We start from the raw sequence: 54,478 nt of genomic DNA on the forward strand, positions 1-54,478 counted from the left end.
TCACTTGCAGATCGCCAACAGGCCTTACGCGATGAGCTGAACCGCCAGCAACAAGGATTGCCCGGAACCGGAACCCCCGAAGGTGACGCCGCGCGCGATGCGCTGGACCGTGCCGGGCGCGCGATGGAGGGTGCCGAAGAAGCCCTGCGCGGCGATGATCTGGCCGAAGCAATCGACCAACAGTCCGAAGCGATGGAAGCCCTGCGCGAGGGCATGCGATCCCTGGGCGAAGCGCTGGCACAAAACCAGCAGAACCAGCCGGGCCAAGGTTCGCAGGAAGGCGACATGCAAGCCGACAACCGTGATCCGCTGGGCCGTAGCCCGGGGGCCAATGGCACAATCTCAACCGATGAAAACCTGCTGCAGGGTGAAGATGTCTATCGCCGCGCTCGCGAATTGCTGGACGAAATCCGTCGCCGGACTGGGGAATCGGATCGCCCCCAGATCGAACTTGAATACCTCAAACGCCTGTTAGAGAGGTTCTGATCTAAGTCAGTTCTGAGAGGTGCCAGACCCGGTCTGTGCCTCAAGCCACAAACGCGCCTGATCCACCAGAGAGACATAGCTGTTGAGAACCGGATCAGCCTGCGGCACCGCTTCGGAAATCTTCTGAGAATTGCTGTAGATCAGCAACAGGATCACGCCGATAATCAGAATCAGCAGGAACCCGCGCCGGAATCCGCCAGACTTGCGCGGTGGGGGCATGTCTTCGTCCGGCTTTGGCAGGGGGTCGTCGCTGCGTAGGCTGGAATTGATTGCCTCGACGTCCGGCAACGCGTCTTTCTGACCGAAATCCTTTGCGGTTTCTGTCGCGATCAGGTCCTTAGCGGCTTTTTCCACTTCGGGCGGCGCGTCGAGTGCCAAATCGGTCTGCGTCTCAAGGCTACCGCCTTCGTGGGCGCGCAGGTCTGCTTCGCGGGCCGCTTCTTCCTTGAGGATGTTGGCAACCGCCGGGTCGACATTGCCGGTCGAGGAAGCTGCGGCAGGTTCGGGCTCTGATTTGGGCTCTTCGACAGGTTTCGCGACAATCTCTGGCGTTTCCGCCTTTGCCGCGGGTTCGTCCGCGGGCGGTTCCGGCTTTACCGGTTCAGATGCAGTTTCGGGGTATTTGGCCTGAAACCAAGTCTTTTCGCAGTTGGAACACTGCACATCGCGGCCTTCCTCGGGAATGACCTCGTCTGGCACTTCGTACTGAGCACCACAATTCGGACAAGTAAGACGCATGCTGCCTCCCGGTCGGGGGCCCGACCTGATAATAGTTTTTTCAGGGATGTTATTCCGTTAAGACCTGACCGCAAAGGGTGTTTTCGGTTTCACACGGCAAGTGTCACCAATTCGACCCGGTGCAGGCATTGAAACCACAACCGCGCTCGGGCAAGAAGGGCGGCAACAATAATTGGGGGCCCTTGTGATCGAGCTGGAAAACGTCAGCTACACCTATGGTGATGGTGAGTTGCTAAGCGACGTGTCGCTTCAGTTGCAGCCGGGGTCGTTCCATTTTCTGACCGGTCCGTCGGGTGCGGGCAAGACGACCTTGCTCAAGCTATGTTATGGCGCGTTGCTGGCCACATCGGGACGGATGACCGCATTTGAGCAGGACATTGCACGCCTGGACCGAGATCAGATGGCGCTGCTGCGTCGCCGGATCGGGGTCGTGCATCAGGATTGCCGATTTCTGGACCATATGACCTTGGCTGAAAACGTCGCTTTACCATTGATGGTGTCCGGCAAAGGCGAGAATGCGCAGAAAGAAGACCTGCTGGAATTGCTGAACTGGGTCGGGCTGGGCACACGGCTTGATGCGCTTCCTCCGGAACTTTCCGGAGGCGAACGTCAGCGCGCGGCGTTGGCGCGGGCGGTTATCTTGTCGCCGGACGTTGTGCTGGCCGATGAGCCGACCGGCAATGTGGATTGGGAAATGTCCCAGCGATTGCTGCGCCTGCTGGTCGAGTTGAACAAGATGGGCAAGACCGTGCTGATCGCGACCCATGACCTGAGCCTGATCCGCGCGGCCAAAAGCCAGGTTCAGGCCCGTGTCCTTCGGATATCGCAGCGCCAGATTCAATTGGCGGGGGCGGATCTATGAACAAGGGCACCATCCGCAGCATGCTGGTGCGCGACAAACGAGCAGATCGGGTTGTTCCACCATCCGGCTACACGGCGCAGCTGACACTGTTCGTTTCTGGCGCGATGGCCTTTCTGGCCGTTTTCGCGCTTGCCTTGTCGCTGGCATCAGGCCGGCTGGCCGACCGTTGGGCATCGGAACTAGCAGGGGCTGCCACTTTGCGTATAAACGCGCCCGCCGAACAGCTTTCCGCCCAGACCGAGGCCGCGCTGACCGTGCTGGCCCAAACCCCAGGCGTTGCGTCGGCACGCGCCCTGACCGCAGAGGAACAGGTCGCGCTTTTGTCCCCGTGGTTCGGTCCTGATTTGCCGCTGGATACGCTGCCTATTCCGCAACTGATAGAAATCATCGAGGGCGAACCGGGTCTAGATACCGCTGGCTTGCGCTTGCGACTTGGCGCCGAAGTGCCCGGCGCCGTGCTGGACGACCATTCACGCTGGCGCGAGCCGCTGGTCGAGGCGGCAAACTCGCTGCGGCGATTGGGCTGGGTGTCTATCCTGCTGATTGGCGGCGCAACGGCGGCGATGATCACGCTGGCGGCCAATGCCTCACTGGCGGCCAATGCCCAAATCATCGAAGTCCTGCGCCTTGTCGGTGCCCGTGATCGTTTTATCGCCAGCGCATTTGTACGGCGGTTCACATATCGCGCTTTCTTCGGTGCCCTCGTTGGCGTGCTGTTCGGCATGACCGGTGTTCTGCTGTTGCCCGAAGCCTCAGTTGAAGGCGGGTTTCTGACCGGATTGGGTTTTCAGGGGGTTGGCTGGCTGTTGCCTGCGCTGATACCTCTGCTGGGGGCTGCGGTGGCGTTCTTGGCCACCTGGACAGCGGCCGTGCGCAAATTGAAGGAGCTTTCGTGATGGCTACAGCGATCCAATGGGTGCGCTCTTTGATCTTCATGATCGTGATTTATGCGTGGATGCTGATCCTTGGTATCGTTTTCGCGCCCTACGCGCTGTTTACCAAACGCGGGGCATTGCAAGCCTGTAAAACCTACGCGCGATCGACGATCTGGTTGGCCAGCTGGATGGTTGGCATCCGTTGTGAGGTTCGCGGAAACGTTCCCGTGGACGAGGTCGTGATCGGAGCCAAACACCAGTCCTTTCTCGACATCATCATGATTTTCAGCGCCATTCCGCACGGCAAGTTCATTATGAAAAGGGAACTGCTGTATACCCCGGTTATCGGTCTCTATGCCCGCCGCCTTGGGTGTATACCGGTTGATCGCGGCAGAAAGGGTGCTGCCGTCGCCAAGATGGTCAAAGACGTGGCTAAAGAGTTCTCTGAGCCCGGGCAGCTTGTGATTTACCCGCAGGGCACGCGCGTCGCACCGGGGGCGAAGAAACCCTACAAGGTCGGGACAGCGGTTCTGTATGAAGGACTGGGCTTTCCTTGTGTGCCGGTTGCGACGAATGCCGGTGTCTTCTGGCCGCGTACCGGGGTTATGCGCAAACCTGGTCTTGCAATCGTCGACTTTCTTGACCCGATCGAACCGGGTGTGGGGCGGGATCAATTTCTTGAACGTCTGGAAGACGTGATCGAAACACGATCCAATGCATTGATGCGAGAAGTGGGGTTTGAACCGGATGGAGCTCATTAAGAACATCGAAACGCTTGAGGCGCTCTACGGCACACCGGGCGCGCCTTCACTGCGCAAAGTGGCCAGACAGCTCACTCCGCTTTATCGCAAATGGATCATGGCGTCGCGCCTGTGCATCCTCAGCACCGTCGGGCCCGAGGGTGTCGATGGCAGCCCGCGAGGTGACGACGGCCCGGTTGTACTGGAACTTGATCCGCACACACTGGCGATGCCTGACTGGCGCGGAAATAACCGGCTGGACAGTCTGCGCAATATCGTGCGCGACCCGCGAGTGTCGTTGATGTTCATGGTGCCGGGGTCCAACAGTGTCGTACGATTGAATGGCACGGCGCATGTGACGGCTGATGAAAATTTGCGCGCGCAGTTCGAAAAGCAGGGCAAAAAACCAGCAACAGTAATCGTTATAGAAATCACTGAGATTTACACCCAATGCGCCCGCGCTTTGATGCGCGCCCGTACTTGGGTCAGTGGCGACGAGACCGCGCATGTGCCGACCGTCGGTGAAATCCTCGCCGAGGCGTCGGACGGCGAGGAAGGCGGCACGCAATATGATCAGGAATGGGGTGTGCGCGCCGCGAAGACGATGTGGTAGGCGCGGGATCAGGCTGCCGCGGCACCGATCCGGGCTACCTTTGATATCCAACGATCCACGCTGCCGGGTTTGGGATAGCTGGCGCCCGAAAAGTAAGTGAACCGGGTCGGTTTGAAGCCGACAAATCCCAGAATCTGATCGCGGATCTGGCGGATCAGGGCTTGCCTGTAGATCAAACGCATGAACCAGCCCGGCGTGTCCGAGGTCAGGATGACCCGCGCTGTGCGCCCTGTCAGCATAGGTGCTGGAAAGCCGATCCTTGTTGTATTTCGCGTGTCGAAGGTGCGTCCGGGGATGAATGCCCGGTCAATCAAACCTTTCAGCTTGGCCGGCAAGCCGCCCCACCACATCGGTGCTGTCAGGACAAGGTGTTCGCTCCATTCAAAATCCTGCAGCACTTGTTCCAATGCGGGTTCCAACGGTTTGAAGTCCTCATAGTTTCCCTGACCGAAGTCATGGTCAAACTGCAAGTCGCTCAGGTGAATCATGCGAACGTCGTGCCCCTGTCGTTTGGCCGCGTCGGCATAGGTTTCTGCAAATGTCCGGGACAGGCTGCTTTCGCCTGGGTGTCCATCGAGGATCAGGATTTTCTTAGGTTGCATCGCGAATCTCCAAAAATGACCGTGGTCAGTTTATAAGTGAAAAAAATGACCACGGTCAATTACAAAATTTGACCACGGTCAAAAAACATGCGAACAGGGCATATGCAAAAGACAGTTCAAAAGAGAACCCTTAAAACGCGCGCCCGATTAATTGAGGCGGCAGAGGACGTTATCGAAAGAAACGGCTATCAGGCTTTGCGAGTGGAAGACGTGGTTCAGGCAGCCGGGGTCGCAAAGGGAACCTTTTTTGCGCATTTCCGGGACAAAGACGCGCTGATGGAAATGCTGATTGGTGAGAGGCTGGTTGCCTGTTTCGATCAGGTCGAACAGGGCCCCGCCCCACGCACGGCCCCCGAAATCGCCGATGCCCTGCAACCGATCCACGCCTTCATGACGTCCGAGCGTTATGTGTTCGATCTGATCATCCGGTACTCAGGCGCTACGGCAATCACCGAGATCGGGCCCATAGCGCGCTGCTTCGAACGCTATGTCCGACTGGTCGCTGGTTGGTTGGAAACCGCGAAGGTGCGCAAGGACATTTCCCCCGACCTGCTGGCCGAGGGGGTTCAGGCTTTTGCTATTCAGTCAATGTCACTGAAATTCTGCGCTCTGCATGAAGCAGAGAGTTTTTTAGACAGGTTGGAAATCTATCTGGACGCGTGGTTAACCCCGGCAACCTGACGGCGGCCGGGGTTTCATATTAACTGTGAATCGGTCCGTCGCCACAGGCCAACGCAGCCTCACGCACGGCTTCCGAATAAGTTGGGTGGGCGTGGCAGGTCAGGGCCAGATCCTCGGCCGAGGCGCCGAACTCCATCGCCACACAGACTTCATGAATCAGATCGCCGGCCCCGGGGCCGATGATGTGGCAGCCCAGAATGCGGTCGGTTTCCTTGTCGGCTAGGATTTTGACAAACCCATCGGTCATTAAGTTCGCCTTGGCGCGGCCGTTGCCCATGAACATGAACTTGCCAACCTTATAGGCGCGACCCTGTTCTTTCAGCGTCTCTTCGGTTTCGCCAACATTGGCGACCTCGGGCCATGTGTATATCACACCCGGGATGACGCCGTAGTTCACGTGCCCATGCTTGCCCGCGACCTGCTCGGCTGCGGCCATACCTTCATCTTCGGCCTTGTGCGCCAGCATGGGGCCTTCTGTTACGTCACCGATAGCGTAAATGCCCGGTACGTTGGTTTGCCAATCGGCCCCCACCTTGATCTGACCACGCGGTGTCATTTCAACACCCAACGCTTCCAGGCCCAAACCATCCGAGAATGGTTTGCGTCCGGTGGCGACCAGAACTGTGTCCGCCTCGATCACATGTTCGCTGTCATCCTTGCGCAGTTTGTAGGTCACCTTTGCCTTGGTCTTGGTGGCTTCGGTCTTTTGAACCGCCGCACCCATGACAAATTTCAGGCCTTGTTTCTTGAGGATGCGCTGGAAGGTCTTCTGAACTTCGGGGTCCATGCCAGGGGTGATCGCGTCGAGGAATTCGACCACAGTCACCTCCGCGCCTAGACGCTGATAGACCGAGCCCAGTTCCAGCCCAATCACTCCCGCGCCGATCACCACCAACTTCTTTGGCACCTTGTTCAGCGACAGCGCGCCGGTCGAAGTCACCACAACCTTTTCGTCAACGTCGACACCGGGCAGTGAGGACGGTTCGGACCCAGATGCGATAATTACGTTCTTGGCGGTGTGAACCTCGTCGCCCACTTTGACCTGACCCGCGGCAGGGATCGAGCCCCAGCCTTTCAACCAGTCGATCTTGTTTTTCTTGAACAGGAACTCGATACCCTTGGTATTGCCGTCGATCGTTTCCTGCTTGTAGCCCTGCATCTGTTTCCAATCGACCGAGGGGCTTTTGCCCTTCAGGCCCATCTTGGCAAAGTTATGCTCTGCTTCATGAAGCTGATGGCTGGCATGCAGCAGCGCCTTCGAGGGGATACAGCCCACGTTCAGGCACGTGCCGCCCAGAGTTTCACGCCCTTCGACGCAGGCAGTCTTCAGACCCAGCTGAGCGCAGCGGATGGCGCAAACATAGCCGCCGGGGCCTGATCCGATTACGATAACGTCATAATTTGCCATGTGTCAGGTCCTTATCGTTTACGGGGATGGCGGCAATTTCCTGCACGCCGGGGCGTTTCCCCATTACATTATCCATGCCAGCGACTGAATCAAAAGACAGCCGCCAACAACATTACGGTGTTGGCCAACAAGCCAACGATCCAAATCACGGTTCGCCAAGGCGTCCAGCCCATTGCGTAGGCTGGAACATATAGGATGCGGGCGATCAAATAGATCCAGCTACAGGCCGCAGTGAGCCCGTTCGACTGGCCCGAAACCGTCACGACAAGCGCCGCAATTGCGAACAGAACCAACCCTTCGGTGTGGTTGCTGAGGGCACGGTGCAGACGCCCCGAAACCCCCGGTTTGTCAAAAGGGATATCTCGCGGGCCAACCGCAAGGCCAAGGTCAATCTTACCGTGCCCGGCAGCCAGGTAGACCACGAATTGCGCGACCCAAAGTAATGCGGCAAGGGTCAGGACGGTTAGTTCCGTGGTCATCCAGTGGTTCCCTTTGAGCAGTCGAAAGTCATCGCGTTACCCGTTCGTGCCGCGCCCCCAATGGGCAGGCGCAGCCTCATGCTTTCAGACAGGGTCCAGAACCTTGGTCTGGATATGCGCCACGCCACCACGTTCGTGGTGCATGGCCAGCTCTTCGGATTCGATGAAGCTCTGGGCCCGGTCGAGATCGGTGATCTCGAACAACGCGACCGCGTGGTCCTTTCGATCAGGGTCTTTCCAGATATGGAGGTCGCGGATGCCCGCGGCCTCCCTCATCGGTTTGTCTTCTTCGAACACCTTTAGCCAGACATCAAAATCTGCCACGTCAGCTTGCCAGAGTACATGTGTCGCCATGATTACAGATCCATCAGCAGACGGCGCGGGTCTTCCAGCGCCTCTTTCACACGTACAAGGAACGTCACGGCGCCCTTGCCGTCAACAATCCGGTGGTCATAGGACAGTGCCAGATACATCATCGGGCGGATCTTGATCTCACCATTGATGACCATTGGACGGTCCTGGATCTTGTGCATGCCAAGGATACCCGACTGCGGCGGGTTCAGGATCGGTGACGACATAAGCGAGCCATAGACGCCACCGTTCGAGATGGTGAAGGTGCCGCCCTGCATCTCTGCCATGGACAACTTGCCGTCGCGGGCGCGCTTGCCCTTTTCGGCGATGGCCTTCTCGATATCCGCGAAGGACATGCTGTCGGCGTCGCGGATGACAGGAACAACCAGACCTTGCGGCGTACCGGCGGCAACGCCCATGTGCACGAAATTCTTGTAGACGATGTCCGTGCCATCAATCTCGGCGTTGACTTCCGGAACCTCTTTCAGCGCGTGACAGCATGCCTTGGTGAAGAAGGACATAAAGCCCAGTTTCACGCCGTGCTTTTTCAGGAACAGCTCTTTGTATTCATTGCGCAGGCCCATCACCTCGGTCATGTCCACCTCGTTGAAGGTGGTCAGGATTGCCGCAGTGTTCTGCGCATCCTTCAAACGCTTGGCGATGGTTTGGCGCAGGCGGGTCATGCGCACGCGCTCTTCGCGGGCGGCATCCTGTGCTGCGACCGGTGCCCGAGGCGCTTGCGCCGGTGCCGGTGCTGCCGCCGCAGGTGCCGGGGCTGCAGCCGTAGTCGCTGCGCGGGCAACATCCTCTTTCATGATCCGCCCATCACGACCGGTGCCTGTGACCTGATCCGCGGACAAACCGGCCTCTGCCATAGCTTTTTCGGCGGATGGCGCGTTGGCGATGTCCTTGCCGGTGCTTGCTGCTGCAGCCGGGGTTGCCGCCGCAGCTGTCGGAGCAGCGACGGACCCTGCCGCTGCGCCCGAAATCACCGCCAGTTTGGCCGACGCCTCAACTGTTGCGCCTTCGGGGGCAACGATTTCTACCAGAACACCCGCAGCCGGGGCCGGAACCTCGACCGAGACCTTGTCGGTTTCCAGCTCACACAGCATCTCGTCCTGCGCGACGCTGTCGCCGACCTGTTTGAACCATGTCGAAACGGTCGCTTCGGTCACGGATTCACCCAAGGTCGGCACCATCACGTCAACACTGCCGCCAGACGCCGCCGGAGCAGCCGCAGCCGCCGGGGCTGGCGCGGCTACCGGGGCAGGAGCTGCGCCTTCACCTGCAGCGATGGTGGCCAGCAGAGCGTCAACGCCAACGGTTTCACCTTCGGCGGCGACGATTTCGCCCATCACGCCAGCGGCAGGAGAGGGGACTTCGACGGTGACCTTGTCAGTCTCCAACTCACACAACATTTCATCAACCGCGACGGCGTCGCCGGGCTTCTTGAACCATGTCGCAACCGTGGCTTCGGTCACCGACTCGCCAAGCGTGGGAACTCGAACTTCAATGGACATCGATTATTTTCCTTCAATGCTCAGCGCTTCGTCGACCAGCGCTTCTTGTTGGGCTTTGTGTTGGCTGGCCAGACCCGTCGCGGGAGAAGCCGATGTGGAGCGGCCGACATAACGCGGCCGTGTGTGCTTGGCGCCGATGCGGGTCAGAACCCATTCGATATTCGGTTCGATAAAGGTCCATGCACCCTGGTTCTTGGGTTCTTCCTGACACCAGATCATTTCGGCACCCTTAAAGCGCTCAAGCTCATTAATCAGCGAATGCGCCGGGAAGGGATAGAACTGCTCAATCCGCATCAGGTAGACATCATCGATGCCGCGCGCATCGCGTTCTTCGAGCAGATCGTAGTAGACCTTGCCGGAACACATCACCACGCGTTTGACCTTGTCGTCCTTGACCAATTTGGTTTCAGAGTTTCCGTGCTGTGCATCGTCCCACAACACGCGATGGAAGCTTGAACCAGTGGTGAACTCTTCTGCTGTGCTGACCGCCAGCTTGTGTCGCAGTAACGATTTGGGCGTCACCAAGATCAGCGGCTTGCGGAAGGTCCGGTGCAGCTGACGGCGCAGGATGTGAAAGTAATTCGCAGGGGTCGTGCAGTTGGCCACGATCCAATTGTCCTGACCACACATCTGCAGGAACCGTTCCAGACGCGCTGACGAGTGTTCAGGCCCCTGACCTTCGAAGCCGTGTGGCAACAGGCACACCAGACCGGACATGCGCAGCCATTTGCTTTCGCCCGAGCTGATGAACTGGTCGAACATGATTTGCGCGCCGTTGGCAAAATCACCGAATTGCGCTTCCCACAGGGTCAGTGCATTTGGTTCCGCCAGTGAGAATCCATATTCAAAGCCCAGCACCGCATATTCGCTGAGCATCGAGTCGATCACATCGTATTTCGACTGGCCCTCACGTATGTTGTTCAGCGGGTAGTACCGTTCTTCAGTTTCCTGATGTATGAAACCCGAGTGACGCTGACTGAACGTCCCGCGCGTCGCATCCTGCCCTGAAAGGCGCACCGGATAGCCTTCGGTCAGCAGAGAGCCAAAGGCGAGGGCCTCACCAGTCGCCCAGTCAAACCCTTTGCCGCTTTCGAACATCTGTTTCTTTTGATCCAAAAGACGCGAGACGGTACGGTGCACTGCGATATCGGCTGGTGTGTGGCTCAGCGCGTTGCCAATCTGCGCCAGCGTTTCCGGTTTAATTGCCGTGTCGCCGCGGACATATTCATCTTTGTTCTTGTCCAGATGCGACCAGCGTCCATCCAGCCAGTCAGCCTTGTTGGGCTTATAGTCTTTGCCCGCCTCGAACTCATCATTCAGATGCGCCTGGAAGGCGGCCTTCATATCCTCGATTTCGCCTTCGGGGATAAGGCCGTCTTTCACGAGACGCTCGGTGTACAGCGACAGCGTGGTCTTATGCGTCTTGATCTTCTTGTACATGATCGGGTTGGTGAACATGGGCTCATCGCCCTCGTTATGCCCGAACCGGCGATAGCAGAAGATGTCGATAACCACGTCCTTGTGGAACTTCTGCCGGAATTCGGTCGCAACCTTGGCGGCATGTGTTACAGCCTCGGGATCGTCGCCATTCACGTGGAAGATCGGTGCCTCAACCATCAGGGCGATATCGGTGGGGTAGGGGCTGGAGCGGCTGAAATGCGGCGCGGTGGTAAAGCCAATCTGGTTGTTCACCACGATATGCATCGTGCCGCCGGTCTTATGACCCTTAAGGCCGGACAGGCCAAAGCCTTCGGCGACAACACCTTGACCCGCAAAGGCCGCATCGCCGTGCAGCAGGATGCCCATCACCTTGGTCCGGTCTTCGTCACCCAACTGATCCTGTTTTGCGCGAACCTTGCCCAGAACAACCGGGTTCACAGCCTCAAGGTGGGAGGGGTTTGCAGTCAGCGACAGATGGACACTGTTGCCATTGAATTCACGGTCGCTGGACGCGCCGAGGTGGTATTTCACATCGCCGGAACCATCCACATCTTCGGGTTTGAAGCTGCCGCCCTGGAACTCGTTGAAGATCGCGCGATAAGGCTTGCGCATAACATTGGCCAGAATGTTCAGGCGGCCCCGGTGCGGCATGCCGATGACGATGTCGCTGACACCCAGCGCACCGCCGCGCTTGATGATCTGCTCCATCGCGGGGATCAAGGCTTCGCCGCCGTCCAGGCCGAAACGCTTGGTGCCCATGTATTTAACGTGCAGGAACTTCTCGAAGCCTTCGGCCTCGACCATCTTGTTCAGGATCGCCTTGCGGCCTTCCTTGGTGAACTGAATTTCCTTGCCGTACCCCTCGATCCGTTCCTTCAGCCACGCGGCTTCTTCCGGATTTGAGATATGCATGTACTGCAGCGCGAATGTGCCGCAATAGGTCCGTTTCACGATCTCGACAATCTGGCGCATGCTGGCCATCTGCAAACCCAGCACGTTGTCGATAAAGATCGGGCGGTCCATGTCGGCTTCGGTGAAGCCATACGTCCTGGGGTCCAATTCCGGGTGGGTGCTGGCGGCGCGCATGCCCAACGGGTCCAGATTAGCAGCAAGATGGCCCCGGATACGATAAGCCCGGATCAGCATCAGTGCCCGCAGACTGTCCAGAACCGCCCGTTTGATCTGGTCTTCGCTGACCTGAACGCCCTTGGCCTCGGCCTTGTCCTTAATCTTGTCGCCTGCCGCCTTGGCGTCGATTTCGGCCCATTCGCCCGTCAACGCGCCAGTCAGGTCATCCGTCGGCATCGGAGGCCAGTCGGTCCGAGCCCAGGATGGCCCTTCGGCCTCGCGCTGGACGTCCGGCGTGGCGTCGCCCATCGCCCGGAAAAAATCGACCCAGGCCGCATCTACAGCGTTCGGGTCCTTGGCGTACTGGGCATAAAGCTGCTCCAGATATTCAGCATTATGCCCCTGCATAAAGCTAGAAGCATGAAAGGCAGAATTGGGCGTATGTTCGGTCATTGGGCTACCTCATGTGGGTTGGGACCGTATTGATTGGTGCCTGGTTGGCTGGGGCGGGTCAGCCACCACAGAACCAGGAGGGGCGACACAAACAAAACAAGCAGTGTCGGGATCACGACCAGCAACGTGGCGCGGGTGAATAGGATGTCCAGATTACCGCCATGCTGGAAACTGGAGGCAAGGCCGATGCCGAAGAACAGAACCGCCCCGGCACCGAGGATCAGCAGGATCGGTAGCAAGGCAAAAAGCCCACTGCGCCCGGTGTCATGCATCCGTCGCCACGCGACGGCCAGATGCGGGATGAACACGATCAAGCCCACGATGCTTTGCACCGGCTGGTTGGACGTTGCAGTGACTTGTTTGATTTCATCGGTCTGTGTCGTGGCGACCTGTGTGAAGAACTGCCAGTCGATGATCCCGGCGATGACGTTCCAGATCACGATGAACAGGAAAAAGAACCAGTACTCGGGCCGCGAGGCACGACCTGAGAAGGTGAAAAACTTGGAGAAACAAGTGCGCATGGCGTCGGAGAAGGTCATGGGGTCACTCCTAACTCGGGCGCTCCGAAACGATTGCTTTGCGGATCTGATGCTACAAGCATCATGCCAATAACGTTGGCGGCAATTAGCGCGCTTGAGATAAATCCAACAAGGAGCACAATTGCTACTAGCACCAAAGCGAATAACCCCAGAAAAAGGATTCCGAAACCGCTACTGGTTAGCAGCACCAACCCGAGCCAGTACATCATCTGATAACCGAGCCAGAGAGTAATCAGAGGCATGAAAGGATAGAATGCCTGACGACCCTCCTCCCCAGTGTCTTGTAACCGGCGGCTCATGGCCGATAGCAGAGGAACAGATGCTACCATTACTACAAACAGTTGCCAGATGCCCAAAATCTCGGCGTTCTGCCAGTTAAGTTGTGTAATCGCTAACATCGGAAAGACCAGCGCGACCGGCGCAAACCACCAGAATTCTGAGCGTGTGGCTCTGCCGGAATAAACCAAGGTTTTCCGCAGTCCGGTCGATATAGCCTGCACTGGTCCCATCAATATTGACCCAACCGGTGAGCATTGCCGGGCAGCGCCCGACCCGCCTCGTTTTGCCGAAGGCAAACCAATGTTTTGGTGGGCGGGCGCATTGCACCCACCCTCGGGCCGGGCGCTGCCCTCAGAACATATACCCGGCCCTCGGTCACTTACCCAATCGCTTCCAGAACAGCCTCACCCAGCTGGGCAGGGCTTTCGGCCACGACGATACCGGCCGAGCGCATGGCTTCGATCTTGTCTTCGGCACCGCCTTTGCCACCGGCGACGATCGCGCCTGCGTGGCCCATGCGGCGGCCCGGAGGAGCCGTGCGACCCGCAATAAAACCAGCGGTGGGTTTCGAGCGGCCCTTCTTGGCCTCATCTGCCAGGAACTGCGCGGCTTCTTCTTCGGCCGAGCCACCGATCTCACCGATCATGATGATCGAGTGGGTTTCGTCATCGGCCAGGAACCATTCCAGCACGTCGATATGCTCAGTCCCTTTGATCGGGTCGCCGCCGATGCCCACGCAGGTGGACTGACCCAGGCCTACGTCTGTTGTCTGTTTCACAGCTTCATAAGTAAGCGTACCCGAGCGGGAAACGACACCCACACTCCCGCGTTTGTGAATGTGGCCGGGCATGATGCCGATCTTGCAGGCATCGGGCGTGATCACACCGGGGCAGTTCGGGCCGATCAGGCGTGACTTGCTGCCCTCTAGAGCGCGCTTCACCTTCATCATGTCCAGAACCGGGATGCCTTCGGTGATGCAGACGATCACTTCCATCTCGGCATCAATCGCTTCGAGGATCGAGTCTGCCGCAAAGGGCGGGGGCACATAGATCACGCTGGCGTTGGCTTCGGTCACATGCTTGGCCTCGTGGACCGAGTTGAATACGGGCAGGTCAAGATGGGTCATCCCGCCTTTGCCGGGGGTCACGCCGCCAACCATCTTGGTGCCATAAGCAATGGCCTGTTCGCTGTGGAATGTGCCCTGTGAGCCGGTAAAGCCCTGACAGATCACTTTGGTATTTTCGTCGATGAGGACTGCCATTTGGCATTCTCCTGTTTTAAGCGGGCCTGAGCCTGCCTGAATTCGTCGGAAAGGTGGGCAAATCCCACCCCACGGAATTGGGATTAGCCTTTGACGGCCTTCACGATCTTCTCGGCACCGTCTTTCAGGTTGTCCGCCGCGATCACGTCCAGGCCAGAGGTGTTGATGATCTCTTTGCCCTTCTCGACATTCGTGCCTTCAAGACGCACAACCAGCGGAACTTTGAGGCCGACTTCTTTCACCGCGGCGACAACGCCCTCGGCAATCACGTCACAGCGCATGATGCCGCCGAAGATGTTGACCAGAATGCCTTTGACCTGCGGGTCCGAGGTGATGATCTTGAACGCTTCGGTCACTTTCTCTTTGGTGGCACCACCACCAACGTCGAGGAAGTTGGCAGGCTCGGCGCCATACAACTTAATAATGTCCATTGTCGCCATCGCCAGACCGGCACCGTTCACCATACAGCCGATCTCACCATCCAGCGCGATGTAGTTCAGGTCGTACTTAGAGGCTTCAAGTTCCTTGGGGTCTTCCTCGGTCGTGTCGCGCAGCTCGGCAATATCCGGATGGCGGTAAACCGCGTTACCGTCAAAGCCGACCTTGGCGTCCAGCACTTTGAGGTCGCCCTTGTCGGACACGATCAGCGGGTTGATTTCCAGCATCTCCATGTCCTTCTCGACGAAGGCGGCGTACAGCTGGCTCATCAGTTTGACGCACTGTTTGACCTGCGCGCCCTCCAGGCCCAGCGAGAAGGCGATGCGGCGGCCATGATAGGGCTGATAGCCTGTTGCCGGATCGACCGAGAAGGACAGGATTTTCTCGGGCGTTGCCGCGGCAACCTCTTCGATGTCCATGCCACCTTCGGTCGAACACACGAATGAGATGCGGCTGGTCTGGCGATCCACCAGCAGGGCAAGGTACAGTTCACGCTCGATGCCGGAACCGGCTTCGATGTAGATGCGGTTGACTTGCTTGCCCGCAGGGCCGGTTTGATGCGTGACCAGCGTTCGGCCCAGCATCTTCTTGGCTTCCTCGGATGCTTCTTCCACCGACTTGGTCAGACGAACACCGCCTTTTTCACCGGCATCAGCCTCTTTGAAGGAGCCCTTGCCACGGCCACCCGCGTGGATCTGTGCTTTGACAACCCAGAGCGGGCCATCCAGCTCACCGGCTGCGGTTTTGGCTTCCTCAGCGCGCAGAACCGCGCGACCTTCGGAGACCGGAGCGCCATAGCTGCGAAGAAGCGCTTTGGCCTGATATTCGTGAATGTTCATCGAAACTGTCCTGTCTGACTGCGTTACACCGTTATAGGGGTGTCTAGGGGGCAAGTTTAAAGGGTTTTTTGACAGGGGAGCAGTTTTTCACGAAGATTTTCATTATTTGTGATCACGGTTTTTTTGGGTGTGATCACAAAATGCAATGAAGGTTGCCCGTTTGATTCGTCGTCGTTGACGGCCTTTAGAATAAAGAGAGAATTCAGCTAGCGCTAAACCTAGCCGGTCCGCCGAGATGGCGGATTCAAACGATTACATGGCATCTGTGCCGGGGAAATGTCGATTCAATGGCGCCGCAATCGTTCAAAGAAAAACCCGGCTCACCAAAGGTAAACCGGGTTCTGAATTACCGCTGAAGAGGGATCAGGCCAGCGAGCTGTCGATGCCCTTGCAAGCTTCGATCAGGCCTTTGACGGCGTTGACCGAATTGTCGAACCCGGCCTGTTCGTCTTCGTTCAGCTTGATGTCGACGATCCGTTCGACGCCACCGGCACCGATCACGGTAGGTACGCCTACATAGAGACCGTCAACTCCCAGCTCGCCGCTGCAGTATGCGGCGCAAGGCAGTACGCGCTTCTGGTCTTTCAGATAGGCTTCGGCCATTTCGATCGCCGAAGTGGCAGGCGCGTAGTAAGCCGAGCCAGTTTTCAGCAGGCCAACGATTTCGGCACCGCCATCACGGGTACGCTGAACGATGGCGTCCAACTTATCCTGCGTGGTCCAGCCCATCTCGACCAGATCGGGCAGGGGGATACCGGCAACGGTCGAATAACGCACCGACGGCACCATTGTGTCGCCGTGGCCGCCCAGAACAAACGCGGTGACGTCGCGCATCGAGACGTTGAACTCTTCCGACAGGAAGTGCGCGAAACGGGCCGAGTCCAGAACGCCAGCCATGCCGCAGACTTTGTTGTGCGGCAGGCCCGAGAACTCACGCAGAGCCCAGACCATCGCGTCCAGCGGGTTGGTGATGCAGATCACGAACGCGTCGGGCGCGTGGGCTGCAATGCCTTCGCCAACCGACTTCATGACTTTCAGGTTAATGCCCAACAAGTCATCGCGGCTCATGCCGGGTTTGCGGGCGACGCCAGCGGTGACGATGCAGACGTCTGCGCCTGCGATATCGGCATAATCGCTGGTGCCGGACATGGCTGCGTCGAACCCTTCCGAAGGGCCGGATTCAGCGATGTCGAGCGCTTTGCCTTGCGGCAGCCCGTCTGCGATGTCGAACAGGACTACGTCACCCAGTTCTTTGACAGCTGCGAGGTGCGCAAGCGTGCCGCCGATGTTCCCAGCGCCGATAAGCGCAATCTTGGGTCTGGCCATTTGGAAAATCTCCGGTCGGAATTGAAATCGCGGCTGTGCTAGTCGCTAAATGGCTTTCGCGCAAGTGTTCAGCGGCGCGGCATGCAACCGCATACCGTTTGCACTGCCTGTGCTGATTGCGCTAAACGGCCAAGGATACAGGCCGAAACCGGGGCGCTGCATGTTCGAATTGAACCTGATGTTTTTTGTTGTAGCGATCCCGGCTGTGATCTTTGCGGGTATTTCGAAGGGTGGCTTTGGCTCGGGCGTGGCCTTTGCGTCCTCATCGATTCTGGCGTTGATATTGGAGCCGGGGCAGGCACTGGCGCTGATGCTGCCGATTTTGATGGTGATCGACGTTGCAACTCTTGGGCCCTATTGGAAACGCTGGAGCTGGCCGGATTCGCGCCTGTTGATCCTTGGGGCCGTGCCTGGCGTGGCGTTGGGCGCATGGCTTTATCGCGCCACCGATGATGATCTGCTGCGCCTACTGATCGGGGGGATTTCCATTGGTTTTGTCGTTTGGCACGTCAGTCAATCCAAAGGCTGGGTGCGCGGCTTTACAAACAGACTGCCTGCCCCCGCCGGACTGTTCGCTGGACTGGTTGCTGGCTTCACCAGCTTTGTCAGCCATGCGGGCGGCCCGCCAGCCGCCGTTTACCTGCTGTCGCAACGCCTGTCGAAGACCGAGTTTCAGGCCAGCACTGTATTGGCCTTCTGGGTCATCAACATCACGAAATTTGTGCCTTACGCCTATCTTGGCCTTTTCACTTGGCACACCGCGTGGGCCGATCTGCTTTTGACACCATTTGCGATTCTTGGTGCCTGGCTGGGCGTCCGGGCGCATTTCATGCTGTCCGAGCGCCTGTTCTTTGGCATCGCCTATGTGCTGCTGACGCTCACGGGCAGTAAACTGATCTGGGACGCTTTGACCTGATCAGACGTTGGGCGGCAGGGCATCGGCGATCATTTCATAAGCCTGACCCGAGGCAACAAGGCAGGTCATTCCATCCGGCAATGTCACGGTGATCGTCCAGCTGCCGCTTTGGTCCGACGCATAGAGCTCCATCACCGCGCCTTGACGCGCGATGCCGATCCCCTGGCGCGTTTCGCCGTAAGTTTCGGTCAGCCGTTTTATCACCTCGTCACGTGGTGCGCAGTTGCGGGCGTGGGCCTGTTGCGCAGCCAGAACCATGATTCCGAGGCCCATCGTCATCTTCAGCAGTGTCTTGTGCATCTTTGACCCTTTTCGATTTCTTTTGCCGGTCAGGGTGCCGCCGTTGGACCGAAATCCGGTTAAAGGAACGCACGTTGCGTCGCAAATGCTGCGATGCGGCGATTTTGCGCTTGAACTTTCCGACAAAAAATGCCCCATTCCGCGCAACTTTATTTCTTCGGGAGAAGCCAATGGACTCGCGCCAGCGCCCCTATCGCTCTGTTCTCTATATCCCTGGTTCAAAAGACCGGGCGTTGGACAAGGCACGCACTTTGCCTGTGGACGCGATCATTTTTGATCTTGAGGACGCGGTTTCTGCTGATGAGAAGGGCAATGCACGCGAAACGCTTAAGGCGGCTCTGGCCGCGGGCGGTTATGGGGAACGGGTCAAGATCGTGCGCATCAACGGTCTGGATACCGAATGGGGCCGTGCTGACGCTGAGGCCGTGCGCGAGATGGATGCCGATGTGGTCCTGCTGCCCAAGGTGAATTCAGCTGCGGACGTGGACGCGCTGGCCGCGATTACCGGTGACCTGCCAATCTGGGCGATGATGGAAACCCCGCGCGGGATGCTCAACGCGGCCGAGATTGCCGCCCATCCGCTGATGGCGGGGTTTGTCATGGGTACAAATGATTTGGCGAAGGAGTTGCAAACCCGCTTCCGTCCGGATCGCCTGCCCTTGATGACTTCGCTGGGCCTGTGTCTGCTGGCCGCCAAGGCCGAGGGGCTGATCGTTGTCGATGGTGTCTACAACGCATTCAAGGATACGGAAGGTCTGGCCACCGAATGTGCGCAAGGCCGCGACATGGGTTTTGACGGTAAAACCCTGATCCATCCCGCACAGGTCGATGTCACCAACGCAGCCTATGCCCCGTCGGAGACCGAGATCGATCTGGCCCGTCGCCAGATTGCCGCTTTCGAAGAGGTTGAGGCGCAAGGACAGGGCGTTGCCGTGGTCGACGGCAAGATCGTTGAAAATCTGCACGTTGTAACTGCCCGCGAAATTCTGGCAAAAGCGGAGGCAATTACAGCTTTGCAAGCGGGGTAAGCCAGCATGGGCTTTGTTCTTCTCATTCTCGGTGTGGCACTTTGGTGGGCCGCGCATCTGTTCAAACGTGTGATGCCAGAGCGTCGCGCTGCGATGGGCGACGCCGGCAAGGGCGCGGTCGCGCTGGCCTTGGTGGCATCGATCCTGCTGATGATCTTCGGCTATCGCATGACCGATTTCATCTATGTCTGGGCCCCGCCTGCCTTCATGATTCACATCAACAACCTGCTGGTTTTGATCGCGATCTTCATGTTGAGCCCCGCCGGAACCAAGGGCCGTCTTCTGAACAAGCTCCGCCACCCGATGCTGGGCGGGTTCAAGCTGTGGGCTTTCGCGCATTTGCTGGTGAATGGGGATCTGGCCTCGATCATCCTGTTTGGCGGATTGTTGGCCTGGGCTGTGGTTGAGGTGATCGTAATCAACAAGTCTGAACCTGACTGGACGCCCGGTGAACCCGGCACCTATGGCAAAGACGCGATGTTCTTTGTGGCCTCGATCGTGCTGCTGGGTGTCATCGGTTACGTTCACGGGCTAGTCGGCCCGTCGCCGTTCCCCTCGTAAGGACCTGACATCATGGCAAAACTCTACCGTTTATTGACCGAAGAAGACACCTCGGCCTTCTGCCACAAAGTAACAGACGCATTGGCAAAAGGGTGGGATTTGTATGGCGACCCGTCCTATGCCTATGACGAAAACAGCCGCATGATGCGTTGCGCGCAAGCCGTGACCAAAGAGGTCGAGGCCGACTATTCACCTGACATGAAACTGGGACAGCAATAATGGCAAAAACCAATCCGGGCCGCTTTTTTGAGGACTATTCCATTGGTCAGGTGTTGCACCATGCCGTGCCGCGCACGGTGACCGATGGTGAGCGGGCGCTGTACCATGCGCTCTATCCGGCGCGACATGCGCTGTATTCCTCGGACGAATTCGCCCGGAATTGTGGTCTGCCGCAAAGTCCCATTGATGATCTGGCGGCGTTTCATGTCGTGTTTGGCAAAACTGTCCCGGATATTTCGCTGAATGCCGTGGCCAATCTGGGCTATGCCGAGGGGCGCTGGCTAAAGCCAGTCTATTCCGGCGATACCTTGCGCTCGGAATCCGAGGTTATTGGTCTCAAGCAGAACTCGAATGGCAAAACCGGTGTTGTCTGGGTGCGCACGCGTGGTCTGAATCAGCACGATGAAGTCGTCATCGAATATGTGCGTTGGGTCATGGTTCGGAAATCGGATCTGGATGCGCCCGCACCCGAGACTGTGGTGCCGGAACTGAAAAAGGCGCTGGATGCGAAGGATCTGATCGCGCCCGAGGGCCTTGATTTTACTCAGTACGATTTTGCTCAGGCTGGTGAGGCGCATCGCTGGGGCGACTATGAGATTGGCGAGACCATTGATCATGTCGATGGCGTCACGGTCGAAGAGGCCGAGCATATGCTGGCCACCCGCCTGTGGCAGAACACCGCCAAGGTGCATTTCGATCTGACCTTCCGTCCCGAAGGGCGGCTGATCTATGGCGGTCACGTGATTTCCATGGCGCGGACCCTGTCGTTCAACGGGTTGGCTAACGCACAGATGATCGTTGGCCTGAACGGTGGCGCGCATGCGAACCCCTGCTTTGCAGGCGATACGATCAAAGCCTGGTCCGAAGTTCTGGATAAGGTGGAAACTGCCATTCCGGGTGTTGGTGCGGTTCGCCTGCGGTTGGTCGCCACAAAGGGCGGCGTGCCGTTTGAGTTGAAAAACGAAGACGGTCGTTATCTGCCCAATGTTCTGCTTGATCTGGATTACTGGGCTTTGATGCCGATCTGATACTCGTGGTGACATTCATTTGATCGCGGCCAGCGCCAATCGTGCTAGGCTGTGGTCATGACATTGCTTCGCACAATAGCTGCCTGCGTCTGTCTGACGCCACCTGCATATGCTTGCGATTTGGCATTGGCGCTCGCTGTAGACGTCTCGGGGTCGGTCGATTCGACTGAGTATCGAATACAAATGGATGGCCTAGCAGCCGGTTTGCGTGACCCGATCGTGTCCGAGGCATTGGTGCGCGGGAAAGCCCGCGTGATGCTGGTGCAGTGGACAGGGTCCTCTCGTCAGATGGTCACCGTTCCGTGGACACATATAGACAGTTTCGAGGCAATTGATCAGTTTGCTGTGAAAGTGGCCAACGATCCAAGGGTCTGGCGCAACTTTTCCACCGCAATTGGCGAGGCGCTGGAATCGACCATGTCCTATTTCGATACGGTGTCGGATTGCAAACGCCACCTGATCGATATCTCTGGCGATGGGGTGTCGAACGAGGGGATTGAACCATCGGACGTACACAGAATTCTGCGGACACGCGGTGTGACGGTGAACGCGATTGCAATCGAAGAAAGCGAACCGGATCTGACCGCGTATTTCTTTGAAAATGTGATCGTGGGCGAGGGGGCGTTTGTCGTCTCAGCCTCAGGGTTTGCTGATTACCCCGAGCGGATTCGTAAGAAACTGCTGCGCGAGGTGACCCAGCAAACCGCTGATCTGAAATAGCCAAACAACAGAATCGGGTCTGTAGGCGCTAACATCATAAAGGATGGAAACTTTTTGTGATCACGAGCTTATTTTGTGTGATCACATAATGCAAATATCCGTCATTTTGCGTCAATTGTGAACTTTTTTGCATCTGCAGCACGTGACAGAACCGCAAAAAACAGTAAAACCTTCGGAAGCCAACCGTAAAGGAGCCAACATGGCCGATGTAAATCGGGGCAACCGCCCTCTTTCACCTCACCTCACGATCTACCGCCCCCAACTGACTTCGATGACATCGATCCTTGTGCGCATCACGGGTATTGCGTCGCTAGCGATCGCATTCTTTGTCGTCTGGTGGTTCCTGGCGGCGGCAACATCCGAAACGGCATTCAACTTCATCGATGTGCTGATGAGAAGCTGGCTGGGTGATCTGGTGATGTTCGCTGCGACCTGGGCGATCTTCTATCACATGCTGGGTCGTCTGCGTCACGTGATCTGGGATCTGGGGTATTGCGTAGATGTCGGTATCTCCGAAAAGATGGGGATCGGCATGCTGGTGTTGGCCACCATCCTCGCCTTCATCACGGCAATTGCGGTTTAAGGAGATTGGCCATGAATTACCTCACTGACCGCAAACGCGCGCAGGGTGCCGGTGCCGGAGGCGAAGGTACGCATCATCACTGGCAGATGATGGTAAGCTCGGCGGCACTTGTCTTTCTTGTACCGCTGTTTGTCTTCGTCTTCGCAAACGGATTGGGCAGGTCATACGAAGAAGTCCTGGTTTATTATGGCCGTCCCTTCCCGGCGATTGTGACCGGGCTGACAATGGTTGTCGTCATCATCCATCTGGTCCACGAAACTCAGGTCGCAATTGAAGACTATGTCCATGGTGTCGCAGAAAAGCTGAGCCTCATGGCCGTCGCGGCGTTTGGCTACACATTGATAGCTGCCGGGCTGTTTGCCCTGATCAAGCTGGCTCTGTGAAACGCGCGGTAAGGAAATAATCAAATGACAGCTGCATACGAATACGAAACACACGAATATGACGTGGTTGTTGTCGGCGCTGGCGGCGCTGGTCTGCGCGCCACGCTGGGCATGGCAGAACAAGGTCTGCGCACGGCATGTGTCACGAAGGTGTTTCCGACACGCTCGCACACGGTTGCCGCGCAGGGCGGAATCGCCGCATCTCTGTCCAACATGGGCCCGGACCACTGGCAGTGGCACATGTACGACACCGTCAAAGGCTCGGACTGGCTGGGTGACACCGACGCGATGGAATACCTTGCGCGTGAAGCCCCAAAGGCTGTGTACGAACTGGAACACTATGGCGTGCCGTTCAGCCGGACTGAGGAAGGCAAGATCTACCAGCGTCCCTTCGGCGGTCACACCACCGAGTTTGGTGAAGGCCCGGCCGTGCAGCGGACCTGTGCGGCTGCTGACCGGACCGGTCACGCAATCCTGCACACGCTGTATGGTCAGTCGCTGAAGAACAACGCTGAATTTTATATCGAATACTTCGCCATCGACCTAATCATGTCCGAAGACGGGCAGTGTCAGGGCGTTGTCTGCTGGAAGCTGGACGACGGAACGATGCATGTCTTCAACGCCAAGATGGTTGTGCTGGCGACAGGCGGTTATGGCCGCGCCTATTTCAGCGCAACATCGGCCCACACCTGCACCGGTGATGGTGGCGGCATGGTGGCCCGCGCGGGTCTGGCCCTGCAGGATATGGAATTCGTTCAATTCCACCCGACCGGCATCTACGGCTCTGGCTGCCTGATCACCGAAGGCGCGCGTGGTGAGGGCGGTTACCTAACCAACTCCGAAGGCGAACGGTTCATGGAGCGTTATGCGCCCCAGTACAAGGACCTCGCGCCGCGTGACTACGTCTCGCGGTCGATGACAATGGAGATCCGCGAAGGCCGTGGCCATGGTGACGGTGGCGACCACATTCACCTGAACCTCAGCCACCTGCCGGCCGAGGCGCTGGCCGAACGTCTGCCAGGTATTTCGGAATCGGCACGCGTTTTTGCGGGCGTAGACGTCACCAAGGAACCGATCCCGGTTCTGCCGACCGTGCACTACAACATGGGCGGCATTCCAACCAACTATTGGGGTGAGGTTCTGAACCCGACCGCTGACAACCCGACGGGCGTTGTCCCCGGATTGATGGCTGTGGGTGAAGCAGGCTGTGCCTCGGTTCACGGGGCGAACCGTTTGGGCTCGAACTCACTGATCGACCTCGTAGTGTTTGGCCGCGCTGCTGCAATCAAAGCGGGCAAGGTTGTGGATGCCGAGGCACCGAACCAGGTGCTGAATCAGGCGTCCGTCGATAAGGCGTTCGACCGCTTTGACGCGGTACGTAATGCCAGCGGTGCAATCGCTACCGCCGATCTGCGTCTTGAGATGCAGAAGACCATGCAGGAAGACGCAGCGGTCTTCCGGACAGCAAAAACCATGGCCGAGGGCGTCGACAAGATGACGGCGATCGCCGCCAAGATGGACGACCTGAAAGTCAGCGACCGCTCGCTGGTCTGGAACAGCGACCTGATGGAAACGCTGGAGCTGACCAACCTGATGCCAAGTGCGTTGGCCACGATTGTCGGCGCCGAGGCGCGTAAGGAATCTCGCGGCGCGCACGCGCATGAAGATTTCACCGAGCGTGATGATGAGAATTGGCGCGTTCATACGGTGTCGCGTGTTGATGGCAACAAGGTTGATCTCAGCTATCGTCCGGTCATTGCCGATCCGCTGACAACCGAAGCCGAAGGCGGCATCAGCCTGCAGAAAATCGCGCCCAAAGCGCGGACGTTCTGATGTCGTAAAACCTAAAGACGCGACAGAGACCGAGAGGCGACGCGGTGATTAGTATCGTTGAGAGAAAAGGACCATACGCACTCAAAGACTGTGGAACCCGTTTCTGCGGCCCCGCCAGTGTCGATGTGCGAGCATGAGTAATTTTTCCTCAAACGAATACTGGACCAATCGTTACGCGCAGGGCAAAAACTCTGGCGCTGGGTTTTATGGCCGGTTGGCGGTTTACAAGGCCAATTTCATCAACACCCTAGTCGAAGTTGAAGACGTACAATCGGTTGTCGAATTGGGCAGTGGCGATGGCAATCAGGCAAGCCTTTTTGATATCCCTCAATTCACAGGTCTGGATATCTCGGAAGACTGCGTGCGCAAGTGTAATGCCCAATTCAGCGAGCGTTCAGGCTGGACGTTTCTTCCGGCAGATGCGGACGTCGAGCCGCACGACGCTGCATTGTCCCTGGACGTCATTTATCATCTGGTCGAAGACGAAGTTTTTGAGGCCTATATGCACCGGCTGTTTTCTTTGGCAAAACGGTTTGTGGTGATTTATTCGTCCGATTTCGTCTTTGACCCAAACAACGCTCATGTGCGCCATCGCGAGTATTCGAACTGGGTCGCAGACCGGTTCTCAAATTGGAAGATGTATTGCGGTGAGACAAACCCGTTCAATCGGGACGGCCACGGCAATTCCCGCAGATACAGTTTCGCTTCGTTTAAAGTTCTCGAAAGGTTGAGTGATGGCGGTTAGAGCACATATGGCCTCGTACCCTTTACGAGAAAAAATGTTGCTGCAGGCGGTGCGCTCGATTCTTGATCAAGTCGATATGCTACACTTGTGCATGAACGACTGGAAAGAGGTTCCGTCGGAATACCAGGATCATCCCAGGGTATCTGCATTTGTGCCCGAGGAAGATCAAAAAGACGTCGGCAAGTTTGTAACGACCCCAGATCCAGATGATATCGTTTTTTTGGTCGACGACGATTTGATCTACAGCGATGATTATGTTCAGCGCATGGTCAAATGCCTGGGAAACCACGACGCTGACAAAGTGGTCATCGGCACGCATGGATCCACTTATTCCAGTACGGCTCCGGAAAACGTTCATCAAAGAACGGCAATTAAATTCGGCCAGCCGCTGCAAAACATGCAGCGTGTGGACCAACTGGGAACAGGTGCATTGGTTGCCCTTGGCCGTAACATTGCGCCTTACGAGTACATGAAAACCAGCCAAAAATTCGTCGATGTGCGTTATGCGCGTTGGTTGTATGAAAACGGCATTGAAAGCTGGGTCATCGATCGCGAGGACTGGGGATTTGTCCGGCGCGTGCCCACCGAAGGTGAGCACGAAACAATCTTCAAGACCTTTACCAGAAAGACGCCCCAAGCGGTATTGGATGAAATTGCGGTTTTTGCCGCGCGTGTGCAGGTGACGCGTTAACGGACGACCGCATCTAGGCCAATTCAGACAACGCGCGTTTCAGGTCGCCGGATATTCGGTGCGGTCTGCGTTCAACCGCAAAGTCGAGACAGGCCTGACGTTTTTCGGCCAGTTCCTCATCGGACATGCTGAGCACACGCATCATCATGCGGATCAAGCCTCTTGGGTTCTGCGCGGGATAGAGCAGATCATGACAGGCCTCTGGTGTGGTATGCTTGTGCGCATCAATGTCGGGGCCGATAATTGGCAAGCCAAAGGTCTGCGCCAGCATTGCCGTTCCCGAGGTAAAAGTGGTCGTCGACGGCAGCATGTATGCATGCACATTTGAGAACACTTGGGCTATTTCGGAATCAGGAATTCGATCAGGAATAACCGTAGTATTTCGGTTTGATCGCATGCGGCGCATCAGGCGGCGGCCGGACGGATACACCCGCCCGACGACTGATACCTGAAAGTCGTGCCCGCGATTGGTCATTTTTTTTGCGGCATCTTCCAGCCGTTCCAATTCACGGCTGCCCCGCATTGTTCCAAAGCTTAAGAAATGGGTGCGCTCGCGCAGAGGAAGGGGGCGTTTCAACGTTTGCTCTGACGGTTCGTAAACACCAAGATAGCTCGGATGCGGAATGAGGCGCAGTTTATCCGGGTCAGTGCCATATTCATCAATCATATGTTGCCGGGCATGGGGCGTGTGAACGTGAATCAGGTCGACAATTTCCGCTAATTCCCGGCGGTTATTGCGGAAGTAATCTGTCTTGACTCCTTCGGAATGCGCGAACTGATTGTGAATGGTCCAGATCACGCGCCCGCCATTGGCCTGGTATTGTCTCATGCCGTCACAGGTAGAACGAAAATCAGAAGCCTGCGCTTCCGTTTCCGGCTTGGGGAACAACCGGTCGTCCCAATGAATATGAATGATGCTTTGATCGGGTTGAAAATCAGCCCTTGCAAACGCGGACAAAGGAGCGCTTCTGGAAGCAATCAAGCAGAACTCTGGCTTACAGGCCGAATACAGCATGTTCTGGTAGGGGTTCTTATTGCCGTAAGGTATGTTGACAACATTAATCGGCATTCACTGTCCTGAACTCAACTCGTTTCTTCAGCGGCACGATCCTTGTGCGCCGCGGGGATTTTGTGGTGAACTTGCCCAATTTTCTTGGGTGTTTTCAAGGTTAAAAGGTTGGCTTTCCGGCCTGCCGAGTATATCTATACGCAGGATTTTAGCGAGGTCGGAAATGGTACAACTCACCCTGCCAAAGAACTCTCGGATTACCACAGGTAAAACTTGGCCAAAGCCTGAAGGAGCGGCCAATGTTCGTAAGTTTCAGATCTATCGCTGGAACCCGGATGACGGTCAAAATCCACGTGTAGACACCTATTTTGTCGATATGGACAGCTGCGGCCCGATGGTTCTGGACGCGCTGATTAAGATCAAGAATGAAATCGACCCGACACTGACCTTCCGCCGGTCCTGCCGCGAAGGTATCTGCGGTTCCTGCGCGATGAATATCGACGGGATCAACACGCTGGCCTGTATCTACGGCATGGATGAAATCAAGGGTGACGTTAAGATTTATCCGCTGCCACATATGCCGGTCGTCAAGGACCTGATCCCTGACCTAACGCATTTCTACGCGCAGCATGCAAGCATCATGCCGTGGCTGGAAACCAAGACCAACCGTCCTGCGAAAGAGTGGAAGCAATCCATCGAAGATCGCAAGAAACTGGATGGGTTGTATGAATGCGTGATGTGCGCCAGCTGCTCGACCTCGTGCCCAAGCTATTGGTGGAACGGAGATCGCTACCTTGGGCCCGCTGCGCTTTTGCATGCGTATCGCTGGATCATCGACAGCCGTGACGAAGCCACTGGTGAACGTTTGGATGAGTTGGAAGACCCGTTCAAGCTGTATCGCTGCCACACGATCATGAATTGCGCCAAGACCTGTCCGAAGGGTCTGAACCCGGCCAAGGCGATTGCTGAAATCAAAAAGATGATGGTTGACCGCGCAGTTTGAACACAGCCGAAAGAAATTATGAAACCCGGGATGGTAACTTCCCGGGTTTTTTCGTGTTCTGCGAGTATTGAAAATTCGGAGAACATCAATGACTCAAACACTTACTAAGGTTTTGTCTGTCGCCGCGATCACGGCTCTTTCGGCCTGTGGCGGATCGAGCAGCAATCGGGCGGATATTGTATTCAAGCAAGTGGAATGCGCCGGGCAGGCGGGGATTAGTGGTTCGTTTACGACGCAATATGAACTGCAGGGTGGCAAGCAGGCTGAAGTATTTGTTCCAGGTGATGGCGTAAGCGAGGCTCAGGCCGCTAAAGCGAATGCCTGCATGGCGGCGTAACAGGAATCAAGCCTAGGGCTGGCAGATGCAAATGCCAGCCTTAGTTGCGTTCAGGGCATACCGAAGCTGCAAAAAGATGCGGTGAATCTGTCGGCGCGTCTGTCTATTTTTCAATCAGGGAGGAGTGACCGAGTTAGAACAGGATCTCTCCGATGGAAGAAAAACAGAACACAAAATCAGAGGCTTTAAAAACGTTGGAACAAGCGTGGTCATATTACACTCCAGAACCTGTGAAACCCGTAAATGACCGCATCCCAGATTTGTTCGAATACGCTAACGCGGCCTGAACCGACAACTGTGGGCTTGCCACTAGTGGGAAAAATGGGCCATGCATTGGCATGCCCATATTGCTTCTTATTCTGGCAGGCGGAGTATTTGCCTATTTCCTGTGGCGCTCGCGCACCTCATCCTTGAGCCGGGACTGCCGCTGGCGGCAGCACCGTAAAGAAGGCGTTTGGGTGTGTGCATTCTGTGGCGCGCAGCAGCAGGGAGGCGACGCTCCAACTCAATGCCTGAAGGGTCAATAGCAGCATAAGCAGGGCGGCTTCCCACCCTGCATGTTTGCATTTACGCCGCCGGAAATGCCGCCTGTAGTGCGATTTCAACCATGTCGCCAAAACTGCTTTCGCGATCAGCTGAGGGCAAAGCTTCGCCGGTCAGCAAGTGGTCGGAAACGGTTAGAACAGCCAACGCCCGGCATTTGTGGCGCGCGGCCAGAATGTACAACTCAGCAGCTTCCATCTCGACCCCGAGAATACCGTGCCGCACCATCTGTTCGTTCAGATCTGGGCGTTCGTCATAGAAAACGTCCGACGAGTAGATGCCACCAACATGGGTTGGCGTGCCTTTGGCCGCTGCTGCCTGAGCCGCCGCCTGAAGCAGCCCCCAATCGGCGCAGGGTGCAAAGTTCAGCTCTTTCAAGATACCGCGTGACGGTGAGCTAAGCGTGGTCGAGGTCATCGCAAGGATCACATCACGGACATTCACGCTGTCCTGCATTCCCCCGCAGGAGCCGATGCGGATCAGCGTTTTGGCCCCGTAGTCCCGGATCAATTCGTTGACGTAAATCGACAAGGACGGCATGCCCATACCGCTGCCCTGGATTGTGACAGGGTTGCCTTTCCAGCTTCCGCTAAAGCCCAGCATACCGCGAACGTCATTTACTTGCTTCACATCGTCCAAAAACGTTTCGGCCGCCCATTTTGCGCGATAAGGATCGCCAGGCAAAAGAACCGTTTCTGCGATGTCGCCTTTTTTGGCTCCAATATGAATGGTCATTTTGGGATCAGTTCCAATTAGATATTAGATTTCCAGATCCGAGATATCCGCCCCGGATTTCAATGCGTCATGAAGCCATTGCGGTTTTCGGCCGCGACCCGACCATGTTTGTTTTGGATCTGCAGGATTTCTGTATTTTGCTTTCGCAATTTTTCCGGAAGCCGGGTTGTCTTTTGCCAACTCTGACAATGAGAATCCAAATTCTGCTGCGGCTTTTTCAGCGGCTTTTAACGCTTCTTTCCGTTCGCGCTTTTCTGCGTCGATTAGTGCTTTTTCGACCTTTTCGCGCAATTCGAGTAGTTCTTTACGCGACATTTTTTCCAGATTTGTCCCCGACATTCACCCTCTCCCAGGAGTTAGTCATTACCGGTGTCCCCGATGGCACACCGTAATTCCAAAGAAATAAATTTTCTATACCCATTTGTTCAGGGGATAGAAGAGGAATTGGCGAAATTGGCGGGTATTACTCAGCAGCGAGGGTTTGCGGATCTACCAGGGTGACGATATCGCCCATGATTGCATTCAGCTCAAAATTCTTGGGCGTATAGATCTTTGCTACGCCCATCGCAGTGAGCTTTGCGGCATCGTCATCGGGGATGATGCCACCAACAATCACCGGAATATGATCCAGCCCGGCCTCGCGCAGTCGGTTCATGACGTCCTGCACAAGCGGAATGTGGCTGCCGGAAAGAATTGACAGACCGATGACATGTGCGTCGTCATCCACTGCGGCAGTTACGATTTCCTCTGGCGTCAGGCGGATACCTTCGTAACTGATTTCCATACCGCAATCACGTGCGCGGAATGCGATCTGTTCCGCACCGTTCGAATGACCGTCCAGGCCGGGTTTTCCGACCAGGAATTTCAGGCGACGGCCAAGCTTGTCGCTGACCGCATCCACTGCGGCCCGCAGATCTTCCAAGCCCTCTGTCTTGTTCGAGACCGAGCCCGAAACGCCCGTGGGCCCACGATAGGTACCGTAGACTTTGCGCATTTCTTCGGCCCACTCACCGGTGGTTACACCAGCCTTGGCAGCTGCGATTGAGGGCTCCATGACGTTGGTGCCGTTTTGCGCCGCTTCGCGTAGCGCGGCCAGAGCCGCCGCGACAGCTGTGTCATCGCGATCTTGCCGCCATTCATTTAGGCGCGCGATTTGTTCTTGTTCGACTGCGGGATCAACGACCATGATGCCGCCATCTTCGGTCTGCAGGGGCGAGGGTTCGCCTTCGATCCACTTGTTCACACCGACAACGACAGTTTCGTTCCGTTCGATGCGGTTCAGGCGTTCAGCGTTTGAATCAACAAGCCGTGACTTCATGTATTCGATCGACGCAACCGCACCGCCCATCGAATCCAGATTGGCCAGTTCGGCGCGTGCGCCCTGTTTCAATTCTTCAACCTTCGCGTCCACGGCGGGGTTGCCATCGAACAGGTCACCATATTCCAGAAGGTCGGTCTCATAGGCCAGAATCTGTTGCATCCGCATGGACCACTGCTGATCCCACGGGCGGGGCAGGCCCAGTGCCTCGTTCCATGCAGGCAGCTGAACTGCGCGGGCGCGGGCCTTTTTCGAAAGAGTCACGGCCAGCATCTCGATCAGGATGCGGTAGACGTTGTTTTCAGGCTGCTGCTCGGTCAAACCGAGCGAGTTGACCTGAACGCCATACCGGAATCGGCGGAATTTCGGGTTCTCTACGCCGTAGCGGTCGCGCAGGATTTCGTCCCAAAGATCGACGAAAGCGCGCATTTTGCACATTTCAGTGACAAAGCGGATACCTGCGTTAACAAAGAACGAAATCCGTCCGCAAAGTGCCGGGAAATCCTCGGCGGGAACACGAGGGCGCAGTTCGTCCAGTACGGCGATGGCGGTGGCCAGCGCATAAGACAGCTCTTGCTCCGGTGTCGCGCCGGCTTCTTGCAGGTGATAGGAACACACGTTCATCGGGTTCCATTTCGGCACGTTGGTATAACAGTACTCGGCCACGTCTGCGATCATCTTAAGCGAGGGTTTGGGCGGGCAGACATAGGTGCCGCGGCTCAGGTATTCCTTGATCAGGTCGTTTTGTACCGTGCCCTGAAGTTTGGAGATATCTGCGCCTTGTTCCTCGGCCACAGCGATGTAAAGCGCAAGCAGCCAAGGCGCTGTCGCGTTGATCGTCATCGAAGTGTTCATCTGTTCCAACGGAATCTGGTCGAACAGAACCCGCATATCGCCTAGGTGGCCGACGGGTACGCCAACCTTGCCCACTTCGCCGCGCGCGAGCGTATGATCGCTGTCATAACCGGTCTGCGTGGGCAGATCGAAGGCCACCGACAGGCCCGTCTGGCCTTTTGCCAGGTTCCCGCGATACAAGGCGTTCGACGCTTTGGCGGTGGAATGACCGGCATAGGTTCGGATGAGCCAGGGGCGATCTTTCTGCGTCTGCGTCATAGCTGGACCTCACGTATCGGTTGGGCAAGAAAATTACGTTCCTGGCCTCTAAAGCGCAATTTTCGGGACATGTCAATTCGCTGCGTCGCGGCATATTGGGTTCTTCAGATTGTAGGACGCAGCGTTTGGTGGCAGGGTGCACGCATGACTCAGACCGTGGAACTTCCGCTTTGGCTTTTTTTGCTGATCCTGGTGTTTGCCGTGGTCACTTTGGCATCACATTTTCTGTTCCCGTCGGTGCGGTGGTTTTTCAGGCGTCGACTCGAACGAGCGGTGAAACGATTGAACACGCGCCTGAAGCGGCCGATCCAGCCGTTCAAGTTGGCACACCGTCACGATATGATTCAGCGCCTGATCTATGACCCGCAGGTTGGTCAGGCCGTTCAGGATCACGCACGCGAAACGGGTGTCCCCGATGCTGTGGCGTTCGAGCAAGCGCAGCGATACGCGCGTGAGATCGTTCCCTCGTTTTCAGCCGTTGCCTATTTCAGCATTGCGATCCGTCTGGCTCGTTTGCTGAGCAATGCGTTTTATCATGTGCAGCTTAGCTATCAGGACGAAGACGCTATCGAAAACATCGACCCCGACGCCACGGTGGTTTTCGTCATGAATCATCGCAGCAATATGGACTATGTGCTCGTTACCTACCTCGCAGCGCAACATTCGGCCCTTTCTTATGCGGTGGGTGAATGGGCCCGTGTCTGGCCACTTAGCCGTCTGATCCGTGCGATGGGTGCTTATTTTATCCGGCGAAAGTCCGGCAATGATCTCTATCGTCAGGTGCTGTCCTGTTATGTGCGCCACGCAACCGCGGCAGGAGTGACGCAGGCCATGTTCCCCGAAGGTGGGCTAAGTCTGACTGGTGCCCTGGGTCGTCCAAAGCTGGGTTTGCTCAAATATATTATTGACGGGACCTCGGAAGAGGGCCGCGATGTTGTATTCGTCCCCGTGGCGCTGAACTATGATCGTGTGCTCGAAGACACTGTTTTGACGCGTGCCGCATTAGGCAATGAACGACGGTTTCGCGCGCGGATCGGTGTAATCACCAGATGGATCCTCAAACAGCTCTGGCGGCGTGTGATCGGGCGCTACAAACGATTTGGCCTAGCCTCGGTCCGATATGGTCAGCCCGTTTCCTTGCGGGCGTTTCGGGCAGATCATCAGCGTGATCTGATGACCGATTTGGCGCGTGACCTGATGACGCGACTCCGCGCTGCCATCCCGCTGGTCCCGGTACCCGCCGCGTGTTGGCTAATGCAAAAGCATAAAGAGATGTCGGAGGCCGATGCCGTTCAGGTGATTGTCGAGCTCATGCGTCGCAATGGAATGACGGACCAAGAGAACCAGACATCGGTTGAAGCCGCGATTGATCAGTTGGTCGAACGGCGAATTCTCAGGCGCAGTGACGGGAAAATATGCCTGTCCGGTCAAAGGGTTGATCTTCTGGAGTATTATGCAGCCTCGGTTCCGATGGGACCAGACGAGGGAAATGCTGCAGATGCGAAGGAAATTTCTGCATCCGCTGGGTCATAAAGTTACAAAACGGCACCGATTTCGGTTGCATTATTTCCTAAAGGCCAATATTCCATCGGTTAATGCACGCGATTCTGCATCGCGGCAAAGGTTTAGAACTGAAGGAGGCCAACATGGCTCTGGACACCGACAGCGGCATCGCGTCGTACGAGGCACCGGAAAAAGACCTCTATGAGATGGGTGAAATCCCTCCGATGGGTTTTGTGCCCAAGAAAATGTATGCATGGGCGATCCGCAAGGAGCGCCACGGCGACCCGGACACCGCGATGATTCAGGAAGTCGTAGACGTCCCCGTGCTGGACAGTCACGAAGTGCTGGTTCTGGTCATGGCTGCAGGCGTCAACTACAACGGCGTCTGGGCCTCGCTGGGCAAGCCGATCTCGCCTTTTGACGGCCATAAGGCACCTTATCACATTGCTGGTTCGGATGCGTCTGGCATCGTTTGGGCAGTTGGTTCAAAAGTCACCCGCTGGAAAGTCGGTGATGAAGTTGTCATCCACTGCAATCAGGATGACGGCGACGACGAGCATTGTAATGGTGGCGACCCGATGTATTCGGATAGCCAGCGGATTTGGGGCTATGAAACTCCGGACGGTTCGTTCGCGCAGTTCACAAATGTTCAGGCTCAACAGTTGATGCCGCGTCCCAAGCACCTGACTTGGGAAGAAAGCGCCTGCTATACGCTGACACTGGCAACCGCCTACCGGATGCTGTTCGGTCACGAGCCGCATGACTTGAAGCCGGGTCAGAACGTTCTGGTTTGGGGTGCGTCGGGTGGCCTGGGGTCTTATGCGATCCAGCTGATCAACACCGCAGGTGCAAATGCCATCGGTGTGATCTCGGACGAAAGCAAGCGCGACTTTGTGATGGGTCTGGGTGCCAAGGGCGTTCTGAACCGCAAGGACTTCAACTGCTGGGGTCAGCTGCCGACGGTCAACACACCCGAATATGCCGAGTGGTTCAAAGAGGCCCGCAAGTTCGGCAAAGCCATTTGGGACATCACCGGTAAAGGCAACAACGTCGACATGGTGTTCGAGCACCCCGGCGAAAGCACCTTCCCGGTTTCGACCTTCGTCGTTAAAAAAGGCGGTATGGTTGTAATCTGTGCCGGTACAACCGGCTACAACCTGACCTTCGACGTGCGTTACATGTGGATGCACCAGAAGCGTCTGCAGGGTTCGCACTTTGCTCACCTGAAACAGGCGGCCGCAGCAAACCAGCTGATGGTCGAGCGTCGATTGGATCCGTGCATGTCCGAAGTGTTCACCTGGGCCGATCTGCCTGAGGCGCATATGAAAATGATGCGCAACGAGCATAAGCCGGGCAACATGTCGGTGCTGGTTCAGGCTCCACAGACCGGAATGCGCACCTTGGAAGAGGTTCTGGCTGCGCGCGACTAAGTTCGTCTCAGACAAAATCCAAAACACCCGCGAATCGGTTTTCCGGCTCGCGGGTGTTTCTTTTTGGTGATGGTATCAGACTTTTCAAAGACTTAAATGAAAATACCCCGCTGTTTTTGGGGAGTAGAAATCAGTGAATAGGCTAAAAAAACTTCCTCATGCTATGGTTGTGTTAACCCTTCGTTAACCGTTTCGGAGAGACGCTGATGGCGCAAAATGAGTGGATACTGGACGTACTGTCGGACCTCAGCGCCTTTGCTGTTGAAAACGGTTTGACCGCGCTTGCCGAGCAGTTGGATGACACCAAGCTGATCGCCGCAGCCGAAATCTCGTCCAGAAAGAATGAGGTTCGGGCACCAGCGGATGGCAACAAAACTCGATATGAGCCAGGTTCTGGAGGACTTGGAAAACACCAGCTCGCTTGACGAACTAAGCGAAGTCGCCATTCGCCTGCGGGACAGGCTGCAGATTGAAAACCTGATTTACCATTGGGTCGACGGGGCCGGTGATCAATACGGCTATACCACTTATCCCGACGTCTGGGCCGAACGGTACCGCGAGCGTAACTATCATAGAATCGATCCGGTCATACTGGGCTGTTTCCAACGGTTTCATCCGGTGGACTGGAAGACGCTGGATTGGTCGGGCAAGGTTGCCAAGACATTTTTGACGGATGCATTAGAGCACGGCGTTGGCAATCAAGGTTATTCCATTCCGATCCGCGGGCCGAATGGTCAATTCGCGTTGTTTACTGTCAACCACACCTGTGATGATGAAACCTGGCAGAAATTCATCGAAACGCATGGGCGTGAGTTGATCCTGATCGCGCATTACTTCAACCGAAAGGCGCTAGAGTTTGAAAGTGACCGTCAGCCCGAATCTTCACGCGGATTGTCGCCGCGTGAAGTGGACGCCATGACCTTGCTCGCTCTGGGTTATAGCAGGGCACAGGTCGCTCATTCATTGTCGATCTCGGAACACACGCTGAGGGTCTATATCGAAAGCGCACGCGCCAAGTTGGGTGCGCAAAACACAACTCATGCTATCGCAACGGCCTTGAGCCGAGGGTTAATAGTGGTTTAAGGCGCGCGCGCACTAAAAACCGGAAATTAACCACGACTTTGTACCCCCTTCGTTCTTGCACAGGGCGACAAGGGGAAAAGAGTCATGTTGCGTTATGTCTATGCTGACGAATTGCACAAATATCCAAAACTGGCCGAGGGGATGTTTCGGGATCGCGCCGATCAATTCAAAACCCGGCTGGGCTGGGATGTTCATGTCAACGACAAGGGGGAAGAGCGGGATCAGTACGATGATCTGAACCCGATCTATGTTATTTGGGAAGAACCGGATGGCAGCCATGGTGGGTCCATGCGTGTTTTGCCGACGACCGGTTCGGTCATGGTGAACGAGGTGTTCGGACACCTGACGGGCGGCAAACCAATCAACAGCCCCTTGATCTGGGAAGTGACGCGCTTTTGCCTGTCGCGCACGGCAAGCCCGCACACGGCCGGGGCCATCATGCTTAGCGGTGGCGAGATGATGGAGGGGTTTGGTCTAACCCACATTGCGGGTGTTTTCGATGCGCGTATGATTCGCATCTATCGCCTGATCGGATCATCCCCGATCGTGCTGGGCACAGAAGGTAAGGGACGTGAACAAATCTCGGTCGGGATGTGGCCGTATTCGGCGGACGACTGCAACCGCGTGGCCAAGCGCGCAGGCATCCCGCGTGAATTGTCGCGGCTGTGGTTCAAGACGGCTTTCGGCGTTGGCAGGCAACACCCGTTTGCATTGTCAGCGTGACAGGATGAAAACCGAATTCCACATCTGGTGATAGCTGGCGCGGGCTTGTAGGGTCGCGCCATGTCTTTGCCCTCTGTGACCTACTCTGACGACCAGGCCGCCGCGTATGACAGCATCTCTGAGATGCTGAAGTCGGCAGGTGTTGACCTTGACGATGACGCGCTGCTGAAGCTTCCGGGATCGGGTAAGTCCGGTGTGATGGCCGTGATTGGCAAGGCGGGGTCCGGAAAAACCCTGCTGCTGGCCGAGCTTTACAAAGCCATTGCGGACACAGGCGTTCAGATCGTGTCCGGCGATTTCGAGAGCCGCAAAGCCCGTGAAAAACGCAGTCTGGCGATCTTGGCCCCGACGAACAAAGCGGCCAGCGTATTGCGTCTGCGCGGGGTGCCAGCCACCACGATCCACCGTATCCTTTATACGCCGGTCTACGACCCGGAATACGAGCGCATCGCCGAATGGCTGGCAGGCAATGACGAACGCCCCGAAATCGAAGGCCTGACCGACGAGGCGCTGGATCGCGCAGCGGCGTTTTACCAGAACAACAAATCCATTCCCGGAGCGTTGGCCGCGGCAGGGTTACGGGGCTCCGATTTTATAACCGGCTGGAAACGCCGGGAGGAGCCGTTGGACATCGGGTTTGTGGACGAAGCCTCGATGCTGGATGACCGGCAATTCGAAGACTTGCAAGAAATCTTCCCAACACTTCTGCTGTTTGGTGACCCGGCACAGTTGGCGCCGGTCAATCAGTCGGGCAGCATGGTGTTCGAGGCATTGCCGGAACCGCGCAAACAAATCCTTCACCGAGTTCATCGGCAGGATGCGGATAACCCGATATTGGACCTTGCCCATGCGCTGTCGGACCCTCAGATGGGGTTCGAAGATTTTGAGCGCATGGTCGAGCAGACCGCCCGTCAGGACGACCGTGTGATTTGGGGGCAGCGGGTCGAGGTCGATCTGATGGCCCGCAGTCCCGTTCTGGTCTGGCGCAATGCAACCCGCATTCGGCTAATTCAGGCTTTTCGGAATGTTCACGGCGCGCCGGATACCGAATTGTTGGAAGGTGAACCGCTAATCTGCGACGGTATTGAACTGCCCGTTAAACATCGCAAGAAACGGCTGGATCTTGAGGCGCGTGGCCTGATCAAGGGCGCTCAGGTCATCTATCTGGGTCCTGGCCGCAAACCGGGCTTTTCCAGGTTGCACGTAATGGGTGCCGAAGACCCTCAGGTCAGCGCTGCATCTATCGTCAAGATTGAAAAACCAGACGAGGAAGAGCCGTTTATTCCCTTTGCCGCCCGCATGGGCGCCACCTTTCTTCACGGTGCAGCGGTCACCATTCACAAGGCGCAAGGGTCGCAGTGGAACACTGTTCAAGTGTTTGCTCCGGACATCTATGCCGCTGCCCGTATGGGCCGTACTGAAGCTGGACAGCCGCTGTGGAAACGTCTGGCCTATGTGGCCATCACACGCGCGCAGGAAAGGCTGATCTGGGTCGTGCGCAACCGGCTTGCCAAGCCGACCTATCCGCTGCGTGTGGACGACCTGCGGGCTGTCCCGGCGGCCTCGCTGACATTGGAGGCAGAAGAGACATGACTTCCATTATTGTGACCGGCGCAAGCTCTGGCATAGGGCGCGCCACTGCTGAATTGTTTCTGGCCCAAGGATGGACGGTTGGTCTATTGGCGCGCAGTGCTGACAGGCTGAACCAAATGGCTGCAGAGCACGCAAACGCAATTCCATTGGTCGCGGATGTCACCGATGCACAAGCAGTCGAGGCCGCCTTTGGAGAGTTTCAGGGTAAGGCGGGCCATTTGGATGTTCTGTTTAACAACGCCGGAATTTTCGCGCCGGGGGGAACGATTGACGAGATCGCGTTGGACGATTGGTACCAAAGCGTCGACGTAAACCTAAACGGCATGTTCCTGTGTGCCCGTGAGGCGTTTCGGATCATGCGTCACCAATCGCCGCAAGGCGGGCGTATCATCAATAACGGCTCAATTGCCGCCCATGTGCCGCGCCCCAACTCGGTGCATTACTCGGCGACGAAACACGCCATTACGGGTCTGACGCGCAGTCTGTCTTTGGACGGGAGGGGCTTCAATATCGCTTGTGGGCAGATCGATATCGGCAATGCGCGAACACAGATGGTGCAGGGCCTGGTCGATGCGGCCATTGCAGAAGGGCAGCAGCCCGACCCAACAATGGCCGTCGAAGATGCAGCACAGTCCGTCCTGCACATGGCGAACCTGCCGCTTGAAGCAAACGTTCAGTTCATGACCGTGATGGCCACGACGATGCCCTACATCGGACGTGGGTAACGGTCAGTTACTCGCGCAATAGGCGGAACGCGGTTGACGCACCCCAACCCGCCGCAATCGCGATCACCAATGACATCAAGCCGTACCAGACCGGTTGCTGGCGGGACATGTTGTACAAGAACCGCTCCAAACCCACTTTGCGCACGTCGATGGTGGTCTCAAATTGCGAAACGACCGAACCGCCACGGGTTAAGAAGATGCGTGCCACATAATCGCCTTCGGTCAGATCCGCAGGCATTTCGATCGAGGTACGGAACAGGGTTTGTTCATCAACGGCCACGGTGTCTTCGCGAATGGAATACAGACTTTCGTGCTCGCGAATACGAATAACAGCGTCCGCGAATTCCTGCGCGCCGCGGATGTTCATCGCAGCACCAACAGACCGGATGGCACGTTCGATTGATACGCTGTATCGCAGGTCTTCGGTATCCGACAGGATCTCTTTCAAGGGCGCGCTGGTCGCAACCGCATAAAAACTGGGGGCTTCGTCTACGAGGACACTGTCAGTATTAACCCAGATTCCAAGCTTGCGCTCTTTACGCCGAACGGTGACAGGACTGGATGGACCAGACACTGCGACAATCACTTCCAGCGGTGGTCCTGACGGGATGGGAGCTTCGCGTTTGACCGCGCCAAAGACCAGGATCTCAGAGCCGTCGAAATTGGCGGTGATGGCCACGCGATCCTGGCTGAGGCCCAGAACGACTTCCTCATCAACAGCCAGGGCGGGGCTGGCACAAAGAGCCAGCGCAACAAGCAAGCGTTTCAGCATGATCAGTGCCCTCCGCCGGTGCCAAGCGAATAGAGCTCGGATGGTTCAAGCAGCAGATCCAGCGCCAGTTTTCCGCAAACCACAAGAACAAGGGCTGCGAGCAACACGCGCAACTGCTCGGCAGGCATGCGGGCGCCGATCACCGTGCCGATCTGTGCGCCGATGACGCCGCCAACCAGAAGCAAAACGGCAAGAACGACATCAACTGTAAAGTTGGTGGTAGCATGCAGCATGGTCGTAAAGGCGGTGACAAAGATGATCTGGAACAGGGATGTTCCGACAACAACCTTGGTTGGCATTCCCAACAGATAGATCATCGCAGGCACCATGATGAACCCGCCGCCAACGCCCATAATGGCCGACAGAACGCCAACGAACAGGCCAACCAGCGCGGGCGGAATGACCGAGATATACAGGCCCGAAGTCCGGAACCGCATTTTGAACGGCATCGCATGCACCCAGCCGCGTTGGCGACGCTTGGGGGGTGCGGACACGCCTTTCTTGGATTTACGGAGCGCATTCAGGCTTTCGATGAACATCAATCCGCCCACGACGCCAAGGAACACGACGTAGCACAACGTCACAAGCAGATCGACCTGCCCGAGGCTTTTGAGGTAGTTGAAAATCACCACCCCAAGCGCGGCACCCGTTAAGCCGCCCATCAATAGGACGGTCCCCATTCTCAGGTCGACGGTTTTTCGTCGGAAATGCGCCAGAACCCCAGAGAAGGAAGAGGCAACAATCTGATTGGCTTCAGTTGCAACCGCAACGGCCGGCGGAATGCCGATAAAGAACAGCAGGGGCGTCATCAGGAAGCCGCCGCCGACACCGAACATGCCCGAAAGAATGCCGACCATCCCCCCAAGGCCCAAAAGAAGGAAGGCGTTTACAGAAACTTCGGCGATAGGAAGGTAAATTTGCATATCGAGCTACTGGATGAGGGTGGGCGGGTCACAGAGAGTGATCAGGGCCGCCTCAAGGCAAAGTGGTGTAGGTTTAATGCGACGCGCGGCGGCAGTGCCCCGTGGCCACATGGCGGAAGTCGGATCGCTGGGCGTCATGCCAGCAGCCTGATACGGCTAAATGTCTGGTTTTCCTCAGTGTTGAGGCGTTCATGCGTTCCCAAATTCACGGTCCGGGTGGATTCCGAGTCGTGGGGTATGATTGGCGACACATGCATACCCCTTTAGAACGGTTGCGGCATGCAAAATCAACTCCGCATGCCGCTCTGCAGCGAACAGGACTGAACTGAGTCCGAAACTGGACTTATCAGCGCTCTTTCACGTAAGGCTCACCACCGGCGCGGGGCGGGACCGCCTTGCCGACAAAGCCAGCCAGAATGACCACGGTGAGGACGTAGGGCAGGGCATCCATAGCCTGCACAGGGATAACCACGCCGCCCAGATCGATGTTCTGGAACCGCAGCGCGATGGCCTGCAACAAGCCGAATAACAGGCAGGCTCCCATGGCATGCCAGGGCCGCCATTTTGCAAAGATCAGGGCCGCCAGTGCGATGAACCCACGGCCCGCGGTCATGTCCTTGACGAACCCGGCCTGCAACGCAGTGGCCAGATAAGCCCCGGCGATGCCACACAGCACGCCACAGATGGCAACAGCGGCATAGCGTAAGCCAACGACCGAGACACCGGCAGTGTCCACGGCAGCGGGGTTTTCACCCACAGCGCGGAGGCGCAAGCCGAACCGTGTGCGATACAGAATCCACCATGTTGCCGGAACCATCAGGAACGCGACATAGACCAGGACTGAATGGCCCGAGAGCAACTCGGAATAGATCGGCCCGATGATCGGCACCCCGCTCAGCGACTCGGCAAAGGGGAAGTTGATCGGTGTGAAACGACCGCCACCAAACAGTGAGGGCGTGCGCCCGCCCTGTTCGAACCAGCTTTGCGCGACAAGGACCGTCATACCTGCCGCAAGAAAGTTGATTGCGACCCCGGATATCAACTGGTTGCCCCGGAAGGTGATCGAAGCCAAACCGTGAAGTCCGGAAAGAACAAGAGAAGAGGCGATCCCCGCCAGCAGCCCCAACCAGACCGACCCGGTCACAGCCGCGACGGCTGCCGAGAAGAAGGCGGCCATTAGCATCTTGCCTTCAAGACCGATGTCGAAAATGCCTGCACGCTCGGAATAGAGACCAGCCAGACAGGCCAGCAATAGCGGTGTGGCCAGACGGATGGTCGAGTCCAGGACCTGGATGAAGGTAATGAAGAACTCCATCACTGCACTCCCTTGCGCAGGCTCAGGAACAGCTTTTCAAGCGGCATCCGGACCATGTTGTCCAATGCTCCGGTGAACAGGATCACCAGGGCCTGAATGACAACGATCAGTTCGCGTGGGATCGACGTCCAGAAAGCCAATTCTGCGCCGCCCTGATAGAGAAACCCGAACAGGATCGCTGCAAGAAATACACCAAACGGGTGCGACCGGCCCATCAGCGCCACCGCGATGCCGATGAATCCCGCGCCCTCGGTTGCGTTCAGAACGAGGCGTTCGGCCTCGCCCATCACGTTGTTGATAGCCATCAGCCCCGCCAACGCGCCCGAAATCAGCATCGCAATGATGGTGATCCGCACCGGCGAAATGCCTGCATAGACAGCGCCGGTTTCGGTCTTGCCGTAGGACCGGATTTCATAGCCCAACCTTGTCCGCCAAATCAGCGCCCAGACGACAAAACAGGCCAAAACCGCAATGAAGAACGTGATATTAACAGGAGTCCCTTTGAACACCACGTTTTCGGCGGTTGAGAACATCGACTGAAATGTGGGTAGGTGAACGGCCTCGGGGAAACGCGCCGACGAGGGGTCCTGCGCGCCCGGCGGTCGCATAAGATTGACCAACACGTAGTTCAGGAACGCCGCCGCAATAAAGTTGAACATGATCGTTGTGATCACGATGTGGCTGCCACGCTTGGCTTGCAGATAGGCCGGAATGGCCGCCCATGCCGCACCAAACAGCATCGAACCCGCGCAGGCCGCCAACAGCGCGATGCTCCAATGCGGCCAGGGGATGTAGAGGCATACCATGGCAACACCAAGCCCGCCCAGCATAGCCTGGCCTTCGCCCCCGATGTTGAACAGTCGGGCATGGAAGGCGACAGCCACAGCCAACCCGGTGAACATGAAGTTGGTGGCATAATACAGCGTATACCCCCAACCGTAGGTCGACCCGAGCGCGCCGGTAACCATCAGTTTCACCGCTTCGATCGGGTTTTCACCGATGGCCAAAATGACCAAGGCGGACAAGATTGCGGCCAATATCAGACTGATCAGCGGGATCAGCACCACATCGGCCCATTTGGGCATCTTTTCCATGTTACGCGGCCTCTCCCGCAACACCGGCCATCAACAGGCCAAGTTCTTTTTCATCTGTTTCATGGGGCAGTCGTTCGCCCATGACATGTCCGTCAAACATCACAGCGATGCGATCAGATAGCGAGAATATTTCTTCCAACTCAACCGAGACCAGCAAGATTGCCTTACCCTGATCGCGCAGCGCAACGATCTGCTTGTGAATGAACTCGATCGCGCCGATGTCGACGCCGCGGGTTGGTTGTCCGACCAATAGAAGATCCGGGTTCCGTTCAATTTCGCGTGCGACAACAATCTTTTGTTGGTTCCCGCCCGAGAAGCTCTTGGCTGTAAGCCACGCATCAGGTGGCCGGACGTCGAATTTCTCGATCTTGCGCTCGGTATCGGCGCGCAGGGCGGCGTTGTTCATGAAAATCCCGCTCTGATAGGCAGGATCACGGTGATAGCCAAAGGCCACGTTTTCCCAAGCGTGGAAGTCCATCACAAGACCTTCGCGCTGACGATCTTCGGGAACATGCGCAATATGCTGGGCGCGACGGGCCTGACCGTCCGATCCCGGACCGCTAAGCGCCAGCGGGGCACCGTTCAGTTTGATCGAACCCTGACCCGGACGCATGCCGCCTAGAACTTCCAGAAGCTCCGATTGGCCATTTCCGGCCACGCCAGCGATACCGACGATTTCACCGGCCCGAACGGTCAGGTCGATACCCTTGACCCGTTCGACCCCGGCCGAATCGAAAACGCTGAGCTTTTCAATTTCCAAAACGGGCTTACCGGGTTGCGCAGGTACTTTGTCGACCTGCAGCAGCACCTTGCGGCCCACCATCAGCTCGGCCAGTTCCTCGGGGCTGGTGTCGGCTGTTTTCACCGTCGCCGTCATCTGACCGCGCCGCATGACCGAAACCGTATCGGTGTTTTCCATGATTTCGCGCAGCTTGTGCGTGATCACGATGATCGTCTTCCCTTCGGCCCGCAGGCGGTCAAGGATGCGGAAAAGCTGGTCAGCCTCGGACGGGGTCAGAACCCCGGTGGGTTCGTCCAGGATCAAAATCTCGGCCTTGCGATACAGGGCTTTCAGGATCTCGACCCTTTGCTGCATTCCGACGCCAATCTCGTCGATGCGCTTGTCGGGATCGACGAACAGCTCGTATTCCTCTTCCAGCGCTTTCAATTCTTTGCGCGCTTTGGACAAGGACGGGGCCAGCAGCCCGCCGTCCTCGGCACCGAGAACGATGTTTTCCAGAACGGTGAAATTCTCAACCAGTTTGAAATGCTGGAAAACCATCCCGATCCCGGCAGCAATGGCCGCTTGGCTGTCAGGGATGTCGGTCTTGTTGCCGTTAATCCAGATTTCACCTTTATCGGCTTTGTAAAAGCCGTAGAGGATGCTCATCAGCGTGGATTTGCCCGCACCGTTTTCACCGATGATCCCATGGATCGTACCGGGGGCGACGCTGATAGAAATGTCTTTATTGGCCTGAACCGGCCCAAAGGCTTTGGATATCCCTTTGAGCTCAATGGCGGGGACGGTCATGTCTTGTCCTCAATTGCCGAAAGGGCCGCGGTGTCATACGCGGCAGAGTCGGGGGCAAGGCGGAGGTTGTACCCCCGCCTTGCGCGATATCAGAACTGCAGTGCCGGGCAGCTGTCGTTCTCATAATAGCTGACAACAGAGACGTTACCGTCGATGATGTCCTGACGCGCTTTGTCGACTGCGCCTTTCATCTCGTCCGAGACCAGAGGTGCGTTGTTGTCATCCATGGCGACGCCAACACCTTCTTCGGCCAGACCCATCTGGAATACGCCGGTTTCCAGGTCTTCGCCCGCAGACATCGCGTCATAAACGGCAACATCAACGCGTTTCAGCATCGAGGTCAGAACCTTACCCGGGTGCAGGTGGTTTTGGTTGCTGTCCACGCCGATCGACAGGATGCCTTCGTCCGCCGCGGTCTGCAGTACGCCAACACCGGTGCCGCCAGCGGCCGCATAGATCACATCAGCGCCCTGGCTGATTTGTGCTTTGGTCAGTTCCGAACCCTTCACCGGGTCGTTCCATGCTGCCGGGGTGGTACCGGTCATGTTGGCAACAACATTGATGTCAGGGTTTACCGCCTTGGCACCCTGCGCATAACCGCAGCCAAAGTGGCGGATCAGCGGGATATCCATGCCACCGATAAAGCCGACGGTGCCGGATTCCGATGCCATCGCGGCCATCATGCCAACCAGATATGACCCTTCATGTTCGGCAAAACCGATTTGGCGGATGTTGGGGATGTCCAGCCAGTTGACGTCAACCGCAACGAATTTGGTGTCTGGGTAATCGGCGGCCACGGCGGACAGCGGATCAGCCATGCCAAAACCCATCGTGATGATCGGGTTCGAGCCGGATTCAGCGAAACGGCGCAGAGCTTGCTCGCGCTGTGCTTCGGACTGGATCTCGATCTCGTTATACGAGCCGCCTGTTTCTTCGGCCCAACGCGATGCGCCATTGTGGGCGGCTTCGTTGAAGGATTTGTCAAACTTGCCACCAAGATCAAAGATCAGGGCAGGATCTGCCAGCGCAGCGCCAGCCGTAAGTGCGACTGCGGCGGTGGCACCCATCAAGGATTTCATCAGGGTCATTTTATACTCCCGTTTGTTATTATCGGTCGGGGCGAAGATAGCCCCGTTCACCCACTGTGAGCGAGCATAACTGTTGTGATGGCGGGAATTAAGGACGTTTGCAACCACCGTGGTCAACAGATTTTTGACCATTTGGTCGAAAAATTTTATCTGTGACGGTCAATCCAGCGCGGATTCCATCACGATAGCGTCGATTTTCTGATTGTTTTCGCGCAGGTAATACCCCTTGCGCACTCCACAGGCGCGATAACCGCTGTGTTCATATAGCGCGATGGCCGGCAAGTTATCTGCAGCGACGTCCAGAACAGCGCGCGTTGCCCCCAAAGCCTTTGCTTTCGTGTGCCATTCATGCATGCAATTTCGGGCTAAGCCCTGTCGCTGAACGTCCGGATGCGTGGCGATCGTCAGCAATTCCGCCTCATCGCCGATCACCTGAAAAAGTGCGAAAGATTGAGTATTTCCAACGGTATGGATGAACCGATTGTTCAGAAGATCCGAGAATTCGACCGCAGCCCACGATCGAGACCGGGTAAATGCCGCCGCGTGTGTTCTGGCAAGATCCTCGGGGGTCATCAGTCCAGCAAAACCGGGGGGGTGTCTTTGGAAGGGGCCGCATCCGCAGGCCGAACATAGAGTGGAGCTGGCTGCGCGGTGTTGGTCTGCCACTTTTGCCCGGCGATCCGGGCAATAGCGCGAACTTGTGCTTCGGCGTCGTCATTCAGGATTAGAGGGCCAAGTGATTCTGCCTCAATTTGAGGCATAAGCATCGGACTTTGGTCCGGCAACGCCACATAAACCTGATCACGTGGGGCGCGGATCGCGGGCAGGGCGTCCATAGACATTTCGGCCAATGCGTCGAACCCGGACACGCCTACCGCTGGAACGCCAAGCCCCAAGGCTAGGCCCCGCGCCGCAGAAACCGAGATTCGGATGCCGGTAAAGTTTCCGGGTCCGACGCCGACACCGATCGCGGACAGGTCTTTCCACCCATATCCTGCATCTGCCAGAACCTCTTCCAGCAACGGCATCAGGCGTTCGGCTTGACCGCGCGACATGGCTTCGATGCGCGAAGTCACGATCCGGTCGCCGCACAACAAAGCGGCCGCGCAATGCGCGGCCGATGTATCAAACGCCAAAATAATGGGGTCAGACGGCAACAGGGCGAACCTCGGTCACTTCGGGGATGTAGTGGCGCAGCAGGTTTTCGATACCCATCTTCAACGTCAGGGTCGAAGACGGGCAACCCGCGCAAGCACCCTGCATGTGCAGGTAGACAACGCCCCGGTCAAACCCGTGGAACGTGATGTCACCGCCATCCTGAGCAACCGCCGGACGGACACGGCTATCCAGCAAGTCTTTAATTTGATTAACAACTTCGGCATCTTCGCCAGTGTGCTCAGCATGGCCCGATGCGGCTGTTTCACCAGCTCCGATGACCGGTTGGCCGGATTGATAATGCTCCATCACCGCACCCAGAATCGCGGGTTTGATGTGATCCCATTGGACGTCATCGGACTTGGTGACGGTCACGAAGTCATTGCCGAGGAATACACCCGTTACTCCGCCAACCGCAAAAATCCGTTTTGCCAAAGGTGATTTTTCACCGGCTTCAGCCGATGGGAAATCCGCAGTGCCCGCTTCCAGCACGGTCTGGCCGGGCAGAAACTTCAAGGTTGCAGGGTTCGGCGTGGATTCGGTCTGGATGAACATGTCACGGCTCCGTTTCAGTTGCCTCTGATATGCGGGTCCGAGCCGGATAAGTCAAGATTTGGAACGATTCTAAATGTTGGCTGCCAACCGGATTGCATCATCCAACCGATCGTCACCCCAGTATAGTTCGTCACCGACCAGAAAACTCGGCGCGCCAAACAGCCCCTTGGCCTGAGCGGTTTTGGTCTGCTCGATCAGATCTGACTTGATCTCGGGGTCTTGGGTTCTGTCCAAAAGGTCGTCAGGCAAACCGGCGGATTTCAGGCAATCAACCAGAACCGCATCGTCCGACACGTTCTGACCCCGTGCAAATTCGGCTGTATAGACCGCCCGAACGAAACGCGCCCTGTGGGACTGATCTTCAATAGACAGCGTGAGGCGCGCAGCCTTCAGGCCGTCTTGCGGAAACGGGTCCGGTTGCCGGAAGGGCAGGCCGCGCTGCGCTGTCAGACGCTCCATATCGCGCCACATATAATGCCCTTTGGCCGGGTAGATGTTGAACGGAGAATTGTTCCAGCCCTGCGCTGCGAAAATGGGCCCCAGAAGAAAGGGATGCCATTCTACGGCGACGTTGTGCTGTGCCGCAGCCTGTTCGATTCGCATGGCGCTGAGGTAGGAATAAGTCGATGCGAATTCGAACCAGAACTGGATGCGGCTTTGCATTGTGTGGCCTCAGGTGATGGCTTCCAGCTTTTCCTTGCTAAGGTCGCCGGGCACAATTGTGATCGGAATCGGCAAGCTGCCCGAGTTTTTAGTCAGCTGCGTTACCAAAGGGCCAGGCCCTTTCTTTTCGATGCCAGCCCCCAGGACCAGAACGCCGATGTCCGGGTCTGACTGGACATGTTCGATGATCTGAGGGACAGGGTCGCCTTCGCGAATGGACAGTTCGGGGTCGATCCCTTGTTTGTCGCGCATCCATTTGGCGAAAACTTCGTAATGCGCATGAATGCGTTCGCGTGCCTCTTCGCGCATGGTTTCGGCAACACCGATCCAATGATTGAACTCATCGGGTGGGATGACGGACAGGATCGTTACCCCTCCACCGGTATGGGCTGCACGCATTGCAGCGAAACGCATCGCGTTAAGGCATTCACGGCTGTCATCCAGAATGACTAGAAACTTACGCATGGGTGTCCTCGTGTATTTAGGGGGATCATGCCCGACCAAATGCGGGCTGGCAACACGGCGTATGACTACCGAGTGCTTGCCGCCCAGTCCCAATAAAGCTCGCGCGCGCGACGTGCAATCGGTCCGACCTGATATTGGGTGTCTTCTAATGCGGTGACCGGCGTTATCTTGTTCATGTTACCGGTCATAAACACCTCATCCGCCTTGTGAAAATCTTCAAAGCTGAGAACAGATTCGTGGACCGTCACGCCGTCAGCGCGCAGGTTTTTGATATGTCGCGCTCGGGTGATTCCGGCCAGAAAAGTTCCATTGGGCGTAGGTGTGAATACCTCGCCGTCCCGGACCATGAAGATGTTTGCGGTGGCGGTTTCCGCCACATGACCCAAGGCATCCGCTACCAGCGCGTTCGAGAACCCCTTGGACTTGGCCTCTTTCAGCATTCGGGCGTTGTTGGGATACAGGCATCCGGCTTTGGCATTCACAACGGCTGATTCCAGAACCGGTCGGCGGAACCGCGTGGTGGTCAGCGTGACCGAAGCTGTTTCCGGTGCCATTGGTATTTCTTCCAGACAGATGGCAAATCCGGTGCTGTCCTGCTGAGGCACAATGGCCGTGGCGTCCCCGTCGATGCCCCAATACATCGGCCGAATATAGACGGCGGAACCTTTGGCATAGCCATCCAGCCCTTCGCGGACGATTTCGACCATCTGTTCGGTCGTCACTGTTGGGGTCAGCAAAAGCGCCTCGGCTGAGCGGTTGACCCGTTCGCAATGGGCCACCAGATCCGGGGTCAGCCCGTCGAAGAAACGCGCGCCGTCAAAGACCGAAGACCCCAGCCAAGCGCCATGGTCTGCCGCACGCATGATCGGGGCGTCCCCGTTGTGCCACTGACCATCAAAATAGGTGCGGATATTTTTGCCGACTGCCATGACGCCCTCCTTTGCCCTTGGGGCAACCTAGGAAGGCGTCACAGGAAGGTCCAGCGCAATCAGCCTTGTTTTGCGCCAACCATACCCACGATGTCGTAGGTCTGTTGCAGGATCGGGGCCGCTATCGCCCGCGCCCTTTCCGCGCCGCGTGCGAGAATCCGGTCAATCTCGGCCTCTTCACCCATCAGACGCGCCATTTCGGTTGAGATCGGCGACAGTTTGGCGACCGCCAGCTCGGCCAGCATCGGTTTGAATTCACCGAATTGCTTGCCGCCGACTTCGGCCAGAACCTGTTCCGCCGTTTGATCGCTGAGCGCGGCGTAGATGTTGACCAGATTGCGGGCCTCGGGGCGTTCGGACAGACCGTCGGCTTCTGAAGGCAGGGCATCCGGGTCGGTCTTGGCCTTGCGGATCTTCTTGGCGATCTCGTCGGCATCGTCCGTCATGTTGATCCGGGTCATATCGGACGGGTCCGAAGACGACATCTTCCGCGAGCCGTCCCGCAGGTTCATCACGCGCGGCGCGGGTCCACCGATTACAGGCTCGGTCACCGGAAAGAAATCCACGCCATAATCATGGTTGAACTTGATCGCGATGTCGCGAGTCAGCTCCAGATGCTGTTTCTGGTCCTCGCCCACCGGCACATGTGTCGCATGGTAGGTCAGGATGTCCGCTGCCATCAGTGCCGGGTAAGCAAACAAACCCAGCGAGGCGTTCTGAGCATTCTTGCCCGCCTTGTCCTTGAACTGCGTCATCCGCTGCATCCAGCCCATCCGGGCGATACAATTGAAGATCCACGCCAGCTGCGTGTGCTCGGCCACCTGGCTTTGGTTGAACAGGATGGACTTTTCAGGGTCCAGACCGGCGGCGATGAAACCGGCGCAAACCTCGCGGGTCTTTTCGCGCAGACGGGCAGGGTCTTGCCAGACGGTGATCGCGTGCAGGTCGACCATGCAATAAATGGTCTCGAAATCTTCGCCCTGCATATCCACAAAACGCTTGAGCGCACCCAGGTAGTTGCCAAGGTGCAGGTTTCCCGAAGGCTGGATGCCGGAAAACACGCGCGGCGTGAACTTGGTTTCGGTCATCGAAGGGAACTCCCGTCTGGAAAAATCAGCCCCCGTCGCTTACCCATGAGGTCAAGGGACGTCAACAGCCGCGAAAGGCCAGCCCAATGACCAGTGAGCATTATACACCCGCCGTAAACCCTCTGCCGCCCGTTGTGGTGGCGTTGGTCCTGTTCATCATGGGGATCGAATTGGCGTTTACACTGGGTGCACGCGGTCTTGTGGGTGGGCCATCAGCGGTAGGTTGGCGGTTGGATGCCCTGCAGAGTTACACCTTTTCCCCGGATATCTTTCACTGGATGATCGAGAATGGCCGTTGGCCGTTTGAACATGTGATCCGTTTCGTGACCTATCCGTTCGTATCGGGCAGTTTTACCCAGGCGGTTTTTGTCAGCGTCTTCGTTCTGGCCATGGGTAAAATGGTAGCCGAAGTGTTCGGCGGTTTTCAAATGCTGATCATTTTCGTTTTGTCCGGTATCGGTGGCGCGTTGGTCTATGGGTTGTTGCTAAATCCCGCCTATCCGCTGGTCGGAGGGTTCCCGCCGGTTTACGGTCTGATCGGCGCGTTCACATGGCTGCTGTGGCGCAAGTTGTCACTGGTCGGCGAAAACCAGTCCCGGGCCTTCAGCCTGATCGCGGTTTTGATGGGCATCCAGCTGGTGTTCGGACTTTTGTTTGGCGGCACGTCCGATTGGGTTGCCGATCTGGGCGGATTTGCCACCGGATTTGGTCTATCGTTTTTCCTGGCACCGGGCGGATGGGCGCGGATCGTGGGACGTATTCGCCGCGACTGATCAGGACCGACGCAGCGCTTTTCTGAATTCGGACAGCTCGAACGCTTTGAAGAGGTGACCGAGTAAGAAATAGGCGGCAGCTGCAACTATGATTAGGACAAGCAGCGCCAGATAACGCCATCCGGGTACCTGGAAGGTCCAGCCAAAAATATGAAGGGCGGCGAAAAGCACAACGCCCATACCCAGCGATGCCGCGACGACGCGCCAGGCACGTCGTTTGAACCGGTCGTCAAACCGTGCTTCATCGCCGAAACGGCGCGCTCCAATCGCCAACAAGGCAACCATCGCCCAACCGGCAGCCGAAGCCGCGATCGCCGGTGCGATCCACCCCACCAACGGGTAAAGACCAAAGGCCAGCCCGGCATTGATCACCATAGCAACTACGGCATAGCGAAACGGAGAACGGGTGTCTTCGCGCGCGAAGAACAAGGGCTGCAGCAGCTTTTGCAGCATGAAAGCGGGCAGGCCGACGCCATAGATAGCTACGGCCAAGGCAGTGGCTGCCGTGTCCTCGGGGCTGAATTGGCCTCGTTCGAACAGGACCGACACCAGAGGTATTGGAATGATCAGAAAGGCAACCGTGGACGGCAGGGTCAGCAGCAGTGTGAACTCTCCGGCGCGGGAATAGGCATTGCGCGCCCCGTCCTTGTCCCCGGCCCGTAAGCGGCGGGACAGATCGGGCAGCAGGACGATCCCCACCGCAATACCGACCACGCCCAATGGCAATTGATACAGCCGATCCGCTGCGAACAGCCAACTGACAGCCTTTTCGGTTTTGGACGCGACCAACTGGCCAACCACCAGATTGACCTGCGTAACGCCCATTGCCAAAGCGGCGGGCACTGCAATGCGAACCATGCGTCGCATTTCCGGGCTGAGCTTGGGCAGGCCGGGACGGATGCGAATACCTGCACGTTCTGTCGCCACCCAAACCAGCGCCAGTTGCGCGACCCCTGCCAGCGGAATGACCGTGATCAGCCACCAGATTACGTCGCCGCCAGACAGCGCGCCTGCGATCAAAGCAGTACAGGCAAAGATATTGAGTAAGACAGGCGCGGCAGCGGCAGCGGCAAACCGACCAGTGGCATTTAGAACGCCGGAAAACAGCGCGGCCAGCGACATGAACAGGATATAGGGAAAAACGACGTAACCGTAGTCGACAGCCATGTCGAAGCGTTCATCGCCATAGAACCCTTCGGCGGTCAGCCAAACAAGTCCAGGCATGAATACCATCGCCAATCCAACCAGTGCCAAAACAGCCGCCGCTAGCAGGTTGAAGGCATCCTGAGCAAACCCTTCGGCGTCTTCTTCGCCCTCCAACCGTTTCGAGAACATCGGTACAAAGGCGGCGTTGAAGGCACCTTCGGCAAAGAAACGGCGAAACATGTTGGGCAGGCGGAAAGCGGCAACAAAGGCGTCCATCACCGGACCGGGCCCGATATAGGCGGTTAGCAGAATCTCTCGGAGAAATCCCAAAATTCGACTGGCCAGAGTCCAGAATCCGACCGTGAATAGGCCTGAAAACAACCGGATTTGTTTCATGAGATCGCGCGCTCCGCACCTTCAGTGATGGCTTTGCGCAGCTTGGTCTCAAGACCGCGTTGTTTGCTTTCGGAATGGTATTTCAGGCCGAACATGTCCTTGACGTAAAACGTATCGACAACCTGTTCGCCATAGGTCGCGATCACGGCGTTGGCGATATAGACATTGGCCGCCGCCAGCGTTCTGGTCAGGTCATACAACAGGCCCGGGCGGTCGCGGGTATCAACCTCGATGATGGTGTAGATCTCGGACCCGTCATTATCGAAGATGATATGGGTCGGCACATTGAAGGCGCGTTCGCGTTTCTTGATCTTGTCGCGCGATTTCAGAGCGTCACGCGCCACGACTTCGCCCTTGAGCGTCTTTTGGATCATCTGTGTCAGTCGCGGTAATCGGCTGGCCTCAAAAGGGTGGCCCTCGGCATCCTGAATCCAGAACGCATCGGTGACGTACCCGTCCTTGGTGGTATAGCTACGGGCGTCGACCACGTTGGCCCCAACCAACGCAAGCGCGCCGGCGATGCGGGCGAAAATCCCTGGATGGTCTGCCATGGCAAAACACGCGCGGGTAGCGTCGCGATCGTCATCCGGGTGCAGGTGAATTTCCATTGCGCCGGGGTCGCCGCTGTGTTCCAGAGCGCGTAGCATTTTCGCGAACTCAATATGTGTAGACAGGTTCAGGCCCTGCCAATAGGGCGCATAGTGTCGTCCTGTTTCGGCCTTCAGGTCAGCCTTCGACCAATCGTCAAGCGCCGAACGCAGCGCCTTTTTGGCTTCTGCGCCACGGTTGGCCCGGTTCAGGTCTTCCATACCGGTTTCAAGCGCCCGTTTGGTTTCAGCGTGCAAGGCGCGCAGCAGGGTGGCCTTCCAGTTGTTCCAGGTGTTGGGCCCAACGCCGCGAATGTCACACACGGTCAGAACCGTGAGCAGATCCAACCGTTTGACCGTCTTAACCGCCTTGGCAAAATCGCGCACTGTGCGCGGGTCCGAGATGTCGCGTTTCTGCGCCATGTCCGACATCAAAAGGTGATATCGTACCAACCATTCCACGGTTTCAGAGTCTGATTTGTTCAGACCCAACCGTGGAGCAACCTTGCGCGCGATCTGAGCGCCCAGAATGGAATGGTCCTCGGGTCGCCCTTTGGCGATATCGTGCAGCAGCAAGGCCACATAGAGGACCTTGCGATTAACCCCGCGTTTCAGGATCGATGAGGCCAGCGGTAGTGACTCGACCAATTCACCGCGTTCAATCTGGGCCAGGTTGACGATGGTCTGGATCGTGTGCTCGTCCACTGTATAGCTGTGATACATGTTGAACTGCATCATCGCCACGATGTGTTCGAACTCTGGCAAAAACGCCGACAATACTCCCAATTCGTTCATACGGCGCAGGGCGCGTTCCGGGTTGCCGTGCTTCAGCATCAGGTCCAGAAAAATGCGCTGCGCCTCTTTGTTTTGGCGCATGT

General features: G+C 57.1%; 59 protein-coding genes (2 of these 59 running past the window's edge). 27 read left to right on the forward strand and 32 right to left on the reverse strand.

Features of this window, described 5'->3' with window-relative positions; translation table 11 throughout:
- Window positions 1-486, forward strand: the 3' portion of a protein-coding gene (locus AC2FJE_RS14470) for a TIGR02302 family protein (protein WP_496761083.1). It extends 2,061 nt beyond the left edge of the window; the window shows 486 of its 2,547 coding nt (coding positions 2,062-2,547); its start codon lies off the left edge, out of view; its stop codon occupies window positions 484-486.
- Between the two features lie 6 nt (window positions 487-492).
- Here AC2FJE_RS14470 and AC2FJE_RS14475 read toward each other — a convergent pair whose 3' ends face one another.
- Window positions 493-1,224, reverse strand: coding sequence for a zinc-ribbon domain-containing protein (locus tag AC2FJE_RS14475; protein ID WP_496756458.1), 732 nt, complete (start codon window positions 1,222-1,224; stop codon window positions 493-495).
- A 184-nt stretch (window positions 1,225-1,408) separates the two neighbouring features.
- On the opposite strand from AC2FJE_RS14475, the gene AC2FJE_RS14480 reads away from it, so the two are divergent.
- Genes AC2FJE_RS14480 through AC2FJE_RS14495 form a run of 4 tightly spaced genes read left to right on the forward strand, consistent with a single transcriptional unit; the run spans window position 1,409 to window position 4,314 of the window.
- Entirely contained in the window at window positions 1,409-2,086 is a 678-nt protein-coding gene (locus tag AC2FJE_RS14480) for a cell division ATP-binding protein FtsE (RefSeq protein ID WP_058273548.1), read from the forward strand.
- Window positions 2,083-2,982: a cell division protein FtsX gene (locus AC2FJE_RS14485; RefSeq protein ID WP_282120101.1), complete on the forward strand. Its 900-nt coding sequence runs from the start codon at window positions 2,083-2,085 to the stop codon at window positions 2,980-2,982. The genes AC2FJE_RS14480 and AC2FJE_RS14485 overlap by 4 nt, the downstream gene beginning before the upstream one ends.
- On the forward strand, window positions 2,982-3,722 hold the full coding sequence (locus AC2FJE_RS14490; RefSeq protein ID WP_282120102.1) for a lysophospholipid acyltransferase family protein: 741 nt from the start codon (window positions 2,982-2,984) through the stop codon (window positions 3,720-3,722). The genes AC2FJE_RS14485 and AC2FJE_RS14490 overlap by 1 nt, the downstream gene beginning before the upstream one ends.
- A complete protein-coding gene (locus tag AC2FJE_RS14495) occupies window positions 3,709-4,314 on the forward strand; it encodes a pyridoxamine 5'-phosphate oxidase family protein (protein ID WP_282169813.1) in 606 nt (201 codons plus the stop codon). The genes AC2FJE_RS14490 and AC2FJE_RS14495 overlap by 14 nt, the downstream gene beginning before the upstream one ends.
- Window positions 4,315-4,322: 8 nt before the next feature.
- Here the strand turns inward: AC2FJE_RS14495 and AC2FJE_RS14500 are convergent, their stop codons facing one another.
- Window positions 4,323-4,916: an NAD(P)H-dependent oxidoreductase gene (locus tag AC2FJE_RS14500; protein WP_282169812.1), complete on the reverse strand. Its 594-nt coding sequence runs from the start codon at window positions 4,914-4,916 to the stop codon at window positions 4,323-4,325.
- A 102-nt stretch (window positions 4,917-5,018) separates the two neighbouring features.
- Here AC2FJE_RS14500 and AC2FJE_RS14505 point away from each other — a divergent pair, with 102 nt between their 5' ends.
- Window positions 5,019-5,597: a TetR/AcrR family transcriptional regulator gene (locus AC2FJE_RS14505; RefSeq protein ID WP_282169811.1), complete on the forward strand. Its 579-nt coding sequence runs from the start codon at window positions 5,019-5,021 to the stop codon at window positions 5,595-5,597.
- A gap of 19 nt (window positions 5,598-5,616) precedes the next feature.
- Here AC2FJE_RS14505 and lpdA read toward each other — a convergent pair whose 3' ends face one another.
- The 10 genes from lpdA to mdh form a co-directional block, all read right to left on the reverse strand.
- Complete coding sequence (gene lpdA / locus AC2FJE_RS14510; protein WP_496756454.1) at window positions 5,617-7,005, reverse strand: dihydrolipoyl dehydrogenase; 1,389 nt, start codon at window positions 7,003-7,005, stop codon at window positions 5,617-5,619.
- Between the two features lie 89 nt (window positions 7,006-7,094).
- Window positions 7,095-7,484 (reverse strand): MAPEG family protein, encoded by a 390-nt coding sequence (locus AC2FJE_RS14515; protein ID WP_058278796.1) that lies wholly within the window; start codon window positions 7,482-7,484, stop codon window positions 7,095-7,097.
- Between the two features lie 84 nt (window positions 7,485-7,568).
- On the reverse strand, window positions 7,569-7,838 hold the full coding sequence (locus tag AC2FJE_RS14520) for a hypothetical protein (protein WP_058273540.1): 270 nt from the start codon (window positions 7,836-7,838) through the stop codon (window positions 7,569-7,571).
- Between the two features lie 2 nt (window positions 7,839-7,840).
- Entirely contained in the window at window positions 7,841-9,355 is a 1,515-nt protein-coding gene (gene odhB, locus AC2FJE_RS14525; RefSeq protein ID WP_496756449.1) for a 2-oxoglutarate dehydrogenase complex dihydrolipoyllysine-residue succinyltransferase, read from the reverse strand.
- A 3-nt stretch (window positions 9,356-9,358) separates the two neighbouring features.
- The gene (locus tag AC2FJE_RS14530; protein ID WP_058278793.1) at window positions 9,359-12,316 is read right to left on the reverse strand and encodes a 2-oxoglutarate dehydrogenase E1 component; all 2,958 of its coding nucleotides are present in this window, start codon (window positions 12,314-12,316) and stop codon (window positions 9,359-9,361) included.
- Window positions 12,313-12,855, reverse strand: a complete 543-nt coding sequence (locus AC2FJE_RS14535; protein WP_282120106.1) for a DUF805 domain-containing protein — start codon at window positions 12,853-12,855, stop codon at window positions 12,313-12,315. The genes AC2FJE_RS14530 and AC2FJE_RS14535 overlap by 4 nt, the downstream gene beginning before the upstream one ends.
- Window positions 12,852-13,364, reverse strand: coding sequence for a DUF805 domain-containing protein (locus tag AC2FJE_RS14540; RefSeq protein WP_282120107.1), 513 nt, complete (start codon window positions 13,362-13,364; stop codon window positions 12,852-12,854). Before AC2FJE_RS14540 ends, AC2FJE_RS14535 begins: the two co-directional genes overlap by 4 nt.
- 149 nt (window positions 13,365-13,513) lie before the next feature.
- Window positions 13,514-14,395: a succinate--CoA ligase subunit alpha gene (gene sucD, locus AC2FJE_RS14545; RefSeq protein WP_058273535.1), complete on the reverse strand. Its 882-nt coding sequence runs from the start codon at window positions 14,393-14,395 to the stop codon at window positions 13,514-13,516.
- A gap of 83 nt (window positions 14,396-14,478) precedes the next feature.
- Window positions 14,479-15,672 carry an ADP-forming succinate--CoA ligase subunit beta gene (gene sucC / locus AC2FJE_RS14550; protein WP_058278788.1) on the reverse strand — a complete coding sequence of 398 codons (1,194 nt, stop codon included), beginning with the start codon at window positions 15,670-15,672 and terminating at the stop codon, window positions 14,479-14,481.
- A 363-nt stretch (window positions 15,673-16,035) separates the two neighbouring features.
- Window positions 16,036-16,998 (reverse strand): malate dehydrogenase, encoded by a 963-nt coding sequence (gene mdh, locus AC2FJE_RS14555; RefSeq protein WP_058273532.1) that lies wholly within the window; start codon window positions 16,996-16,998, stop codon window positions 16,036-16,038.
- Window positions 16,999-17,158: 160 nt separating this feature from the next.
- Between mdh and AC2FJE_RS14560 the strand changes: the two genes are divergently transcribed.
- Window positions 17,159-17,914 (forward strand): sulfite exporter TauE/SafE family protein, encoded by a 756-nt coding sequence (locus tag AC2FJE_RS14560; protein ID WP_058273684.1) that lies wholly within the window; start codon window positions 17,159-17,161, stop codon window positions 17,912-17,914.
- Here AC2FJE_RS14560 and AC2FJE_RS14565 read toward each other — a convergent pair whose 3' ends face one another.
- Window positions 17,915-18,214, reverse strand: coding sequence for a hypothetical protein (locus AC2FJE_RS14565; RefSeq protein ID WP_282120109.1), 300 nt, complete (start codon window positions 18,212-18,214; stop codon window positions 17,915-17,917).
- A 170-nt stretch (window positions 18,215-18,384) separates the two neighbouring features.
- Between AC2FJE_RS14565 and AC2FJE_RS14570 the strand changes: the two genes are divergently transcribed.
- The 10 genes from AC2FJE_RS14570 to AC2FJE_RS14615 all read left to right on the forward strand — a co-directional run bounded on the left by AC2FJE_RS14570 (window position 18,385) and on the right by AC2FJE_RS14615 (window position 26,005).
- On the forward strand, window positions 18,385-19,242 hold the full coding sequence (locus tag AC2FJE_RS14570) for an HpcH/HpaI aldolase/citrate lyase family protein (RefSeq protein ID WP_496756445.1): 858 nt from the start codon (window positions 18,385-18,387) through the stop codon (window positions 19,240-19,242).
- A 6-nt stretch (window positions 19,243-19,248) separates the two neighbouring features.
- Window positions 19,249-19,803 (forward strand): NnrU family protein, encoded by a 555-nt coding sequence (locus AC2FJE_RS14575; RefSeq protein ID WP_496761084.1) that lies wholly within the window; start codon window positions 19,249-19,251, stop codon window positions 19,801-19,803.
- 12 nt (window positions 19,804-19,815) lie between these two features.
- Window positions 19,816-20,022: a DUF1737 domain-containing protein gene (locus tag AC2FJE_RS14580; protein ID WP_496756438.1), complete on the forward strand. Its 207-nt coding sequence runs from the start codon at window positions 19,816-19,818 to the stop codon at window positions 20,020-20,022.
- On the forward strand, window positions 20,022-21,050 hold the full coding sequence (locus AC2FJE_RS14585; RefSeq protein WP_496756436.1) for a MaoC family dehydratase: 1,029 nt from the start codon (window positions 20,022-20,024) through the stop codon (window positions 21,048-21,050). Before AC2FJE_RS14580 ends, AC2FJE_RS14585 begins: the two co-directional genes overlap by 1 nt.
- Window positions 21,051-21,107: 57 nt before the next feature.
- Window positions 21,108-21,770: a DUF1194 domain-containing protein gene (locus tag AC2FJE_RS14590; RefSeq protein ID WP_496756433.1), complete on the forward strand. Its 663-nt coding sequence runs from the start codon at window positions 21,108-21,110 to the stop codon at window positions 21,768-21,770.
- A gap of 199 nt (window positions 21,771-21,969) precedes the next feature.
- Entirely contained in the window at window positions 21,970-22,353 is a 384-nt protein-coding gene (sdhC, locus tag AC2FJE_RS14595) for a succinate dehydrogenase, cytochrome b556 subunit (protein ID WP_496756429.1), read from the forward strand.
- 11 nt (window positions 22,354-22,364) lie between these two features.
- Complete coding sequence (sdhD, locus tag AC2FJE_RS14600; RefSeq protein WP_496698770.1) at window positions 22,365-22,736, forward strand: succinate dehydrogenase, hydrophobic membrane anchor protein; 372 nt, start codon at window positions 22,365-22,367, stop codon at window positions 22,734-22,736.
- Window positions 22,737-22,760: 24 nt separating this feature from the next.
- Window positions 22,761-24,569, forward strand: coding sequence for a succinate dehydrogenase flavoprotein subunit (gene sdhA, locus AC2FJE_RS14605; protein WP_496761085.1), 1,809 nt, complete (start codon window positions 22,761-22,763; stop codon window positions 24,567-24,569).
- A gap of 133 nt (window positions 24,570-24,702) precedes the next feature.
- Window positions 24,703-25,314 (forward strand): class I SAM-dependent methyltransferase, encoded by a 612-nt coding sequence (locus AC2FJE_RS14610; RefSeq protein WP_496761086.1) that lies wholly within the window; start codon window positions 24,703-24,705, stop codon window positions 25,312-25,314.
- Window positions 25,315-25,348: 34 nt separating this feature from the next.
- A complete protein-coding gene (locus AC2FJE_RS14615) occupies window positions 25,349-26,005 on the forward strand; it encodes a glycosyltransferase family protein (protein ID WP_282169800.1) in 657 nt (218 codons plus the stop codon).
- Between the two features lie 13 nt (window positions 26,006-26,018).
- Here the strand turns inward: AC2FJE_RS14615 and AC2FJE_RS14620 are convergent, their stop codons facing one another.
- Entirely contained in the window at window positions 26,019-27,020 is a 1,002-nt protein-coding gene (locus tag AC2FJE_RS14620; RefSeq protein ID WP_496761087.1) for a glycosyltransferase family 4 protein, read from the reverse strand.
- Between the two features lie 217 nt (window positions 27,021-27,237).
- On the opposite strand from AC2FJE_RS14620, the gene AC2FJE_RS14625 reads away from it, so the two are divergent.
- Both AC2FJE_RS14625 and AC2FJE_RS14630 read left to right on the forward strand, forming a co-directional pair.
- Complete coding sequence (locus AC2FJE_RS14625; RefSeq protein ID WP_058273522.1) at window positions 27,238-28,017, forward strand: succinate dehydrogenase iron-sulfur subunit; 780 nt, start codon at window positions 27,238-27,240, stop codon at window positions 28,015-28,017.
- A gap of 88 nt (window positions 28,018-28,105) precedes the next feature.
- A complete protein-coding gene (locus AC2FJE_RS14630) occupies window positions 28,106-28,354 on the forward strand; it encodes a hypothetical protein (RefSeq protein ID WP_058278778.1) in 249 nt (82 codons plus the stop codon).
- A gap of 567 nt (window positions 28,355-28,921) precedes the next feature.
- On the opposite strand, the gene deoD is transcribed toward AC2FJE_RS14630, so the two are convergent.
- The 3 genes from deoD to AC2FJE_RS14645 all read right to left on the reverse strand — a co-directional run bounded on the left by deoD (window position 28,922) and on the right by AC2FJE_RS14645 (window position 32,063).
- Window positions 28,922-29,632: a purine-nucleoside phosphorylase gene (gene deoD, locus AC2FJE_RS14635; RefSeq protein ID WP_496761088.1), complete on the reverse strand. Its 711-nt coding sequence runs from the start codon at window positions 29,630-29,632 to the stop codon at window positions 28,922-28,924.
- A 24-nt stretch (window positions 29,633-29,656) separates the two neighbouring features.
- Window positions 29,657-29,971: an H-NS histone family protein gene (locus tag AC2FJE_RS14640; RefSeq protein WP_058273520.1), complete on the reverse strand. Its 315-nt coding sequence runs from the start codon at window positions 29,969-29,971 to the stop codon at window positions 29,657-29,659.
- A gap of 124 nt (window positions 29,972-30,095) precedes the next feature.
- Window positions 30,096-32,063, reverse strand: coding sequence for a methylmalonyl-CoA mutase family protein (locus tag AC2FJE_RS14645; RefSeq protein WP_496761089.1), 1,968 nt, complete (start codon window positions 32,061-32,063; stop codon window positions 30,096-30,098).
- A 144-nt stretch (window positions 32,064-32,207) separates the two neighbouring features.
- Between AC2FJE_RS14645 and AC2FJE_RS14650 the strand changes: the two genes are divergently transcribed.
- The 7 genes from AC2FJE_RS14650 (at window position 32,208) to AC2FJE_RS14680 (ending at window position 39,120) form a co-directional block, all read left to right on the forward strand.
- Complete coding sequence (locus tag AC2FJE_RS14650; RefSeq protein ID WP_496756410.1) at window positions 32,208-33,596, forward strand: 1-acyl-sn-glycerol-3-phosphate acyltransferase; 1,389 nt, start codon at window positions 32,208-32,210, stop codon at window positions 33,594-33,596.
- Between the two features lie 113 nt (window positions 33,597-33,709).
- Complete coding sequence (gene ccrA, locus AC2FJE_RS14655; RefSeq protein ID WP_496734373.1) at window positions 33,710-34,996, forward strand: crotonyl-CoA carboxylase/reductase; 1,287 nt, start codon at window positions 33,710-33,712, stop codon at window positions 34,994-34,996.
- Window positions 34,997-35,202: 206 nt separating this feature from the next.
- Window positions 35,203-35,421, forward strand: a complete 219-nt coding sequence (locus AC2FJE_RS14660; RefSeq protein ID WP_058278773.1) for a hypothetical protein — start codon at window positions 35,203-35,205, stop codon at window positions 35,419-35,421.
- Window positions 35,360-36,079 (forward strand): helix-turn-helix transcriptional regulator, encoded by a 720-nt coding sequence (locus AC2FJE_RS14665; RefSeq protein ID WP_058273517.1) that lies wholly within the window; start codon window positions 35,360-35,362, stop codon window positions 36,077-36,079. The genes AC2FJE_RS14660 and AC2FJE_RS14665 overlap by 62 nt, the downstream gene beginning before the upstream one ends.
- 84 nt (window positions 36,080-36,163) lie before the next feature.
- The gene (locus AC2FJE_RS14670; protein WP_282120124.1) at window positions 36,164-36,802 is read left to right on the forward strand and encodes an acyl-homoserine-lactone synthase; all 639 of its coding nucleotides are present in this window, start codon (window positions 36,164-36,166) and stop codon (window positions 36,800-36,802) included.
- A gap of 60 nt (window positions 36,803-36,862) precedes the next feature.
- Window positions 36,863-38,395: an ATP-dependent DNA helicase gene (locus AC2FJE_RS14675; protein ID WP_496756407.1), complete on the forward strand. Its 1,533-nt coding sequence runs from the start codon at window positions 36,863-36,865 to the stop codon at window positions 38,393-38,395.
- Window positions 38,392-39,120, forward strand: a complete 729-nt coding sequence (locus AC2FJE_RS14680; protein WP_496756405.1) for an SDR family oxidoreductase — start codon at window positions 38,392-38,394, stop codon at window positions 39,118-39,120. The genes AC2FJE_RS14675 and AC2FJE_RS14680 overlap by 4 nt, the downstream gene beginning before the upstream one ends.
- Window positions 39,121-39,127: 7 nt before the next feature.
- Here AC2FJE_RS14680 and AC2FJE_RS14685 read toward each other — a convergent pair whose 3' ends face one another.
- The 13 genes from AC2FJE_RS14685 to trpS form a co-directional block, all read right to left on the reverse strand.
- Complete coding sequence (locus AC2FJE_RS14685) at window positions 39,128-39,892, reverse strand: TIGR02186 family protein (protein ID WP_496756403.1); 765 nt, start codon at window positions 39,890-39,892, stop codon at window positions 39,128-39,130.
- A 2-nt stretch (window positions 39,893-39,894) separates the two neighbouring features.
- A complete protein-coding gene (locus tag AC2FJE_RS14690) occupies window positions 39,895-40,815 on the reverse strand; it encodes a sulfite exporter TauE/SafE family protein (protein WP_058273512.1) in 921 nt (306 codons plus the stop codon).
- Between the two features lie 346 nt (window positions 40,816-41,161).
- Window positions 41,162-42,130, reverse strand: coding sequence for an ABC transporter permease (locus tag AC2FJE_RS14695; RefSeq protein ID WP_472722859.1), 969 nt, complete (start codon window positions 42,128-42,130; stop codon window positions 41,162-41,164).
- A complete protein-coding gene (locus tag AC2FJE_RS14700; RefSeq protein ID WP_058273510.1) occupies window positions 42,130-43,224 on the reverse strand; it encodes an ABC transporter permease in 1,095 nt (364 codons plus the stop codon). The genes AC2FJE_RS14695 and AC2FJE_RS14700 overlap by 1 nt, the downstream gene beginning before the upstream one ends.
- Before the next feature lies 1 nt (window position 43,225).
- Window positions 43,226-44,755 (reverse strand): ABC transporter ATP-binding protein, encoded by a 1,530-nt coding sequence (locus tag AC2FJE_RS14705; protein ID WP_058273509.1) that lies wholly within the window; start codon window positions 44,753-44,755, stop codon window positions 43,226-43,228.
- A gap of 89 nt (window positions 44,756-44,844) precedes the next feature.
- On the reverse strand, window positions 44,845-45,843 hold the full coding sequence (locus AC2FJE_RS14710; protein ID WP_282120130.1) for a BMP family lipoprotein: 999 nt from the start codon (window positions 45,841-45,843) through the stop codon (window positions 44,845-44,847).
- Between the two features lie 159 nt (window positions 45,844-46,002).
- A complete protein-coding gene (locus AC2FJE_RS14715; RefSeq protein WP_282169790.1) occupies window positions 46,003-46,416 on the reverse strand; it encodes a GNAT family N-acetyltransferase in 414 nt (137 codons plus the stop codon).
- Window positions 46,416-47,000, reverse strand: coding sequence for a tRNA (adenosine(37)-N6)-threonylcarbamoyltransferase complex dimerization subunit type 1 TsaB (gene tsaB, locus AC2FJE_RS14720; RefSeq protein ID WP_496756394.1), 585 nt, complete (start codon window positions 46,998-47,000; stop codon window positions 46,416-46,418). Before tsaB ends, AC2FJE_RS14715 begins: the two co-directional genes overlap by 1 nt.
- Complete coding sequence (locus tag AC2FJE_RS14725) at window positions 46,990-47,553, reverse strand: NifU family protein (RefSeq protein WP_496722982.1); 564 nt, start codon at window positions 47,551-47,553, stop codon at window positions 46,990-46,992. Before AC2FJE_RS14725 ends, tsaB begins: the two co-directional genes overlap by 11 nt.
- A 69-nt stretch (window positions 47,554-47,622) precedes the next feature.
- Entirely contained in the window at window positions 47,623-48,216 is a 594-nt protein-coding gene (locus tag AC2FJE_RS14730) for a 2-hydroxychromene-2-carboxylate isomerase (RefSeq protein ID WP_496756392.1), read from the reverse strand.
- Between the two features lie 9 nt (window positions 48,217-48,225).
- Window positions 48,226-48,681 carry a universal stress protein gene (locus AC2FJE_RS14735; protein WP_058273504.1) on the reverse strand — a complete coding sequence of 152 codons (456 nt, stop codon included), beginning with the start codon at window positions 48,679-48,681 and terminating at the stop codon, window positions 48,226-48,228.
- A 65-nt stretch (window positions 48,682-48,746) separates the two neighbouring features.
- Window positions 48,747-49,610, reverse strand: a complete 864-nt coding sequence (locus tag AC2FJE_RS14740) for a branched-chain amino acid aminotransferase (protein WP_282120134.1) — start codon at window positions 49,608-49,610, stop codon at window positions 48,747-48,749.
- Window positions 49,611-49,669: 59 nt separating this feature from the next.
- Window positions 49,670-50,698 carry a tryptophan--tRNA ligase gene (trpS, locus tag AC2FJE_RS14745; RefSeq protein WP_496756390.1) on the reverse strand — a complete coding sequence of 343 codons (1,029 nt, stop codon included), beginning with the start codon at window positions 50,696-50,698 and terminating at the stop codon, window positions 49,670-49,672.
- 86 nt (window positions 50,699-50,784) lie between these two features.
- On the opposite strand from trpS, the gene AC2FJE_RS14750 reads away from it, so the two are divergent.
- Window positions 50,785-51,471 (forward strand): rhomboid family intramembrane serine protease, encoded by a 687-nt coding sequence (locus tag AC2FJE_RS14750; RefSeq protein WP_496756387.1) that lies wholly within the window; start codon window positions 50,785-50,787, stop codon window positions 51,469-51,471.
- Here the strand turns inward: AC2FJE_RS14750 and murJ are convergent, their stop codons facing one another.
- Complete coding sequence (gene murJ, locus AC2FJE_RS14755; protein ID WP_496756384.1) at window positions 51,472-53,013, reverse strand: murein biosynthesis integral membrane protein MurJ; 1,542 nt, start codon at window positions 53,011-53,013, stop codon at window positions 51,472-51,474.
- On the reverse strand, window positions 53,010-54,478 hold the 3' portion of the coding sequence (locus AC2FJE_RS14760; protein WP_496698803.1) for a [protein-PII] uridylyltransferase. 1,303 nt of this gene lie beyond the right edge of the window; the window shows 1,469 of its 2,772 coding nt (coding positions 1,304-2,772); the start codon falls outside the window, past its right edge — the gene reads right to left on this strand; its stop codon occupies window positions 53,010-53,012. The genes murJ and AC2FJE_RS14760 overlap by 4 nt, the downstream gene beginning before the upstream one ends.

It is taken from the genome of Ruegeria sp. CDSC002, assembly GCF_059610905.1.

What these genes read in the sequence shown, in the direction of transcription:
- AC2FJE_RS14475 (WP_496756458.1), bottom strand. Translation starts at nt 1,224, where the DNA reads ATGCGTCTTACTTGTCCGAATTGTGGTGCTCAGTACGAAGTGCCAGAC.
- AC2FJE_RS14485 (WP_282120101.1), top strand. Translation starts at nt 2,083, where the DNA reads ATGAACAAGGGCACCATCCGCAGCATGCTGGTGCGCGACAAACGAGCA.
- AC2FJE_RS14490 (WP_282120102.1), top strand. Translation starts at nt 2,982, where the DNA reads ATGGCTACAGCGATCCAATGGGTGCGCTCTTTGATCTTCATGATCGTG.
- AC2FJE_RS14495 (WP_282169813.1), top strand. Translation starts at nt 3,709, where the DNA reads ATGGAGCTCATTAAGAACATCGAAACGCTTGAGGCGCTCTACGGCACA.
- AC2FJE_RS14500 (WP_282169812.1), bottom strand. Translation starts at nt 4,916, where the DNA reads ATGCAACCTAAGAAAATCCTGATCCTCGATGGACACCCAGGCGAAAGC.
- AC2FJE_RS14505 (WP_282169811.1), top strand. Translation starts at nt 5,019, where the DNA reads ATGCAAAAGACAGTTCAAAAGAGAACCCTTAAAACGCGCGCCCGATTA.
- lpdA (WP_496756454.1), bottom strand. Translation starts at nt 7,005, where the DNA reads ATGGCAAATTATGACGTTATCGTAATCGGATCAGGCCCCGGCGGCTAT.
- AC2FJE_RS14515 (WP_058278796.1), bottom strand. Translation starts at nt 7,484, where the DNA reads ATGACCACGGAACTAACCGTCCTGACCCTTGCCGCATTACTTTGGGTC.
- AC2FJE_RS14520 (WP_058273540.1), bottom strand. Translation starts at nt 7,838, where the DNA reads ATGGCGACACATGTACTCTGGCAAGCTGACGTGGCAGATTTTGATGTC.
- odhB (WP_496756449.1), bottom strand. Translation starts at nt 9,355, where the DNA reads ATGTCCATTGAAGTTCGAGTTCCCACGCTTGGCGAGTCGGTGACCGAA.
- AC2FJE_RS14530 (WP_058278793.1), bottom strand. Translation starts at nt 12,316, where the DNA reads ATGACCGAACATACGCCCAATTCTGCCTTTCATGCTTCTAGCTTTATG.
- AC2FJE_RS14535 (WP_282120106.1), bottom strand. Translation starts at nt 12,855, where the DNA reads ATGACCTTCTCCGACGCCATGCGCACTTGTTTCTCCAAGTTTTTCACC.
- AC2FJE_RS14540 (WP_282120107.1), bottom strand. Translation starts at nt 13,364, where the DNA reads ATGGGACCAGTGCAGGCTATATCGACCGGACTGCGGAAAACCTTGGTT.
- sucD (WP_058273535.1), bottom strand. Translation starts at nt 14,395, where the DNA reads ATGGCAGTCCTCATCGACGAAAATACCAAAGTGATCTGTCAGGGCTTT.
- sucC (WP_058278788.1), bottom strand. Translation starts at nt 15,672, where the DNA reads ATGAACATTCACGAATATCAGGCCAAAGCGCTTCTTCGCAGCTATGGC.
- mdh (WP_058273532.1), bottom strand. Translation starts at nt 16,998, where the DNA reads ATGGCCAGACCCAAGATTGCGCTTATCGGCGCTGGGAACATCGGCGGC.
- AC2FJE_RS14560 (WP_058273684.1), top strand. Translation starts at nt 17,159, where the DNA reads ATGTTCGAATTGAACCTGATGTTTTTTGTTGTAGCGATCCCGGCTGTG.
- AC2FJE_RS14565 (WP_282120109.1), bottom strand. Translation starts at nt 18,214, where the DNA reads ATGCACAAGACACTGCTGAAGATGACGATGGGCCTCGGAATCATGGTT.
- AC2FJE_RS14570 (WP_496756445.1), top strand. Translation starts at nt 18,385, where the DNA reads ATGGACTCGCGCCAGCGCCCCTATCGCTCTGTTCTCTATATCCCTGGT.
- AC2FJE_RS14575 (WP_496761084.1), top strand. Translation starts at nt 19,249, where the DNA reads ATGGGCTTTGTTCTTCTCATTCTCGGTGTGGCACTTTGGTGGGCCGCG.
- AC2FJE_RS14580 (WP_496756438.1), top strand. Translation starts at nt 19,816, where the DNA reads ATGGCAAAACTCTACCGTTTATTGACCGAAGAAGACACCTCGGCCTTC.
- AC2FJE_RS14585 (WP_496756436.1), top strand. Translation starts at nt 20,022, where the DNA reads ATGGCAAAAACCAATCCGGGCCGCTTTTTTGAGGACTATTCCATTGGT.
- AC2FJE_RS14590 (WP_496756433.1), top strand. Translation starts at nt 21,108, where the DNA reads ATGACATTGCTTCGCACAATAGCTGCCTGCGTCTGTCTGACGCCACCT.
- sdhC (WP_496756429.1), top strand. Translation starts at nt 21,970, where the DNA reads ATGGCCGATGTAAATCGGGGCAACCGCCCTCTTTCACCTCACCTCACG.
- sdhD (WP_496698770.1), top strand. Translation starts at nt 22,365, where the DNA reads ATGAATTACCTCACTGACCGCAAACGCGCGCAGGGTGCCGGTGCCGGA.
- sdhA (WP_496761085.1), top strand. Translation starts at nt 22,761, where the DNA reads ATGACAGCTGCATACGAATACGAAACACACGAATATGACGTGGTTGTT.
- AC2FJE_RS14610 (WP_496761086.1), top strand. Translation starts at nt 24,703, where the DNA reads ATGAGTAATTTTTCCTCAAACGAATACTGGACCAATCGTTACGCGCAG.
- AC2FJE_RS14615 (WP_282169800.1), top strand. Translation starts at nt 25,349, where the DNA reads ATGTTGCTGCAGGCGGTGCGCTCGATTCTTGATCAAGTCGATATGCTA.
- AC2FJE_RS14620 (WP_496761087.1), bottom strand. Translation starts at nt 27,020, where the DNA reads ATGCTGTATTCGGCCTGTAAGCCAGAGTTCTGCTTGATTGCTTCCAGA.
- AC2FJE_RS14625 (WP_058273522.1), top strand. Translation starts at nt 27,238, where the DNA reads ATGGTACAACTCACCCTGCCAAAGAACTCTCGGATTACCACAGGTAAA.
- AC2FJE_RS14630 (WP_058278778.1), top strand. Translation starts at nt 28,106, where the DNA reads ATGACTCAAACACTTACTAAGGTTTTGTCTGTCGCCGCGATCACGGCT.
- deoD (WP_496761088.1), bottom strand. Translation starts at nt 29,632, where the DNA reads ATGACCATTCATATTGGAGCCAAAAAAGGCGACATCGCAGAAACGGTT.
- AC2FJE_RS14640 (WP_058273520.1), bottom strand. Translation starts at nt 29,971, where the DNA reads ATGTCGGGGACAAATCTGGAAAAAATGTCGCGTAAAGAACTACTCGAA.
- AC2FJE_RS14645 (WP_496761089.1), bottom strand. Translation starts at nt 32,063, where the DNA reads ATGACGCAGACGCAGAAAGATCGCCCCTGGCTCATCCGAACCTATGCC.
- AC2FJE_RS14650 (WP_496756410.1), top strand. Translation starts at nt 32,208, where the DNA reads ATGACTCAGACCGTGGAACTTCCGCTTTGGCTTTTTTTGCTGATCCTG.
- ccrA (WP_496734373.1), top strand. Translation starts at nt 33,710, where the DNA reads ATGGCTCTGGACACCGACAGCGGCATCGCGTCGTACGAGGCACCGGAA.
- AC2FJE_RS14660 (WP_058278773.1), top strand. Translation starts at nt 35,203, where the DNA reads ATGGCGCAAAATGAGTGGATACTGGACGTACTGTCGGACCTCAGCGCC.
- AC2FJE_RS14665 (WP_058273517.1), top strand. Translation starts at nt 35,360, where the DNA reads ATGGCAACAAAACTCGATATGAGCCAGGTTCTGGAGGACTTGGAAAAC.
- AC2FJE_RS14670 (WP_282120124.1), top strand. Translation starts at nt 36,164, where the DNA reads ATGTTGCGTTATGTCTATGCTGACGAATTGCACAAATATCCAAAACTG.
- AC2FJE_RS14675 (WP_496756407.1), top strand. Translation starts at nt 36,863, where the DNA reads ATGTCTTTGCCCTCTGTGACCTACTCTGACGACCAGGCCGCCGCGTAT.
- AC2FJE_RS14680 (WP_496756405.1), top strand. Translation starts at nt 38,392, where the DNA reads ATGACTTCCATTATTGTGACCGGCGCAAGCTCTGGCATAGGGCGCGCC.
- AC2FJE_RS14685 (WP_496756403.1), bottom strand. Translation starts at nt 39,892, where the DNA reads ATGCTGAAACGCTTGCTTGTTGCGCTGGCTCTTTGTGCCAGCCCCGCC.
- AC2FJE_RS14690 (WP_058273512.1), bottom strand. Translation starts at nt 40,815, where the DNA reads ATGCAAATTTACCTTCCTATCGCCGAAGTTTCTGTAAACGCCTTCCTT.
- AC2FJE_RS14695 (WP_472722859.1), bottom strand. Translation starts at nt 42,130, where the DNA reads ATGGAGTTCTTCATTACCTTCATCCAGGTCCTGGACTCGACCATCCGT.
- AC2FJE_RS14700 (WP_058273510.1), bottom strand. Translation starts at nt 43,224, where the DNA reads ATGGAAAAGATGCCCAAATGGGCCGATGTGGTGCTGATCCCGCTGATC.
- AC2FJE_RS14705 (WP_058273509.1), bottom strand. Translation starts at nt 44,755, where the DNA reads ATGACCGTCCCCGCCATTGAGCTCAAAGGGATATCCAAAGCCTTTGGG.
- AC2FJE_RS14710 (WP_282120130.1), bottom strand. Translation starts at nt 45,843, where the DNA reads ATGACCCTGATGAAATCCTTGATGGGTGCCACCGCCGCAGTCGCACTT.
- AC2FJE_RS14715 (WP_282169790.1), bottom strand. Translation starts at nt 46,416, where the DNA reads ATGACCCCCGAGGATCTTGCCAGAACACACGCGGCGGCATTTACCCGG.
- AC2FJE_RS14725 (WP_496722982.1), bottom strand. Translation starts at nt 47,553, where the DNA reads ATGTTCATCCAGACCGAATCCACGCCGAACCCTGCAACCTTGAAGTTT.
- AC2FJE_RS14730 (WP_496756392.1), bottom strand. Translation starts at nt 48,216, where the DNA reads ATGCAAAGCCGCATCCAGTTCTGGTTCGAATTCGCATCGACTTATTCC.
- AC2FJE_RS14735 (WP_058273504.1), bottom strand. Translation starts at nt 48,681, where the DNA reads ATGCGTAAGTTTCTAGTCATTCTGGATGACAGCCGTGAATGCCTTAAC.
- AC2FJE_RS14740 (WP_282120134.1), bottom strand. Translation starts at nt 49,610, where the DNA reads ATGGCAGTCGGCAAAAATATCCGCACCTATTTTGATGGTCAGTGGCAC.
- trpS (WP_496756390.1), bottom strand. Translation starts at nt 50,698, where the DNA reads ATGACCGAAACCAAGTTCACGCCGCGCGTGTTTTCCGGCATCCAGCCT.
- AC2FJE_RS14750 (WP_496756387.1), top strand. Translation starts at nt 50,785, where the DNA reads ATGACCAGTGAGCATTATACACCCGCCGTAAACCCTCTGCCGCCCGTT.
- murJ (WP_496756384.1), bottom strand. Translation starts at nt 53,013, where the DNA reads ATGAAACAAATCCGGTTGTTTTCAGGCCTATTCACGGTCGGATTCTGG.